The organism is Desulfarculaceae bacterium, assembly GCA_020444545.1.
GTDB lineage: Bacteria > Desulfobacterota > Desulfarculia > Desulfarculales > Desulfarculaceae > Desulfoferula.
In genome coordinates, this window is sequence record JAHLKT010000004.1 from 281,199 (window position 1) to 338,869 (window position 57,671).

The window sequence follows — 57,671 nt, forward strand, 5'->3', positions numbered from 1 at the left end:
GGCGACAGCGAGCGCAATACCCGCTGGTCTCCCATGACTCCCAGGCGCATCAAGAAACCAGCCCCTCCAGGTCGCGGTAAAAGTCCGGATAAGATACCCCAGCGCACTCGGCCTGCGCCACCTTGGGCAGCGCGCCGTTGAGCAGCCCGGCCACGGCCAGGGTCATGGCGATGCGGTGATCGCCGAAGGACTCGTACTGGCCGCTGGTGTCCAGGGGTGTGGGGCCCTCGATGATCAGGTCGTCGCCGTCCTCGCGCAGGCTTGCGCTCATGGCGCCCAGCTGGCTGGTTATGGCGGCCAGGCGGTCCGACTCCTTCACCCGCAGCTCGCCCACCGCGCGCATGATGGTGGTGCCTTCGGCCTGGCTGGCGGCCAGGGCCAGGATGGGCACCTCGTCCACCAACAGGGGGATCTCTTCGGCCAACACCTCGGTGGCCCGCAGGCTCGGGCTGTAGCTAGCTGTCACCCGGCCCCAGGGCTCGGGGGTGGCGCCCTGCTCCTCGATGGTCAGCTCCGCGCCCATGCGCTCCAGCACGGTGAGAAGGCCGATGCGCGTGGGGTTGAGGCCCACGCCCTCGCACACCACCCGGCTGCCCGGAATGATCAGCGCGGCCACGATCATGAAGGCGGCGGCCGAGATGTCGCCCGGCACCCGCAGGCTCTCGGGTAAGGTGAGCCCCGAGGGCCTCACCCGCCAGCCGCCCTCGGCCGGGGCCAGGTCCGCGCCCATGGCCGTGAACAACAGCTCGGTGTGGTCCCGGCTGGGGTGGGGCTCGCGCACGATGGTCTCGCCCTCGGCCTGGAGCCCGGCCAAAAGCAGGGCGCTCTTGAGCTGGGCGCTGGCCACGGCCAGATCGAAGCGCTGGCCGGTCAGCGCGCGGCCCTCGATGCTCAGCGGCGGGCGTCCGTCGGTGGTGGTCACGCTGGCGCCCATCTGGTTGAGCGGGTCGGCCACCCGGGCCATGGGTCGCCGCCGCAAGGACTCGTCACCGTCCAGGGAATAACGGCCCGGCCGCCCGGCCAAGAGGCCGGTCAACAGGCGCATGGTGGTGCCCGAGTTGCCGCAGTCCACGGCCACGCTGCTCAGGGTGCCTTCCGCGCCGTGCACCAGCAGGGCCTCGCCCTCGGCCTCGACCTTGCCACCCAGGGCGCGCACCGCGTTCACGGTGCTGGCGCAGTCCGCGCAGGGCGAGAAGTTCTGCACCCGGCAGACGCCCCTGGCCAGCAAGGAGAACAGGGCCACGCGGTGGGAGATGGACTTGTCCCCCGGCGGGGTCACCGATCCGTTCAGGCTCATGCCGAGGCCTCCCGCACCCTGCGGCCCACCGCGGCGGCCACCCCGCGCAGGCCGTCCATCATGGCCGCGAACTCCTCGGGCCGTAGGCTCTGGCGGCCGTCGCTAAAGGCTTCCTCGGGCTTGGGATGCACCTCCACCAAAAGGCCGTCCGCCCCGGCGGCCACGGCGGCCAGGGCCAGGGAGGGCACCAGCTCGCGCTTGCCCGCCGCGTGGCTGGGGTCCACCACCACGGGGAGGTGGGTGTACTGCTTTAAGAGAGGCACGGCCGAGAGGTCCAGGGTGTTGCGGGTCTCGGTCTCAAAGGTGCGAATGCCCCGCTCGCAGAGCATCACCTGCCAGTTGCCCCGGGCCAGGATGTACTCGGCCGACAAGAGCAGCTCCTTGATGGAGGCCATCATGCCGCGCTTCAAGAGCACCGGCCGGTCGGTGTCGCCCACCGCCTCCAGGAGCGAAAAGTTCTGCATGTTGCGGGTGCCGATCTGCAAGACATCGGCGTAGCGCGCCACCAGGGGCACCTCCGAGGCGCTGAGCACCTCGGTGATGATGGGCAGGCCGGTCATCTCGCGGGCCTCGGCCATGATCTTGAGCCCCTCCTCGCCCAGGCCCCGGAAAGAGTAGGGGCTGGAGCGCGGCTTGAAGGCCCCGCCCCGCAAGGCCCCGGCCCCGGCCCGGTCCAGGAGGGCGGCGGTCTCCAAAAAGTTTTCGCGGCTCTCCACCGCGCAGGGGCCGCCCACCACCAGCACCTCGGGCCCGCCCACGCTGATGCTGCCCAGGTCAATGACCGTGGGCTGGTCGCGGAAGCTCTTGGATGCCAGCTTCCAGGACTTCTCGAAGTTGGTGATCTCCTCCACCCCGGGGAGTCCGCCGATTTCCTGGCCCAGGCGCTTGGCCTCGGCCTGGCTGATCTCCTCCACCACTCCCAGCACCACCTGGGGGTCGGGCGAGATGATGCGCGGCTCCAAGCCCGCGTCGCGCAGGGTGGAGATTACCTTGGCCACCTCCATCTTGGGGCAGCCTTGTTGCATGGTGATGACCATGATCGCTCCTCGTCTAGACCGCGGGGGCCGCGCCCAGGCTATCGCCCGCGCCGTTAAGGGGCAGAGCGTGCTCCAGGTGCCGGCGCAGGAAGTTCTTGAACAACAGCACCCCCTGGGCGGTGGCGATGGACTCGGGGTGGAACTGCACCCCTTCCACCGGCAGCTCTTTGTGCCGCAGCCCCATCACCTCGCCCTCCAGGGTGTAGGCCGAGATGACCAGCGGGGCCTTAACGCTGTCCTCGGGCACCACCAGGGAATGGTAGCGCGCGGCCACGAAAGGATTGCGCAGGCCGGCGTAGAGGCCCCGCGCGTCGTGGAACACCTCGGAGACCTTGCCGTGCATGGGCTTGTTGGAGCGCACCACCTTGGCCCCGAACACCTGGGCGATGGCCTGGTGCCCAAGACATACACCAAGAATGGGGAAGCTGCCCGCGTAGCGCTCGATGGCCGCGCAGGAGATGCCCGCGTCCTCGGGGCGGCCCGGCCCGGGCGAGATGATCAGGGCCTCGGGCTCCAGCTCGCCGATGGCCTCCACCGGCACCACGTCGTTGCGCATCACCTCCAGCTCGCAGCCCAGGGCGCCCAGGGCCTGCACGATGTTGTAGGTGAAGGAATCGTAATTGTCGATTACCGCGATCATGCCTGCCCCTCCGCGGCCAGGCGCAGAGCGGCGATGCCCTGCCCCGCCTTGTGGCAAATCTCCTCGTACTCCATGGCCGGGTCGCTGTCGGCCACGATGCCCGCGCCCACCTGCAACACGAAGCGGCCCTCCTGGAACTGGATGGTGCGGATGCCGATGCAGGTGTCCATGTATTGCCCCGGCCCGAAGCAGCCCACCGCCCCGCCGTAGGGGCCCCGGGCCACACCCTCCAGCTCGTTGATGATCTCCATGGCCCGCACCTTGGGCGCGCCGGACAGGGTGCCCGCCGGGAAGGAAGCCCTAAAGGCGTCCCACACCTTGAGCTCCGGGTCCACCTCGCCCTCCACCTGGGAAACGATGTGCATCACGTGGCTGTAGCGCTCCACGGTCATGTAGGGCTCCACCTCCACCGTGCCGTAGCGGCTCACCCGGCCGGCGTCGTTGCGGGCCAGGTCCACCAGCATCACGTGCTCGGCCCGCTCCTTGGGCGAGGCCATCATCTCCTGCTCCAGGGCGCGGTCCTGGGCCGGGTCGGCCGAGCGGCCCCGGGTGCCGGCGATGGGCCGGAGCATGACCCGGCCGTTCTCCACCTTGACCAGGGTCTCGGGCGAGGAGCCCACCAAATGGAAGTCCGGGAACTTGAGAAAGAACATGTAGGGCGAGGGGCTCTTTACGCGCAACCAGCGGTACACGGCCAGGGGGTCCAGGTCCGTGGTGCCGGTGAATCGGGCCGAGGGCACTACCTGGAAGATGTCACCGGCCATGATGTATTCCTTGGCCTTTTCCACCGCGGCCATGAAGGGCTCAGCCTCGGGCGGGGTCACCTCCACGCTGCCCGGCTCGGTGGACAGGCGCGCCGCCCGGTGCAGGCCCTCGTTGATCTCGCCCAGCATGGCCTTGCCCGCGTCATCGCTCTCGGCCAGGGCCACCAGGGTCAGCTTGCGCTGGAGGTGGTCGAAGATGGCGAAGCGGGAGGGGAAGCAGAGCCGGGCCACGGGCAGATGGTGGGGCGCGATGGGGGGCAGCTTTTCCACCAGGCGAACCGCCTCGTAGCCCACATAGCCCATGAGCGAACCCACGAAGGGCAGCGGAGGCAGGCCCTCGCAGGCCAGCTCGTCCATCACCCCCTGGGCCACGTCGAAGAACTCGGACGCCGGGTGCTCCGCGATCTGGCCGCCGTGGTCCACCACCACGGTGTCCGGCTCCAGACGCAGGCTGGTTACCGGGTCCCAGGCCACGATGGAGTAGCGGCCCACGTTCTCCACCCCCTCCGCGCTCTCGAACAGGAAGGAGTTGTCTTCCCCGGAGCAGAGCTTCACATAGGCCGAGACCGGCGTGTCGGCATCGGCCAGCAGTTCGCGCGTATAGGCTTTCAGCATTGCCATGGCGTCCCCTTGCCCGCCGACCAAAGAAAAAGCCCACCGTCTGAGTGACGGTGGGCTCTAAGTCTTGGTCGGGGGTTGGTTCTAGTCGGTCACATCCCCGGTGGAGCGCACCGTCAGCGGTGGACGCCACCAATAAAACCAGAGGCCAAACACGGGCACACCAGCGCCAGCCGCCTGGGGGCAGAGGCCGGAGTTGCTCGGGTTTTGGCTGCGGTCAGTCATTTTGTATACAATCTCCAATTCCTGCTCAGTATGACCCTGGGCGGAATTTTGTCAAGCCCCTTTTTTAGCAGCCAATTTATTAGTGCGTTATTACAGGCAGTTAATAGCGTTCGCTGGCGTCGGCCTTATTGGAATAGCCCCGCTTCTCCCAGTAGCCCTTCACCGGCTTGGCCAAAACTTCGATGCGGGTGATCCACTTGGCCCACTTGTAGCCCAGCTTGCCCGGCGCCACCAGTTGGAAGGGCCAGCCCCGGGTGGCGTCCAACTCCAGGCCGTTGATGCGGTAGCCCAACAAGATTTTGTCGCCGCTCAGATACTTGAGCGGCAGGCCGGTGGAGTAACCCTCCACCGAGTGGAACATCACAAAGGCGGCCTCGGGTTTGACCCCGGCCAAGGCCAGCAGCTCACGGATGCGCGGCCCCTGGTAGAGCAAGGTCTCGGTCCAGCCCTCCACGCAGGGCATGAGCACCACTTCCTTGACCGAAGGCAGAGCGGTCACCTGCTGATAGGTGAGCGACTGGGGCCGCTCCACCAGGCCGTCGATCTTGAGGCGGTAGGCCTTGCGGTCCACCTTTTGGGGCCCGCGAATGGAATTGTCGTACTCGCGGTGATAGGGGCTCAGCTTCTTGCCCTGAAAGGTCTTTATCTCCTGCCCGGCCAAAGCCGCCGGGGCCAGGCCCAGGGCCAAGATCAAAACCGCTATGCTGAAAACGCGCATGGACATACCTCTCCCCGCAAAGCCCCTCTCAAGCTAAAGGCTACGCCGGAAGTGGGATTGAAACAAGCCGCTGGGGAAAGGCCTAGTGCTCGTCCTCGTGCTCACCCTCTTCGTCGCCGCCTTCGAGCTCGGCTTCTTCCGCCGCCTGACGCTCGGCTTTCTTCTTTTCGGTGGCCATGACCATCCAGATGGATATCTCGTAAAGAAGGATGAGCGGGACGGCCATCATGCACTGGGTGACCACGTCGGGCGGGGTGAACATGGCCCCGGCGACGAACATGATGAGGATGGCGTACTTGCGGTTCTTCTTGAGGCCCTTGCTGCTCACCACACCGATGCGGCCCAGAAACACCAGCACCAGGGGCATCTCGAAGATGACCCCGAAGGCGAACAGCAGAGTGGAGCTGAAGGAGAGGTAGGACTTCAGGCTGAGCATGGGCACGATGTCGTCGGTGGCGAAGCTCATGAAGAACTGGAAGGCGTAGGGGAAGACCATGGTGTAGCAGAACACCGCCCCCACAATGAACAGCACCGAGGAAACCGTCACAAAGGGCCACACCGCCTTGCGCTCGTGATCGTAGAGGCCCGGGGCGATGAAGCGCCAGAATTGATAGAAGATAAAGGGCGATGCCGCCACGATGGCCGCCAGCAGGGCGATTTTCAGATAGGTAAAAAAGGCCTCTGCCGGGGCGGTGTAGATCAGCTTGGCGTCCGGGGGCATGGCCGCCTTGAGCGGACGGGCCAGCCCTTGGTACAGCTCTTCCTTGAAGAAATAGGTGCACAGGAAGCACACCCCCACCGCGATGGCCGAACGCACCAGGCGGGAGCGCAGCTCTTCCAGATGGCCCAGGAAAGGCATGCGCGAGGCTTCGTCGTCCTCGTGCTCCTCCGGTTCGGCCTCGTATTGATCCTCGGCCTCTGGCGGTCGGTCCTGGTCAGACATCTAGGATTCTTTGCGCTCGGGAGGGGCTGGGCTGGGGGTAACGTCGATGACCGGGGCGTCCTCGGCAGCCGCTTCGGCTTCGGGCGGCTTCTGGGCCACCTCCACGGAGGCCTCCTTGTCGGCCTCGCCGGGCTTGCCCTGGATCTCGTCCATGAGGGCGTGGCGGCCCGAGAGGTCCAGCTTGGGCTCCTTGGGCTCCACCAGGGGGTTGACCTCCTCCAGCATCTTCTTGGGGTTAACCTCGTCCAAGGTGTCGCGGAAGGATTTGTTCAGACCCTTGATATCCTGATAGGTCTGGTTGTCGGCGAATTCATCTTTGATCTCATCGGCCGCTTTGCGGAACTGACTGAGACCTTTGCCCAAGCTTTTGGCCATATCCGGCAGTTTCTTGGGCCCCACCACGATCAGGGCCACCACCAAGATGATGAGCAGCTCGGGCATGCCGATACCAAACATGCGCTACCTCCCAGGAATACTGCCGAAGTCTACTTTGGGCCTTGGGTAGTGTCAAGGGCGGCCAAGAACTCGGCCAATCGGGCGGCGGTGTTCTGGTCCAGCCCGCCCCGCTGGGCCAGCTCCCCTGCCCGGGCCTTCTTGAGCGCGGCCAGGGAGCCGAAGGCCTTGAGCAAGGCTGTTTTCTTCTTGGGGCCGATGCCCGGCACCTCTTCCAAGATGCTTTTGGTGAGCGCCTTCTTGCGCAGCAGGCGGTGATAAGTGATGGCAAAGCGGTGAGCCTCGTCCCTGAGGCGCATCAACAAGAGCAGGGCCGGATCGCCTTCGTGCAGGTTGAGCGGGTTCTTGCGCCCCGGGGTGTAGATGCGGTCCGGCTCGCCGGGGGCGCGGCCCTTGGCAATGGAGGCCAAGGCGGGGCGCTGGGCAAAGGGCAGCGCCTCCACCGCGCTCACCGCCATGGAGAGCTGGCCCTTGCCGCCGTCCAGGAGCAGCAGGTCCGGAGGCGGGTCGTCGCCGCCCAGGCGCCGGGCCAAGACATGGGCCATGGCCGCGTAGTCGTCGCCCCCGCCCTCGCCGCCCAAGACCTTGTAGCGGCGGTAATGCCCTTTGTCCAGCTCACCGCCGGCCATGGCCACCAGGCCGGCCACGGTGAGGCTGCCGCCCAGATGGGAGATGTCCAGGCACTCCATGGCGTGCGGGAGTTGGGCCAGGCCCAGCTTCTTCCCCAGGCGCTCCAGGGCCGGACCCGGGCCGGGCTGGTCGTGGCGGGCCTGGGCCGCGTTGAGCACGGCCAGTTCAAGGAGCTTTTTCTTTTCTCCCCGCTGGGGAAGGCGCAGCTCCACCTTGCGCCCGGCCTTTTCGCCCAGCACCTCGGCCACCAGGGAGGGCGCGGGCGGCATCTGCGAGAGCAGGATCAAGGGCGGCGGCGGGGAGGTGTCGTAGAGCATGACCAGGGCCTGGGCCATGGCCTCGTCCGGCGACAGGGCCGCGCGGCTGAGGTCGTGCACCTTGCCGCCTTCCACCTGGCCCCCGCGCACCCGCACTTGGGCCAGGCGCATCCCCTCTTCCGTGGCGTGCAGGGCCAGCGCGTCCAGGTCTTCCTCGGCCGGGCCGGAGACCTGCTGCTTCTCCAAGGTGCGGGTCAGCGCCTGCCAGCGGTCGCGCAGGAGAGCCGCCTCCTCGAAGCGCTCGTTCTTGGCCGCGGCCTCCATCTCCCCTTGCAGCCGCTTGGCCAGGGCTTGCCCCTTGCCCGCGAAGAACTCCTCCAGCTCCTTGACCAGCAGGCCGTACTCCTTTGCGCTGATCTTGCCCGCGCAGGGCGCGAAGCAGCGGCCTGTCTCGTAGTCCAGGCAAGGACGGCCCCGGTTCTTGAGGGCCGCGTCCGAACAGCGGCGCAGGGGGAAGATGCGCTGCAAAAGGTACATGGTCTGGCGGGCCGCGCCCGCGCTCTGGAAAGGGCCGAAATACTTGGCCCCGTCGCCCAGCTTGGGACGGCGCACCAGGGACAAGCGGGGGAACTCGTGCTGCCGGGTGAGCCGGAAGTAGGGGTAGCTTTTGTCGTCGCGCAGGTCGGCGTTGTAGCGGGGGCGGTGCTTCTTGATGAGCGTGTTCTCCAGGAGAAGGGCTTCCTTCTCGCTGGAGGTGATCACGAAATCCACCGAGGCCACGTGGCTGACCATGATGGCCACCTTGGTGGCGTACCAGTCAGGGCCCGAGAGCGGCCGGGTGTAGGAGGTGAGCCGGTTCTTGAGGCGCTTGGCCTTGCCCACGTAGATCACCCGGCCCCGCGCGTCCTTCATCAGGTACACGCCCGGGTTCAGGGGCACGTGGGCCAGGGCCTGCTTTATGGCCTCCGCGCCACGGGGCTTATCTTTGGCTGGGCTCTCCGGCAAGGCTTTCCCGCTGGTTACTTGACCTGTCTGTCCCGCACCGCCGCACCGTCCACAAAGCCTAGGATCAGGGCGTTGACCTCGGCCGCCTTCTCCAGCATGAGGAAGTGCCCCACCCCGCTGATGGTGTGGTAGCTCAGGTGGGGGAACAGGGCGCGCATCTGGGCCTCCCAGTCCGGGGGTAGGAACTGGCTGGGCACCGCGATGATCAGGGCGGGGATGCCCAGCGCCTTGCCGTCCCAGTTGGCCGGGTCCACGAAATGCTTCATGGAGCTACGTCCCACGTGCCAGGGCGTGGCCATGGCCTGATCCTTGATCCACTGGCGCAGGGCCGGGGGCGTGGCCGGGTCCTGCATGGCGTCAAAGAAGGGCCCCACTTTACTCTGGCCGTCCGGGCCCTGGAACTGGGCCGCAAAGGCCTGGGCCTGGGCGATCCACTGCTCGCGGGCCTTGGGGTCTTGGGGCGGCTGGCCCAGGGCTCCGTCCAGCGAGACCAACGCCCGCACCCGCGCCGGATGCTCCAGGGCGATGCGCCGGGCAAGAGCAGCGCCCATGCTGTGCCCTATGAGCACCGCGTTTTTAATCCCAGCCTTGTCCATCACCGCCAACACCGAACGGGCCAGGTATTCCTGGGTGTAGGCCACCTGAGGCGCGGCGCTCTTGCCGTGGCCGATCAGGTCCAGGGCGATGACCCGGTGCTTGGCGGCTAGGCCGGGAACCATGTCCTTGTAGAACTGGTGGTTGCAGATCCAGCCATGGATGAGCACCAGGGCCGGCTGGCCCTTGCCCTGGTCGGTGTAGAAAACCTTGTGCCCGTCCAACTCGGCATATGCGCCCTGCCCAGCCAGGACCGGAACCGCCCCCAGGATGAGGGCCAACGCCAGGGCCAGGCCCAAGGCCCGCCGCATGATGCTACATCGCATTATTCCAACCCCCTCCACTCAAGCTCCATGGCTTGCAGTTGCTTGATTTTGTCGCGGATGAGCGCCGCCTCCTCGAAGCGCAGGTCCTTGGCCATCTGCTCCATCTCCTCGCGCAGCTCGGCGATGCGCCCGGGAATCTCCTCCAGCTCCCACTCCGGCTCCTCATCCACCAGCTCCACGGTGGAGTAGTCGGCCGCGATCTCGTGGGGCAGCATGGCTCCGATGGCCTTGATGATGCTCTTGGGCGTGATGTGGTGCTCGCGGTTGTACTCCTCCTGCACCGCGCGCCGCCGCTCGGTCTCCTCCATGGCCCGGGCCATGGAGTCGGTGATCTTGTCGGCGTAGAGCAGCACCCGGCCCTCCAGGTTGCGCGCCGCGCGGCCCGTGGTCTGGATCAGGCTGCGGGTGGAGCGCAGGAAGCCCTCGCGGTCCGCGTCCAGGATGGCCACCAGGCTCACCTCGGGCAAATCCAGGCCCTCGCGCAAGAGGTTGATCCCCACCAAGACGTCGAACACACCCTTCCTGAGATCGCGGATGATCTCCACCCGCTCGATGGTGTCGATGTCGCTGTGCAGGTAGCGCACCTTGAGGCCCATCTCGTCGAAGTACTCGGTGAGCTCCTCGGCCATGCGCTTGGTCAGGGTGGTCACCAGGGCGCGCTGGCCCTTGGCGGTTATCTCGCGCAGTTCGCCCAGGAGGTCGTCCACCTGGCCAGAGGCCGGGCGCACCTCGATTATGGGGTCCATGAGCCCGGTGGGGCGGATGATCTGCTCCACCACCACCCCGCCCGCCTTTTCCAACTCATAGTCCGCCGGGGTGGCCGAGACATAGACCACCTGGTCGGTGTGGGTCTGGAACTCGTCGAAGTTGAGCGGCCGGTTGTCCAGGGCGCTGGGCAAGCGAAAGCCGTACTCCACCAGGGTCTCCTTGCGGGAGCGGTCGCCGAAGTACATGCCCCGCACCTGGGGCATGGTAATGTGGCTCTCGTCAACGATGAGCAGCCACTTCTGGGGAAAGTAGTCCAGCAGGGTGGGCGGGGCCTGGCCCGGCGCGCGGCCGGTGAGATGTCGCGAGTAGTTCTCGATGCCGTGGCAGAAGCCCAGCTCCTTCATCATCTCCAAATCGAACAGGGTGCGCTCCCGGATGCGCTGGGCCTCGATGAGCTTGTTGTTGGCCTCGAAATGGGCGGTGCGCTCGGCCAGCTCCCCGCGGATGGCGCTCATGGCCTGCACCCGGATGTTCTCGCTGGTCACGTAGTGGCTGGCCGGGAAAATCGTCACCCGAGGAGCCTTTTCCAGGGCCACCCCGCGTAGGGGGTCGATGAAGGCGATCTCCTCCACCTCGTCGCCGAAAAAGGAGATGCGCACCGCGCGCTCCTCCTCGTAGGCCGGGAAGACCTCGATGGTGTCGCCGCGCACCCGGAAGGTGCCGCGATGGAAGGAGTACTCGTTGCGCTCGTAGAGCATCTCCACCAAGGTGCGCAGCACCTGGTCGCGGTCCGCCTCCTTGCCCTGCTCCAGATACACGATCATTCCCGCGTAGGCCTCGGGCGAGCCCAGGCCGTAGATGCAGGACACGCTGGCCACGATAATCACGTCCTGGCGGGTGAGCAGGCTGTAGGTGGCCGCGTGGCGCATCTTGTCGATGCGCTCGTTGATGGACGAGTCTTTCTCGATGTAGGTGTCGCTGGCCGGAATGTAGGCCTCGGGCTGGTAGTAGTCGTAGTAGGAGACGAAGTACTCCACCGCGTTGTGGGGGAACAGGGCCTTGAACTCGCCGTAGAGCTGGGCGGCCAGGGTCTTGTTGGGGGCCAGCACCAGGGTGGGCAGGCCCGCGTTGACCACCACGTTGGCCATGGTGAAGGTCTTGCCGGAGCCGGTGACCCCCAGGAGCACCTGGTGCTCGATGCCCTCGGCCAGGCCCCGGCTCAGCTCGTCGATGGCCTTGGGCTGGTCGCCCTGGGGCGAGAACTCGCTGACCAGCTCGAATTTGGCCTCGCTGGGAGCGGTGCGCCACCAGTGGGAAGTATGGTCGATCTCGCGGGGCACGGCTTACTCCCGGGGGAAGGCCTGGGCCAACATGGCCTCGGCTTGGTCCAGCCAGGCCGCGCGTTGGGCCTGGTCGCTCAGGCAGATCACCCCGAAGAGGCGGCGATAGAACCGGGGCGTGCCGCACAGGCCGAACACGCAGTCGCGCCACAGCCGCTCCAGGGGATCGCTGAAAACATCTATCTCGCGCTGCGGGGGCGTGTTGCCGGTGTTGAACACCACCACCGCCTTGGCGGGCAACAGGCCCTGGGGAACCCCCTCGCCGCCGTCGCCCTCTAGGAAACGATAGGCCCGCCCCGGCCTAAACACCCGGTCGATCCAGCCCTTCATGATGGCCGGAGGCATGCCCCACCAGTTGGGGTGCACGATCACCACGCCGTCGGCGGCCTCCAGGTCGCGGCAGTGCGCCTCGATGGCCGGAGGCAGAGCGGCGCCTTCCGGGAATTCCTCCTGCCACAGCATCGGGTCGAAGCCCTCGGCGTAGAGGTCGTGGAAGACGACCTCATGGCCCAGCCCGGTCAGGGCCTGGCGGGAGCGCGCGGCCAGGGCCGCGTTGAAGCTGGCCGGGTCGGGATGAGCCAGCACCAGCAATATGCGCATTATGGACTCTCCTGGCCCCCATATTTCATGAAAGCCGTGTGTCCGGCTGTGCCGGGCCAGGGTACAAACCATACCCTGGCAGCGTAGGTGCATTTTTCATAACGACCCCAATAAATGGGTTCGTTGTTTAGTGCCACCCAGCCCTCATGAAATATGCGGGCTAGGAGAAGGTGATCTCGCCGAAAAAGTCGGGCACCTGCTCGCGGAAGGAGCGGGCGAAGCGGCGGGGGAAGATGACCCGGCGCACGTCGTCCAGGGTGAAGTCCAGGTTGCCGAACACCCGCCACTCCCGCTCCATGTAATAGTTCTTGTCGTCGTCCGGGGGCAGCCCCTCCTGAAAGAACTTCACAAAGCTGAAGAAGTGGTAGACCAGGAAGCCGAACAGGTCGGTGATCTCCTTGGTTTCGCGGGCCTGGGTTTCGTCCTGGTCCGCGTTGGGGCGGTGGAGCTTGTAGGCGTCGTAAAAGGCCCAGAGCTCGTCGTGCTTCTCGTCGAAGTACTCGGCCAGGGTGCGCTCCTTGCCGTCCGGCGGAGTTATGCGCGCGTTGCGGGCCACGTAGTAGACCGGGTTGGCCCCCCGCGCGATGAGGAAGGCCTTGGGAAAGGCCAGGCCGAAGCGGCTGAACTTGCCCATGTGGATGCCCAGGTCGGGCACCGGGATGTCGGAGAAGCACACTACGTTGGAGCGGTAGGACTCGTTATCCGAGAAAGTCTGGTCGGCCTGAAAGCGCACCCCGCCGTCCACGTTCTTGCCCAAACGTCCCGAACGCAGGATCTCCACCAGCAGGGCGAACTGCCGCTCGTGGGCGTCGTACTCGTGGCGAAAGCTGCGCCCCACGAAATGGGTCAGCTCGTTGCTCACATAGCGTTGCAGGCTCACGGAGTCCCTTCCCTACTCGGCCAGCCGCCAGCGGGTGCCCTCGGGGCCATCCTCCAGGAGCACGCCCATGTCGGTGAGCTCGTCGCGGATGCGGTCGGCGGCGGCGAAGTCCTTGTCCTTGCGGGCCTGGGTCCGCTGGGCGATGAGCGCCTCGATCTGGTCCGGGTCGGGCCCCTCGCCCGCGGCCGGCGCGCTGGACTGCAAAAACTCCATGGGGTCCTCGGCCAGGATGCCCAGGCGGCCGCCCAGGTTGCGCAAACGCGCGGCGGCCAGGCCCAACAGGGCCTCCTTGGCCGAAGCGGGCTTCATGCCGCCCTTGCCCAGCATGGGCTTGTCCGGGGCGGGCTCGGGCTCGGCGGCCAGCTTGTTGGTGGTCTTGGCCAGGCTGAACAGGGCCCCCAGGGCGCGGGGGGTGTTGAAGTCGTCGTCCATGGCCGCCTCGAACTCGGCGGCGTGGGCGTCGATCTGGGCCATCCACTCCAGCTCGCTGGGCCGGGTGAGGCGCTGCTTGAGCATCTTGTCCTCGGGCGGGGCGGCTTCGCGCAGGGCGATGTAGAGCCGCTCCAAGCCCTGGCCCGCCTCCTTGAGCGCCGCGTCACTGAAGTCCAGAGGCGCGCGGTAGTGCTTGGAGAGCAGGAACAGCCGGAGCACCTCGGGCTTCACGGTCTTTAGTATGTCGCCCACGGTGAAGAAGTTGCCCAGGGACTTGGACATCTTCTCGTGGTTCACCCGCACGAAGCCGTTGTGCACCCAATAGTGGGCAAAGGGCACCCCGCTCAGGGCCTCGGACTGGGCCCGCTCGTTCTCGTGGTGGGGAAACAGGAGATCCTCGCCCCCGCCATGGATGTCGAAAGTCTTGCCCAAATACTCCTGGCTCATCACCGAGCACTCGATGTGCCAGCCCGGGCGGCCCGGCCCCCAGGGGCTCTCCCAGGAGGGCTCGCCGGGCTTGGAGCCCTTCCAGAGCACGAAGTCCATGGGGTTGTTCTTACGCTGGTCCACCGCGATGCGGGCCCCGGCCTGCATCTGGTCGATGTCACGGCCGCTGAGCTTGCCGTAGTCCGCGAAGCTGTCCACCGCGAACAAGACGTCGCCGCCCTCCACCGGATAGGCGTGGCCCTTGTCGATGAGCGCCGACACCATCTCCACGATGCCCGCGATGTGCTCGGTGGCCCGGGGCTCGGTGGTGGCGGGCAGAACGTGCAGCGCCTCCATGGCCTCGGTAAAGGCGTCGATGTTGCGCTGGGTCAGGGCCCGCCAATCCTCGCCGGTCTCATTGGCCCGCTTGATGATCTTGTCGTCAATGTCGGTGAAGTTGCGCACGTAGGCGATCTTCCACCCCTTGGAGCGCAGATGGCGGTGGATGGCGTCAAAGGCCACGTAGCAGCGGGCGTGGCCGATGTGGGGCTCGTCGTAGACCGTTACCCCGCAGACGTACATGCTCACCTGTCCCGGGACCAGGGGAACGAACTCTTCCTTTTTGCGCGTCTGCGAGTTGTATATGAACAAGGACATCAGTTACTCCGCTCACTCGGGATGCTTGAATTCAGCGCGGCACAATGCGGGCCGTGGCCAGGGCGGCCATGCCCTCGCCCCGCCCCACGAAGCCCAGGCCCTCGGTGGTGCTGGCCGCCACATTCACCAGGCCGGGCTCCAGGCCCAGGGCCTCGGCCAAACGGGCGCGCATGGCCGGGTAGTGGGGCGCGATCTTGGGCGCCTGGGCCAAAAGGGTGGCGCTCACCTGGGCCGGTTGCCAGCCCGCCCCGGCCAGGCGCTCCTTCACCGCCCCCAGCAGGGCGATGCTGTCCGCGCCGGCAAAGGCCGGGTCGCTGTCCGGGAACATCTGGCCGATGTCTCCCATACCGGCCGCCGCCAACAGGGCGTCCATCACCGCGTGGGTGAGGACGTCCGCGTCGGAATGGCCCAACAGGCCCCGGTCGTGCTCCAACTCCACCCCGCCTAAAACCAGGCGGCGGCCCGGCTCCAGGCGGTGGGCGTCGAAACCCTGCCCCACCCGCTCGCCGCCGCCCAAAAGGCCCCTGGCCAGGGCCAGGTCCTCGGGGGTGGTCACCTTGAAATTGTCTCGCCCGCCCATGACCAGCCTCACCTTGCCGCCGATGCGCTCCACCAGGCCCGCCTCGTCGGTGGCGTAATAGCCCTCGGCCTGCGCGGCGGCCATGGCCTTTAGCAGCAGCTCCCGCTCAAAAACCTGGGGCGTCTGCACCTGCCACAGCTCGGAGCGGTCCAGGGTCTGGGCCACCAGGCCCTCCGCGTCGGCGCGCTTGACCGTGTCCGCCGCCGGGGCCGCGGCTATGGCCGCGCCGGTCTCCACCGCCGCTGCCAGCACCCGGGCAAAGAGCTCGGGCGGGGCCAGGGGACGGGCCGCGTCGTGGATGACCAGCCACTGGGCACCCAGCTCGCAGGCGGCGGCCACTCCGGCGGCCACGCTGTCTTGGCGCTGGGCCCCGCCGGGCACCACCGCAGCCACCTTGCTCAGGCCAAAGGGCGCAATACAGCTATCCCGGGTCTCGGTCTCGGCGCCGGGGGGGCACACCACCACCACCGTGGACACCACCTCCGCCTCCTCCAGCGCCATGAGGGTACGCGTGAGGAGCGGGCGGCCGCCCAGGGAAAGAAACTGCTTGGGCCGATCAGCGCCCAGCCGGGAGCCGAACCCGGCGGCGGGCACCACGGCCACCACCTTGCTCTGCATAGGCGCCTCGCGGGTGCAAACAGCTTGAATTCTAGTATCAGGGAACGGTTGGCGCAAGGCCGGGGGCTATTCGGGGTTCATGCGCCGGCTGACTTCCTGGTGATAGGCGGCGGTAACCTCGTTGTGATCCAGCATTCCCAACACATGCTGGCGCCCCTCGAACATCTCCACCACGGGCAACTGGGAGTAGCCGGTGTCCAGGAACTTGAGCAGGGCGTCGTAGAGGCTCTCGCTGGGGCGCAGGCTCACCGGCGAGGTGGCCAGCTCGCCCACCACCACCAAATCGCGCAGGGAGTCCTCGAAGAGCACGGTGCGCACGTTGGTCAGGGACAAGAGCCCCATGAGCATATCGTCGGAGTCGGTGACCGGGAAGATGGTCTGGCCGCTGGAGGCCACCGCCTTTTGCAGGCCAGCGAAGCGGGTGTTGGCCGGCAGGGCGATGAAGGGCTGGTCCGGCTTGAACACCGACTCCACGGTCAGTTCCTCCAACACGTTGACCGTGAGGTCGTCCTCGTGGGCCGGAGACTGGAACTTGTTGGCAACCTGCTTTTCGTAGATGCTGGAGCCCCGGTTGAACAGGATGGCGATCACCGACACCAGCATCAGGGGGGGCAGCAGGGCGTAGGACTGGGTCATCTCGGTGACCATGATCATGGCGCCCAGGGGGGCCTTGGCCGCGCCGGAGAAAAAGGCGGCCATGCCCACCAGCACGTAGGCTCCGGGCTGGGTGACCACCTCGGGGAAGAGCATGTGGCCCACCTGGCCCACCACCCCGCCGATCATGCCGCCGATGAACAGGGTGGGGCCGAAGACCCCGCCACTGCCCCCGGAGCCGATGGTCAGGCTGGTGGTGGCGATCTTGGCCGTGGCCGCCAGGGCCATGACCAGAAGGCTCAGCTCGCCGAAGATGGCCATCTGCAAATAGCCGTAGCCGCCGCCGATGGCCTGGGGCACGAACAGGGCGATGGCCCCCACTCCCAGGCCGCCCAGCATGGGGCGGAAGTGCTTGGGAATGGTCAGGCGGCGGAAGGCGTCGCGGGTGCCGTAGAAGACCTTGACGTAGAGACCGCCGATGGGCGCGCAGACCAGGCCCAGCACCGCGAAGATGGGCAGCTGGCGCGGGTCGTGAGCCACGAAACCCGGGGTGGCGAAGATGGGGTCGAAGCCGAAGACAAAGGTGAACATGGAAAAGGCGATCACCGAGCTGATCACGCAGGGGATGATGGCTTCAGACTCGAAGTCCTCGCGGTAGAGCACCTCGACGCTGGTGATGGCCGCGCCCAGGGGCGCCCGGAAGATGGCCCCCAGGCCGCCGGCGCAGCCAGAGAGCATGAAGATGCGCCGCTCCTGGGTGCTGAGCTTTAGGATGCGCGATATCCAGGAGCCGAAGCCCGCCCCGATCTGGGCGATGGGGCCCTCGCGCCCGGCCGATCCGCCGGTGGCCAGGGTCACTATGGACGCGAAAGACTTAACAAAAGGCACCCGGGTGCGGATGATGCCCCTGAGGTTGTGGAAGGCCGCGATCATGGCGTCCATGCCGTGGCCCTCGGCCTCGGGCGCGAAGGTGTAGACCACCAGGCCCGAGATGAGCCCGCCTATGGCCGGGATGATAAAGAGCAGCCAGGGGCGGTAGGGGGTCTGGGCCACTATGTGCACCAGCTGCTCGCCGGCGGGCTCCGGGGCCGGGGCCCCGGCCAGATAGGCCAGGCAGAACCAGCGGGCCCACTCCAGGGCCACGAAGAAGGCGATGGCCCCCAGGCCGGATACCACCCCGATGAGCACGCTGATGGCGATGCGGCGGGAGGCGTCCTGACGATAGAACCTCATCAGGTCGGCCAGATGGAATATGGTGCGGCGGCTGCGTCCCGCGGGGTTCATTTGCCATGCCTCTCGGGCTAAAGGGCGGACACGGCGCAAAAAATACCATTACAGGGGTATATGTCAATGTTGTGACTCTGCAACACTTGGTATTGCCAAGGCATCTCCTGCTGGTTAAGGTGTTTTAAGTTGTTAACCTCAGCGGAGTTTTCCAAGGAGAACCTAAATGGCCAAAGCCACGGTTTTGGTGGTCGAGGATGAAAAAGACATCATCGACGTGGTCGACTTCAATCTCCAGCAGGCCGGATACCGGGTGCTGAAGGCCGCCGACGGCGCCGAGGGCCTGCGCCTGGCCAAGGACCAGTCCCCGGACCTGGTGGTTCTCGACCTGATGCTTCCGGCCATGGACGGCAAGGAGGTCTGCCGCCGCCTCAAGCAAGGCGAAGCCACCCGCGAGATCCCGGTGCTCATGCTAACCGCTCTGGCTAGCGAGACCGACCGCATCATCGGCTTCGAGATCGGGGCGGACGATTATCTGACCAAGCCCTTCAGCCCCCGCGAGCTGGTGCTCCGGGTCAACGCCATTCTGCGCCGCAGCCAGGAGCCCGCCGGCGACACCGCGCCTCTGAACCTGCCCGGCCTGACCATCGACCCCTCCCGCCACGTGGCTCTGGCCGGGGAGGAAGAGCTGGACCTGACTGCCACCGAGTTCAAGCTGCTGCACTATCTGGCCGCCCACGCGGGCAAGGTGCAGACCCGCGAGGTGCTGCTGTCGCGGGTGTGGGGCTATGCCTACGAGGGCTACGCCCGCACCGTGGACACCCACGTGCGCCGTTTGCGCAAGAAACTGGGCCCCCTGGCCGAGCGCATCGAGACGGTCAGGGGCATCGGCTACCGCTTTAGAGAAGACCTGTGAGCCTGCGCCTGTCCTTCCAGAGCCGCATCCTGGGCGGCTGCCTGGTGGTGGTGGTGTGCACCCTCATCTTCGTGGCCGTGCTCATGGAGCGCTCCCTGGGCAGCCAGATGGTGCAGCAGGTGCGCTCCTCCTTGCAGCACGAGATCCTCACGGTGCGTGAGGTGGTGCGCGACCGCTGGCGGGCCGGCGAGGGCATCTCGGACGGGGACAAGCTGGCCGACCAGCTGGGCCGCATCGTGGGCGCCCGGGTGACCCTGATCACCCCCGACGGCAAGGTGGTGGGCGACAGCCAGATGTCCCGGGCCCAGGTGCCGGAAATGGTGAACCACGCCAACCGGCCCGAGATCGCCGCCGCCCTCAAGAGCGGCGACGGCACAGCGGTGCGCTACAGCTCCACCCTGGGCCTGGACCTGATGTACGTGGCCACCCGCCTGGGAACCCCGGATGGCGAGCAGCTCGTGGTGCGCCTGGCCCTGCCGCTGAGCCAGGTGGACAAGGCCATCGCCCAGACCAGGAGCCTGGTCCTGGGAGCCATCTTCCTGGGGGTGCTCTTAAGCATCGGGGTGGCCTATCTGGTGGCCCGGGGCCTTAGCAAGCCGGTGCAGCAGCTCACCCGCACCGCCACCAGCATCGCCGAGGGCGACCTCTCGCGCCGCTTCACCCGCTACCCCCGCAACGAGATCGGCGACCTGGGGCGGGCCTTCGACCAGATGGCCGACAACCTGCAAAGCACCATCGACGAGATCACCACCTCCCGCGACCGCCTGGAGGCCATCCTGCGGGGCATGGTGGAGGGAGTGCTCTTGACCGACCCGCAGGGCCACGTGCTGGTGGCCAACCGGGCCCTCAAGAAAATGCTCGACCTGGAGTCGGTGCCCGTGGGCAAGCTGCCCTCGGAAATCATCCGCAACGCCGACCTCTTGGAGGCCCTGGACGAGGTGCGGGCCGGGGCAGAGTACGTTTCGCGGGAGTTCGCCACCCTGGGCGAGCCCCAGCGCCACATGGAGGCCCACGTGGTGCGCATGACCGGGGAGGCCGCCGGGGCGGGCCTGGTGTGCGTGCTGCACGACATCACCGAGCGCAAGCGCCTGGAAAAGACCCGGCGCGACTTCGTGGCCAACGTGTCCCACGAGCTGCGCACCCCGCTTACCGCGGTGCGCGGCGCGGCCGAGACGCTCTTGGACGGCGCGGTGGACTCGCCCCAGTTCGCCCGCCGCTTCGCCGAGCTGATCCTCCGGCAATCCCACCGCCTGGAGCGCCTGGTGCAGGACCTGTTGGAGCTGGCCAGCCTGGAGTCGGGCCAATCGCCCCCCCGGCGGCGCGACATCGAGGCGGCCGAGCTGGCCGACTCGGCCTTGGAGGCGGTGACCGACCTGGCCGAGGCGCGGGGGGTGGAGCTGGAGCGCCGTTTGCCGCGTGAGCCGGTGGTTTTCCGGGCCGACGCCCGCCAGCTGGAGCAGGCCCTGCTCAACCTGCTGGATAACGCCATCAAGTACACCGGCGAGGGCGGCAAGGTGAGGCTGAGCATCGAGGACCAGGGCGAGACCGTGGCGCTGAGCGTGAGCGACACCGGACCGGGCATCCCGGCGGAGCATTTGCCGCGCCTGTTCGAGCGCTTCTACCGGGTGGACACCAACCGCTCGCGGGAGATGGGCGGCACCGGCCTGGGCCTGGCCATCGTCAAGCACATCGCTCAGGTGCACCACGGCAAGGTGGAGGTGGACAGCGCCCAGGGCGAGGGTTCCACCTTCCGCCTGGTGCTGCCCCACACCGAGCCCGAGGCCGACACCCAGGAGGAGCAAGCATGAGCCCGGCGGACAAGAAGCGCATCCTGTTCCTGTGCACCGGCAACTCCTGCCGCAGCCAGATGGCCGAGGCTCTGGTCAACCACCTGCGCGGCGATGAGTACCAGGCCTTTTCGGCCGGGGTGTCGCCCCACGGCATCGACCCCCGGGCGGTTAAGGCCATGGCCGAGCTGGGCCTGGACATTTCCGGCAACCGCTCCAAGGACACCAGCGAATTCCTCGACCAACAGTTCGACTACATCGTCACGGTGTGCGACAATGCCCGCGAGAACTGCCCTTTCTTTCCCGGCGCGGCCCAGCGGGTACACGCCGGCTTCCCCGACCCGCCCAGATTGGCCGCCGCGGCCAAGAGCGAGGAGGAGGCCATGGCGCCCTACCGCCGGGTGCGCGACGAGATTAGGGCTTTCGTGGAGCAAATGCCCGCGTCGCTGACGCGGGAGGAATAGCCCGCCGCCCATAGCGGCGAGGCGCGGAACCCGGCCATGACATCGCCGCTGAGCATCGGCATAACCCGCGACGACCGCTTTCTGGAGCACCAGACCGGCCTCAGCCACCCCGAGGCCCCGGCCCGCCTGGCCACGGCCTACCGCATGTTGGATTATGATTTCGCGGGCCAGTTCATCGAGCGCGCTCCCTCCCCGGCCACCCTGGAGCAGGTGGAGGCCCTGCACACCCCGGATTATCTGCGCATGCTCTTGGCAACCGCCCGGCGGCGCTTCACCAACCTGGCGGCCGACACCACGGCCAGCTCCCTGAGCTGCTACACCGCCTTTCTGGCCGCCGGGGCCTGCCTGGATTCGGCCCACGACGTGATCGACGGGGGCTACCAGGTAGGCCTGGCCCTGGTGCGCCCGCCGGGCCACCACGCCCAACCGGACAAGGCCGAAGGCTTCTGCATCCTGAACAACCTGGGCATCACCGCCTTGCAGCTGATCAAGGAGGGGATGGAGCGCATCCTCATCGTGGACTGGGACCTGCACCACGGCGACGGGCTGCAAAAGGTCTTCTACGGCACGGACAAGGTGTTCTACCTCTCCAGCCACCACCAGCACTCCTACCCCCGCACCGGCGGCTGGGAGGAGGCGGGCGCGGGCGACGGGGCGGGCTACACCGTGAACCTGTGCCTGCCCCCGGGCTCGGACGACAACGACGTAGTGACCCTGTACCGCGAGCTGCTGCCTTCCGTGGTGGAGCGTTACCAGCCCCAGGCCATCCTGGTGGCCGCCGGTTTCGACGCCCTGGTGGACGACCCCCTGAGCAACATGGCCATGACCCGCGCGGGCTTCGCGGCCTTGGCCGAGCTGGTGGCCCGCCTGGGGCCCATCGGCGGGCAAATTCCGCTCATGCTGGCCCTGGAGGGCGGCTACGACCCGGACCAGCTGGCCGGTTGCCTGCGCGCGGTGATGCTGGCCTTTTTGGGCGAGGCGACCATGCTGGACCGGGCCTCCAGCACCCGGGGCGAGGAGCTGGCCGCCCGGGCCCGCGCGGTGCACCGCGGCCATAAGGTGTGGGTGGACTAAATTGGAACGGGCGCGCATACCCCGCGAACCCGGCCGGGTAAACCTGCCGGATTATGAGAAGGCGCGGCGCGAGTTCTCCTGGGACCAGGTGGCCAAGGAGTTCTCCTGGCACCAGACCGGGCGGGTGAACATGGTGCACGAGGCCATCGACCGCAAGGCCGAGGGCCCCCTGGCCGATAGCGCGGCTCTCAGGGTCTGCCACGGCGACAGCTGCTCCACCTACAGCTTTCGCCAGCTGCGGGACGACTCCAGCCGCCTGGCCAACCTGCTGCATAGCCTGGGCCTCAGGCCAGGCAAGCGCCTGGCCATCCGCCTGCCGCCCATGCCCGAGATATTTTTGGCCATGGCCGCCTGCGCCCGCCTGGGCGCGGTGTACTGCTGCCTGCCCCCGCGCCTGACCCGCGACCAGCTCACCCACTGCCTGGACAGCCTGGAGCCGGCCATCCTGCTGACCACCCCGGAGCTGGCCGAGAGCCTGCCCCCCGGGCCGCGCCCGGAGAGCATGCGCCTGCTCTATCTGCGCGAGCCCCCCGGCGGCATGGGCCTGGACGACGCCAGCCTGGAGGCCCTGCTGCCCTATGAGAGCCGCCACCGCGAGCCCATGTGGGTGAGCCGGGACCACCCCCTGTCCATCATCTTCGTGAGCGACGAGCACGGCCCGGCCCGCATGGTCACCCACTGCCACGGGGCCATGAGCGGCTATCTGGTCAGTGCCCGCTGGGTGCTGAACCTTACCGAGGACTCACTCCTGTGGTGCGACTTTGAGCCCTGGGGCTTGGCCGCGGGGGTCTACGGGGTGTGGGCCCCCTGGCTCTGCGGGGCGGCATCCCTGTTGCAGGGCGCGGCGGGCTCGGCCTCCACCTGGTACCGCACCCTGGAGGAGCACCGGGTAAGCACCCTCTACACCAGCCCCGAGCGTCTGCGCCGTTTGCAAGGCGAGGGCGACGACTTGGCCGGCCGCTACGACCTGAGCGCCCTGGAGCACCTGGCCACCACCGGGGAGCCCCTGGACGCCAAGCTCTTTTTCTGGACCCGCAACAACCTGGGCCTGCCGCCCCACGACACCTGGTGGTCCAGCGACAGCGGCATCATCACCCTGGCCAACCTGCCCTGCCTGGACATCAAGCTGGCCTCCTGCGGCAAGCCCCTGCCGGGCATCGAGGCGGCGGTGGTGAACCTGAAGGGCACGCCCCAGAGCCTACTCACCCTGGGCCGCCTGGGCCTGGGCGGGGTGTGGCCCGGCATGGGCCTGGAGACCCGCCAGCAGCCCCGCGCCGAAGACTGGATCATCCGCGCCAACCTGGTCCTGTGCGACGAGGACGGCTACTTCTACATGCAGGGGCGGGTGGACGACATGATCCGGGTGCACGACGTATTGGTCGGGCCCTACGAGATCGAGCAGCTTCTATTGCGCCGAGAGGAAGTGGAGCAGGCGGCGGTAATCGCCGCGCCGGGCCCGGAGCACCGTCCTTGGTTCAAGGCCTTCGTGGTCTTGGCCCGGGGCCACGCGCCCAGCGCGGCCTTGCAACAGGAGATCATGGAGTTCCTGCGCTCGCGGCTGGCGCCCTTCGTGCCCCTGGGAGGCATGGCCTTTTTGCCCGAGCTGCCGCGCAACGCCTCGGGGCGGCTGCTGCGCCGCGCCCTCCGGGCCCAAGACCTGGGCCTGCCCCTGGGCGACATCTCCAATATGGAATAGAAGAACTAGCTGTTCGGCAGCTTGTTGTAGGGATCGCCCTCGGCCAGGCGCTGGTTTATGAACTTGCGCGAATCGCCGCTGGGCACCTGCCCGGCCAGGTTGGCCGAGACCACCACCTCGCCGTGCTGATTGGTGTAGAGCGCCTCGGCCTGGGCCCAGCCGCGCTCGTCCACCGAAATGACGGTCACGGTGCAGGTGATGGTGTCGCCGAAGTACACCGCCTTTTTGAAGGCGAAGCTCATCTCCGTGGCCAGCCAGGCCAGCTGCCCTCCCACCTGACAAACCATGCCCGCGGTAAGCAGGCCGTGCAGGATCAGGCCGGAAAAACCCTTGGAGCCGGCCCACTCGGGGTCGTAGTGCACCGGGTTGTAGTCGCGGGTCAGATCGCCGAAGGCCTCGGTCTCCTCGCGGGAAAAGGTGCGGGTGACCGTGAACACGTCGCCGGCCTCCAGGCCCTGGGCCGCCTTGTGGCGTATGGGGCTCAATGCTTTCCTCCTGGCTGGGGCCCCAAAAGCCTAGCCAAGGCCGCGCCCAAAGGCAAGCGCGGGGACTTACTATCGGTATTTACTATTTTTAATGCCTATTTCCATCGGTTATAAATATATGTAGACGCTTACTCTGGAGTGGTTCGCACCGTGAAATCAGCCCGACGCTGCCTGCTCATTCTGCTGGACGGATTGGCCGACCGGGCCCAGGAGCCCCTGGGCGGGCTGACCCCCTTGCAGGCGGCGGCCACCCCCTCCCTGGACCGCCTGGCCACGGAGGGCTGTTGCGGGCATTTCCACGCCCTGAGCCCGGGGCAGGCCCTGTCCAGCGAGGCGGCCCATTTTTTCATGATGGGCTACTCCCCGGCCGAGTTTCCCGGCCGAGGCTATTTGGAGGCCCTGGGCGAGCTGGTGGAGGTGGGGCCTAACCAGATATCCCTGCTGGCCCATCTGGCCCGCTGCGAGCGCAGGGGCAACGAGCTGATCCTTAGGGAAAAGAAGCCTCCCCTGCCTGAGGAGCTGGCCGCCACGCTCTTCGCGGCGGTGCAAGAATTCGACTCGGAGCTGGGCTGGGCCCGCTTCACGCGCAGCAAAGGCTCCAGCGGAGTCCTGGTGCTGGGCGGCCCAACCCTGTCGCCGCATATAACCGACAGCGACCCCATGTACCCTGGTCTGCCCCTCATGGAGCCGCTGCCCTGGGCCGAGGCCCGGGGAGACTCGTCCGCCCTGGCCGCCTGCGCCTTGCTCCGGGCCTATCTGGCCTGGGCCCACCAGGTGCTGGCCGCCCACCCGGCCAACGCCGGGGCAACGAGTCCGGTGAACGCGGTGATCACCCAGCGTGCCGGCCAGGCCACCAAGATCCCCGGCCTGTCCGCTCGCTGGGGGCTCCGAGTCCTTTCCATCTCCTCGGCCCACATCTACCGGGGCGTTTTCCGCGCCCTGGGGGCCGAGGCCCTGGTGGTGCCCGAAGACCCGGACCCGGGCCGCGACCTGGAGGCCAAGCTGGCCCTGGCCGCCGAGCGCGGGGACGAGTTCGACCTGATCCACGTGCACAGCAAAACCACCGACGAGGCGGGCCACAAGAAAGACCCCGCTTTCAAGCGGGCGGTGATCGAGTCCCTGGACGCGGGCCTGGGCCGCGCCCTGCCCGGCCTGTTGGGCGGCGAGAACCTCATCGCCGTTACCGGCGACCACGCCACCGCCTGCTCCGGCGACATGGTGCATTCCGGCGAACCCAGCCCCTTGCTGCTGTGGGGGCCCGGGATGTGGCGCGACGCTGCGAAGGCCTTTGACGAGGTGGCCTGCGCCGGGGGGGCCCTGGGCCTGCTCCGGGGCAGCGAACTGATGCACACCATCCTGAACGGCCTGGACCGGGGCAAGCTGTGGGGCCTCAGGGACAACCCCGAGGACCTGCCCTATTACCCTGCCCAGCGCCGCCCCCTAAAGCTGTGAGCGAGAGCCCCATGGACCAAACCCGCGAAGAAGTGTTCCTCAACAAGCCCGAGATGCTCACCGGCCTGCCCCAGTGGATGCTGCCCCCGGAGCTGATCGCGCGGGTGGCCGCCACCCCCGGCGCAGCGGTGGTGGAGCTGGCCGGGCGCGACAGCGTGGCCGCCGCGCTCAAGGCGGTTGAGGACGCCGGACTCAAGCTATTGGTGCCCACCTACGTTTACACCGGCAGCGAGCACGGCCGCTGGGACGAGGTGCCCCGGGCCTGGGAGCGCCTGGCCGCGCGCCTGCCGAACGGCGTGGAGCTGACCCCTCTGTTGGTCATGGGATCGCCGCGCCTCTGGCGGGCCTTGAACGGCCGTCACTTGCAGACCCTGACCCAGCGCTACGGATTCTCCCCGGTGTGCCCGGGGTGCCATCTGTATCTGCACGCGGCCCGCATCCCCCTGTCCGAGACCCTGGGCGGGGTGCCGGTGGTGGCCGGGGAGCGCCTGAGCCACGACGGCCGCCTGAAGCTGAACCAGGTGGCCGCGGCCCAGAAGGCCTATCGCCAGCTGTTTCAGCATTTCGGCCTGGAGCTGATGCTCCCCCTGGCCGAGATGGAGTCCGGCGCGGCGGTGGAGGAGCTATTGGGCATGGACTGGCCCGAGGGCGGCGAGCAGCTGGGCTGCGTGTTCAGCGGCAACTACCTGGAGCCCGGCGGCGGCCTGGAGGTGCCCAGCGAGCGCCTGAGCGCCTATTTCGAGGACTTCGCCCTACCCCTGGCCCGCCGGGTGGTGGCCGCCTGCCTGGCCGGCGAGCCGGTGGACCCTCTTGCCGAGTCATCATCCCTGCTGGCTGAATAATTCGCCCCCTTTTCTTGCCGCCGCGATTGTACTAATTTAGATACAGTTCGCTTTTCGCACTGCAACCCTGGCGGGAGACGCCCCTTGCCCGGCAAGAAGAAGACGACCCCCGAAGAGCACCCCCTGCACCCGGCCCGCAACCTGGACCGTCAGGAAGTAATCAAGGGCATCGTCGACTCCATGAGCGACGGGCTGATGGTGATCAACCACGAGGGAGCCATCGTCTTCACCAACCCGGCCCTGGGCGCCATCCTGGAGATGGACCCCACCGATTTCCAGGGCAAGGGCTGGGGTGAGCTGTTCTTCGACGACCCGGCCAACGACGAGTTCAACCAGGTGATCGTGGAAGTGATCACCGAGCGCATCTACCATTACAACCGCCAGGTTAGCTACCGCCACAAGAACGGCAAGCGCAAGGAGCTGATCGTGACCACCACCCTATTGCCCTGCGCGGGCGGTGGCGACGAGGTGGGCGGCGTGTTGGTGATGTTCAAGGACGTGAGCGAGCTGACCCAGATAAACCTGCGCTCCCAGGAGCTCTTGGCCCAGACCCGCCGCTTGTACCAGGAAAAGCTGGAAGGCCTGGACCGCATCGCCCGGGCGGTGGCCCACGAGATACGCAACCCGGTCACCACCATCGGCGGCCTGGCCACCCGCCTGCTTTCCGACAAGTCCGAGGGCAGCCGCGACGCCCGCTACCTGAAGCGCATGTTGGCCGGCACCGAACGCCTGGAGCGGGTGGTGGAGGAGGTGCGGGCCTATGCGGATTTGCCCCTGCCGGTGCGGCGGCCGGTGGAGGTGAGGGCCTGGCTGCGCAAGGCGGTCAACCGCCACCGGGACTCGGCCAAAAAGCACGGGGTTAGCCTGAGCCTGAGCGGGGCGGGCAACAACCCCGCGCCCATGGAGGCGGAGATCGACGCCGATCTTTTGGGCCGGGTGATGGACATATTGCTGGAGAACGCCATCGAGGCCACGCCCCGAGACGGCAGCATCAAGGTTGGCCTGATGTGCGATGAGATCAGCGTGGTGATAACCGTGAGCGACACGGGCAAGGGGCTGAACCCGGCGGACCTGCCCTACATCTTCGACCCGTTCTTCACCACCAAGGCCGAGGCGGTGGGCATGAGCCTGGCCATCGCCAAGCGCATCGCGGTGGAGCACCAGGGCGATCTGAGCGTGGTGAGCCACGGCCTGGGCGCTACTTTCACCCTCACCGTGCCCCAGGACGGGGTGTACGCCCCGGACGAGCGGGAGGACTCCCGGCCGCCCGAGCTGAAGTAAGGGCTACAAGCCCAGGAAAGCCTGGCGCACTTCGTCGGATTTGAGCAGCTCCGCGGCCGAACCCTCGGAACGGATCTCGCCGGTCTGGAGAATGTAGCCCCAGTCCGAGAGTTCCAAAGCCTCCAGCACGTTCTGCTCCACCAACAGCACCGTGGTCTCGCCTTCCCTTTGCAGACGGCGCACCGTCTCGAAGACCTCGGAGACCATCAGCGGGGCCAGCCCCAGGCTGGGCTCGTCGAGCATCAGGAGCTTGGGCTTGGACATCAGGCCGCGCCCGATGGCCGCCATCTGCTGCTCGCCGCCGCTCATGGAGCCCACCGCCTGTTTCTTGCGCTCGGCCAGGCGGGGGAACAGCTCGTACACGTAGTCCAGGTTGCGCTTTTTTGCGGCCTCGCTGTCCACGGTGAAGGCCCCCAGCATGAGGTTCTCCTCCACGGACAAGGGACCGAAGAGTCGCCGGCCCTCGGGCACGTACATAACCCCGCGCCGGACGATCTGCTCGGTGCGGAGCTTGTCCAGGCGCTCGCCCTTGAACAGAACCTCGCCGCTCTGCACCTTCACCGAGCCCATGATGGCCTTCAAGAGGGTGCTCTTGCCTGCGCCGTTGGCCCCCACCACGCCCACGGTGCGGTTCTCGTCCACCTTGATGGACAAATCGCGGAGCACCGGCAGGCCGGAATAGCGCACGGTGATGCCTTTTACCTCAAGCATCGCCGCCCTCCTTGGCCTGCCGCTTGACGAAGTGGTCGCCCAGGTAAGCGCGCACCACCTCGGGGTCCTTGACCACCTCGGCGGGCTCGCCCTCGGCGATTTTCTGGCCGCTCTCCAACACGATCACCCGGTGGCTCATGGCCATGACCATCTCCAGCACATGCTCGGTTAAAAGCAGGGAGATGCCCTTTTCCTGGTGGATTCGCTTGAGTAGCTTGATCAGCCCCTCGATCTCCGAGGGGTTCAGGCCCGCGCCCACCTCGTCCAGGAGCAGAAGCTTGGGCTGGGAGGCCAGGGCCGTGGCCAACGACACCCGCTTCTGGGCGGCCACCGGCAGCTCGGTCATCATGCTGCCCGCCGTGTCGCCGATGCCCAGGAACTCCAGGGTCTCTTGGGCCAGGCGGCGGGCCTTGGTCGGCGAGCCGGTGCGCATGAACGAGCCCACCATCACGTTTTCCACCACCGACAGGTCGCCCGAGGCCTGGAAGATCTGGAAGGTGCGGGCCAGGCCCAGGCGTGACACCTGGAAATCCTTGAGGTTGCTGATGTCGGTGCCGTCGAAGGTCACCTTGCCCGAGGTCAGGGTGTGGAAGCCCGCGATGCAGTTGAACAGGGTGGTCTTGCCCGCCCCGTTGGGCCCGATAAGCCCCACCACCTCGCGCTCGTTGATGTCAAAGGAGACCTCGTGGTTGGCCACCAGGCCGCCGAAACGCTTGGTTACTTTTTCCACGCTCAACAACGGCATCATCTCACCTCCGGCGGGCCCGCACCGCTTCCACGATGCCGTAAACCCCGCGGGGCTGCGCCGCGGCGATGACCATGATTATGAGACCGTAGAGCGCCAGGTCCATGCCCGCGAAGCCCGCCTGACCGCCCAGCCAGGAGCCCAGGTAGTTCTTCATGGGCACCAGGATGGCCGCGCCGATGATGGGGCCCCAGATGGAGCCCGCCCCGCCCAGCATGGCCATCATGGCGATCAAGACCGACAGGTCCAGGCTCATCACGTCCTCGGGCTCGATGTTGTAGTTGTAGCAGGCGTGGAAGGAGCCCACCGCGGCCACGAAGGCGGTGGCCGTGGCGTAGGCCTTGATCTTGGACCAGTGCACGTCGATGCCCAGAGAGCGGGCCACGCTCTCGTTGTCCTTGATGGCCCTGAGCTGGTAGCCCAGGCGCGAGTGCCGGAAGCCGTTGACGTAGATCAGGCCGATCAGGAACATGCCCAGGAGGATGTAGTAGTAGTAGTAATCCTCGCGGAACTGCAAGTAGAGCCAGTTGGGGAAGTCGCCCTTGATGGGCAGCTCCAGGCCCCGCGCCCCGCCCACGAAGTTCCACACCTCGAACAGGTCTTTGAGGACCAGGCTGGTGGCGATGGTGGCGATGGCGAAGTAGTGGCCCTTGAGCCGGAACAGCGGGTAGCCGATGATGAAGGACCAACCCACCGCGAAGGCCATGCCCAGAGGCAGGGAGAACCAGAAAGGCACGTTCCAGCGGATCATCATCACCGCGGTGGTGTAGGCGCCGATGCCCACGTACTGCGCCTTGCCCAGGTCCACCTGGCCGCCGTAGCCGCCGATTAGGTTCCAGCCCATGCCGTAGAGGCTGAAGGCCAGGAACTGGATCATGGTCGCCATGCCGAAGCTGGAGTGGGGCATCGCCGGGAAGCCCAGCAAAAACACCAGCACCGCCGACGCCAAGGCCAGCTCGGTCTTGGGCAGGTCCGAGAAGTTGAAGGCGTTTTTTATTGCTTCCATCCGAAGAGCCCCTGCGGCCGCAAGACCATTATCAAGAAGTAGATTGCGTACACCATGGTGTACTTGAAGGAGTGGATGTCCAGGCCGGTGACGTCAACCAGGCGCATCATGGAATCCCACACCGGCGGAATGTTGACGATGATGCCGATGAGGATGCCCGCGACAAGGGCGCCCCGCACGCTGCCGAAACCGCCCAGGGCCACGGTGGCGAAGGCGATCATGGTGAACAATAGGCCCACCCCCGGCTCCACCGGCCAGAAGTTGACCAGGAGCCCGCCGGCGATGCCCACCGAGGCACCGCCCACGGCCCAGGCCAGGGCGTTCATCTTCTCGGTGGAGATGCCCATATAGCGGGCGCCTTCCGCGTCCAGGCTGGTGGCGGTGAGCGCCCTGCCCACCTTGGTGCGGTTGATCAGCCACCACACCACCGCGAAGCTGACCAGGCTCAAGACCGCCACGGCCAACTTGGTGGATTCCAGCACCACCCCCGGCCCCACGATGAAGCTCTTGCCCACCAGCCAGCCCTGGTGGATGACCCGAGGCTCGCTGCCCATGAACAACAAGGCCAGGTTGCGCAGGAAAATCATAAGTCCGAAGGTGCCGAAGAGCTGGGCGATCATTGGGCCCTTGATCAAAAAGCGGATGAGCCCGAAGTAGCACATCACGCCCAGCAACGCGCCCACCAGCCCGGCGATGGGCAGGGTGAGCACCGGATCGATGCCCAATAGGGGGCTGGTGAGCAGGGTGGTGTACATGCCCACCATCAAGAACTCGCCGTGGGCGAAGTTGACGATGTCCATGACCCCGAAGATCACCGTGAGCCCCAGGGCCACCAGGGCGAAGACCAGCCCCATGAGTAGCCCCGACACCAGGGATTTGGTTGCCTGTATCGCTAAATCTTCCATCAAACGCTCCGCGCGGCCCGGGCAACCGGCCTCGCAGGGGGTATGAACCCGCATGAAAAATGAGGGTCAAGCGCCTTCCGGACCGGCCCGTGGGCCGGCCCGGAAGACGGTGGTTTCGGGAATCAGGCTCCGGAAGCGGTTCCTAGAAGCCCTTGAAGGGGAAGATCATGGGGGCGGTGGCCATGTCGAAGGGGAACACCACCTGGAGGCCGATCTTGCCGTCCTTCATCTGGTACTGGCCGATCAGGCCGTTGCCCAGCACGTTCTGGCCGATCTCGTCGCCCTTGGTGCTGAACTTGATGCCCACCCAAGGCACCACCAGCTGCTTGCCGGGGATGCTGATGGTGTTGGCCGCCTGCTGGATGGCCTTGGGCTCAGTGCTGCCGGCCTTCTCCAGGACGTAGACCCAGGTCTGCAGGCCGGTGAAGGAGCGGGCGCTGGCGCCGTCCATGTCGTGGCCGTGCTTCTTGGCGTACATGGAGTTGACCTCGCCGGCCAGGGGCTTCATCTTCACCACGCTGGGCAGGAACACCGAGCGGGTCAGGATGCCCTCGATCTCGCCGCCCAGGGCGCGGAACTCGGGCTTGTCAAAGCCGGCGTCCTGGCCCCAGATCACCTTGGGCTTGGCCTTCATGGACTTGAGGGTCTTGATCATCAGAAGGGCGTCGGAGGTGTAGGAGGCGAAGAGCATGGCGCCGGGCTTGGTGGCGATCATGCTCTGCACCTCGGAGCTCAGGTCCGGGCTCTTGGCGGCGTAGAGGATGTTGGCCTTCAGGTCGAAGCCGTACTCCTTGGCGAAGTTGGCGATCTCCAGGGAGACGTTGGAGCCCCACTCGGTCTTTTCGCAGGCCGAGGCCAGGGTCTTCAGTTCGGCCATGGGCACCGCCTTGACGCCCTTGACCTTGCCCTTGCTCAGGCCGACCAGGAACTCGAACAGGTCCTTGGTGAACCACTTGTCGTGCGGGGTGGTGCGCCAGAACCACTTGAAGCCGCGCTTGGTCAGGGTGGGGCTGGTGGAGGAGCCGTTGATCATGGGCACGCCGTAGCGTTCGCACACCGCGGACACGGTCTTGGTCACCGAGCTGTGGTAGCAGCCCAGGATGCCCACGACCTTGTCGTCCTTGATGAGCTTTTTGGCCAGGTCGGCGCCCAGCTGGGGGTTGCCCTGGTGGTCCTTGAAGATAAGGACGATCTTGGCCCCGCCCAGGGATTTGATGCCCGCGTTCTTGGCCATGGTCATGTCGATCTTGGGCATGACGTTGTTGGCGATCTCGGCGGCCAGCTCGGCCCCGTTGCGCAGCTCGCGGCCGGCGGCGGCCACCGAACCGGTCAGGGGGTAGATGACCCCGATTTTGATCTCCTTGGGACCGGCCACGGCCAGGGCCGGCGCCAACAGAGCCACCATTATGGCGATGGCGGCCAGGATGGCGATTTTGCGCATCTTGCGTCTCCTCCCTTGAATGAAAAGTCTCTAGTTAGCTCTTGCTCGGTTGTCTTGGTTGTGAACAGGGGCCTCAAGCGGCGCAGGACACCAGGGACCTTTGCGCCAGCTTCTCGGCCTTTAAATCGGTTATGAACATGTGCCCCGGAGCGTGGGTGATGGCCAGATCCACCTTGCTGGCGGCCACCGCCGCCTGGGGGGTGACCCCGCAGGCCCAGAACACCGGCACCTCGCCGGGATTGATGGTCACCGCGTCGCCGTAGTCCGGGCTCTCGATATTCACGATGCCTATCTCGGCCGGATCGCCGAAGTGCACCGGCTCGCCGTGGGCCTCGCCAAAGGCGCCGGACACCCGGCGGGCGTCTTCCACCATGTCCGGGTGCATGGGACGCATGGACACCACCAGGGGCCCGCCCAGGCGGCCGGCCGGGGCGGCGGGCAGGCTGGTGCGGTACATGGGCACGTTGCGCCCCATCTCCTGATGCCTGACCGGCAGGCCGGCGGCCTTCAGGGCGTCGTCGAAGCTGAAGCTGCACCCCAAGAGAAAGCTGACCAGGTCGTCGCGCCACAGGTGCTTGATGTCCGTGGGCTCCTCCACCAGCTCGCCATCCTTCCACAGGCGGTAGCGGGGCAGGCTCTCGCGCAGGTCCGCGCCCTCGGCCATCTCGCGGGTGAAGGGATTGCCCGGGTCCAGCACCTCCAGGATGGGGCAGGCCTGGCGGTTGCGCAGGCCGAACAGGAGAAATTCGAAGGCCCAGTCCTTGGGAAGTATCACCAGGTTGGCCTGAGCGTAGCCGGGGCAAAGTTGGGCGGTGTTGCCGTTTATCTCTTGCCGGGCTATGGCGCCCCGCACGGCCCGGGGGTCGTGGTGGGCGGGGTCCGGTTGGGGGCTCATGCTAATCCTTGTCTGGCTCAATAGGACGCACCGGGCTCGCGGCCCTTGCTGCGGGTCAATGGTGTATCTGCTTCCCTACCGACGTTGAATAATTCATTATAAAGAAACCCGTCTCACTTTGCTAGCCCCCAAGCGCCTGAAAAGCTTAGGGCTATGCGGCGTTGCCCCCATTCGGAGCTTCCTATACCATGGCTTTTAGCCCCGCCCCCTCAACGAAAGGAGCCTCATGTTCGTCGACCTCAATTGCGACATGGGAGAGAGCTTCGGCGATTACTGCCTGGGCTGCGACAACCAGGTCATAAGCCATATCACCAGCGCCAACCTGGCCTGCGGTTTCCACGCCTCGGACCCCATCACCATGGACAAGACGGTGCGGCTCTGCGCCGAGCACGGCGTGGCCATCGGGGCCCACCCCGGCTACCCGGACCTCAGGGGCTTCGGCCGGCGCAACCTGGACTCCACCCCCGAGGAGGTGCGCGGCGACGTGCTCTACCAGGTGGGGGCCCTGGCGAGCATCGCCAAGGCGCGTGGTGTCACCTTGCAACACGTGAAACCCCACGGGGCCATGTACAACACCGCCGCCTCCCATCCGCCCACGGCCAAGGCCATTGCCGAGGCGGTGGCCTCCTATGATCCCGAACTTATTTTGGTGACCCTGGCCGGGCCGGGCGGCGAGATTTTCCGCTCCATCGCCAAGGAAACCGGCCTCCGGGTGGCCAGCGAGGCCTTTGCCGACCGGGCCTACACCTCCGAGGGCCGCCTGGTGCCCCGGGGCACCGCCGGGGCGGTGATCCACGACCCCGAGGTGGTGGCCGCCCGCTGCCTGCGCATGGCCACCGAGGGGGAGGTGGAGGCCATTGACGGCACCCTGGTGAAGCTCCAGGCCGACACCATCTGCGTGCACGGCGACACCCCCAGCGCGGTGGAGTTGGTCAAGGCGGTGGGCGCGGCCATGGCCAAAGGCGGGGTGGAGCTCAAGGCCATGGGACAGACGCTGTAGTCCCATGCCCGCACCGCTGCCCACCAAACCCCAAGGCGAGGCCGCCCTCCTGGCCTATTTGGGATACGAGATCGATTTCGCGGTGAACTGCCGCATGAGGGCCCTGGTTGCCAAGCTGCAAGAAGCCCCCGTGGCCGGGGTGCGCGAGGTGCTGGGCTCCTACGCTTGTCTCCAGGTGCAGTTCGATCCGCTAGTCACGGACCACGACACCGTGGCCGCCTGGGTGGAGGCGGCCCACCAGGCCCTGCCCGAAACCGGGGCGGTGCCCGGCCGCACCGTGGAGCTGCCCGTGGCCTACGGCGGCGAGGCCGGGCCGGACCTGCCCTACGTGGCCCAGCGCACCGGCCTGAGCCAGGCCGAGGTGATCCGCCGCCACGGCGCGGTGGACCACCCCTGCTACGTGGTGGGCTTTACCCCGGGCTTCCCCTATTTGGGCGGCCTGGACCCCGCCTTGACCCTGCCGCGCATGGACGATCCCCGTTTGAACAACCCGCCGGGGTCGGTTTCCATTGCCGCCGGCCAGACCGGGGTGTATCCCCTGGGCGGGCCGGGCGGATGGTGGGTCATCGGCCGCACGCCCTGGCTGCTCTACGACCCGCGCCGCGACCCGGCCACCCTGGTGAGCGCGGGCGATCTGATCCGCTTCACCCCCTGCGACGCGCGCGAGTTCCCCGAGCCCCCTCCCCTCAGCCTGGCCTGGGGCGGCGGCGAGGAGGCGTTCAAGGTGGTGCATCCCGGAGCTTTCACCACGGTGCAGGACTTTGGCCGCTGGGGCCACCAGCACCGGGGAGTGCCGGTCTCCGGCGCGCTGGACCAGGCCGCCCTGGCCCGGGCCAACCTGCTAGTGGGTAATCCAGCCGATGCCGCCGCTCTGGAGATCACCCTGTTGGGGCCCAAGCTGAGGGTGCTTCGGCCCACGGTGATCGCGGTGTGCGGCTCGGACCTGGGCCTGGCCCTGGACGGCAAGCCCGCCCCGAGCCACCGGGCCCTCGCCCTGGAGGCGGGCCAGGTGCTCAGCTTCCGGGGGCCCCGGGCCGGAGGCGGCCGGGCGGTCATGGCCGTGGCCGGGGGCCTGGCCAGCGAGGCGCTCTTGGGCAGCCGCTCCACCTACATCCTGGGGCGCATGGGCCGTCCCCTGGTCAAGGGCGATGTGCTCAAGGCCGCGCCGGGGCCGAAGCCGGAGCTCCTGGCCTCCTGCGCTCCGCTGGAGCAGCCGGGCGAGGAGTTGGTGCTTCGGGTGGTGCCCGGGCCCAACCAAGAGTATTTCTCCCGGCAAGGCATAGACGACTTTTACGGCCAGGCTTGGCGGCTCTCCACCAAGGCCGACCGGCGGGGGGCCCGCCTGGAAGGCAAGGCGGTGGGCTTCGACCCCGCCCTGCCCGCCTCCATGGTCAGCGAGCCCAACACCCCAGGCGTGATCCAGGTGCCCCTGGGCGGCCAGCCCATCATCATGCTGCGCGAGCAGACCGTGGGCGGCTACGCCAAGATCGCCACGGTGTTCGGCCCGGACCTGGACCGCCTGGCCCGCTGCCAGGCCGGCCAGGCCATACGCTTTACGCCCCTGAGCGCGGCCGAGGCCCTGGCCGAGGCGCGCCGCCTGGGCCGCGAGCTGGACGCGCTACGCGGCGAGCTGGCCCCTTGAAGCCCGGCGAACGCATCCACCTGGGCGGCCCTCTGTGGCTCCTGGCCGGGCAAAAGCAGGGGCGCTTCCCCTATTGCCACGGGGTGCTGATCAAGGACGGAACCACCACCGCGCTCATCGACGCGGGCTGCGGCCGCGAGGTGCTGGAGCCCCTGGCCAAATCGGGCGAGGTGGATCTGGTGATCAACAGCCACACCCACCCGGACCACAGCGCGGGCACCCACTGGTTCGGGGGGTGCGAGATCCTGGTGCCTCAGGCGGCCTTGTCCAGCGCGGGTAGCGTACAGCGCCTTTCCGAGCGGTTGATGGCCCCGGGCGAGCCGGGCGAGCGCTGGCGGGCCTGGGTGCGAAACGACCTGGACTTTTTGGACTATGAGCCCACCGGAGGCTTCGCGCCCGGCGAGACTCTCCGGGTCGGCTCCACCCGCCTGGAGGTGGTTCCCACCCCGGGGCATCTGTCGGACCACTGCTGCTTCCGGCTGCCCGAGCTGGGGGTGCTCCTGTCGGCGGACATCGATCTGACCCCCTTTGGCCCCTTTTACGGCAACCGGGAGTCCTCCCTGGAGCAGATGCGCCGGGACATAAGCCTGGTGGCCGGCATGAACCCCCGGCTGCTGGTATCCTCCCACCGGCCCCCCCTGGAGCAGGGCATCGTTGAGGCCTGCCGGGCCTTCGCCCAGGCCATCGACGCCCGCCAGGAGACCATCCTGAAGCTCTTGGCCCAGGAGAGGACCCGCGCCGAGCTGGTGGAGGCCTCGCCCATCTACCACGGGCACGCGGCCATGCCCTACTTCATCCCTTACTGGGAGGGGCGGATGATCGACAGGCACCTGGATGAGATGCTGGCCCAAGGGTTGATCAGCCGCACTTCGGGGGGCTTCCGGGCCGCCTGAAAAGGCCTGTAACCAGGCTGCAACTTGCCGCCCCCCCGGGGCGGGTGTTAAGATAACTCAGCTTCCGAGCAGGATTCATTACGGCTTCTCCCCCGTGATTTGCATGGGGGGTGGGCTTCTTATGGCCGGAGACAGGCAATGACTCCACCCGAAATAATTCAGCACCTGAGGGAGATCATCGCCGCCCAGGACCGCGACGCGCTCATGGTGGAGGTGTCCCAGGACCACCCGGCCGACGTGGCCGAGGCCCTGGCCACCCTGGACCCCCACGAGATCGCCCAGTTCGTGGAGATCCTGGGGCCCCGCGAGTCCCTGGAGGTCTTTGAGTTCCTGCCCTTTGACGTGCAGAGCTTCACCCTCAAGTACATGAGCCGCCCCAGCTTGGCCCAGCTCATGAACATCATGAGCCCGGACGACCGCGCCGACCTCATGGAAGAGGTGGACGACGACTTCCAGGAGCGCCTGCTCTCCCTGCTGCTCAAGCACGAGCGCCAGAACGTCCTCAAGCTGATCAACTACCCCGAGGACAGCGCCGGCGCGCACATGACCACCGACTACGCCATCCTGCGCCCGGACAGCGACGTGCAGACCGCCCTGGAGCAGGTGCGCCTGCAAGCGGCCACCAAGGAGACCATCTATTACATCTACGTGGTGGATGCGACCCGGCACCTGGTGGGCCTGGTCTCCCTGCGCGACCTGATCGTGGCCCGGCGCCGCAGCCGGGTGGAAGACATCATGTCCAAGCAGGTGATCAGCGTGCGGGGCGACGCGGACATCGAGGAGGTGGCCACCCTGTCCAAGCGCTACGACTTCCTGGCCGTGCCGGTCTTGGACGCCGATGAGCGCATGTTGGGCATCATCACCTTCGACGATCTCTACGACATCATGGCCGACGAGGCCACCGAGGACATGTACCACCTGGCCAACCTGGACACCGACGAGAAGGTGAACTCCCCGCTCATGCGCTCGGTGAAGCTCAGGGTGCCCTGGTTGCTCACCGCCTTGGGATCGGGCTTGGTGGCCGCCTACACCGTCAGCCTTTTTGCAAAGACCATTCACGAGGTGGTGGCCTTGGCGTCGTTGATGACCATCGTGGCCCTGCTGGGCGGCAATGCGGGCAATCAGTCCCTGGTGGTGGTGGTCAGGGCCCTGGCCTTGGGTGAGATCAAGGTGGCCCACGACTGGCGGGTGCTCATGAAAGAGGTGGTGGTCGGCTTGTGCAACGGGCTCATCGTGGGCCTGGTGATCGGCGCCATTGCCGGATTTTGGTTCGGCAGCCCCTGGCTGGGCTTGATAATGTGGCTGGCCATCGTGGGCAACCTGTGCATCGCCGGCTTCTTTGGCTCCATGGTGCCCATACTGCTGCGCAAGCTCAACCTGGACCCGGCCCTGGGCAGCTCCATCTTCGTCACCACGGCCACCGACGTGGGTGGCTTCTTCCTGTTCCTGGGCCTGGCCACCTTGGTGCTGCCCCATCTCATGGGCAAGTAGCCGGGGCCACCCGGCCGATTTCTTTCCCGGCAATTCGTTACTATTGATAAAGGAAGCCGCCCCCCGCAGCACAGCCAGGCGGCGGCAGACAAGGCGGCCCAAGGCTTGGGCCGCCAAGGGTCTTGGCCGGGAGCATTGGGCGTTGGCGGGGGCAACTCGCCACTCGACCCGATATGCCGCCAGCGGCACGCTGGCAAGTGAGTTCCGCAGGCGTATATGTCAATACGCCGAGGAAACGAGCGATGCCCGCAACGCAGTATCCCGCCGTCTGGCGAAGCCGCTACAGTAGCTGAGCTCCTAGTTCGGCTACCTGGGAACGCTCGCCCTTGACCAGAGTGACGTGCCCGCTGATCTCCTGGCTCTTGAGCTTTTCCACCAGATAGCTCAGCCCGTTGCTGGAGGAATCCAGGTAGGGGTGGTCTATCTGCTCCGGGTCGCCGGTGAACACGATCTTGGACCCCTCGCCCACCCGGGTGATCAGGGTCTTGATCATGTGGGGGGTCAGGTTCTGGGCCTCGTCGCACAGGATGAACTGGCGGGGGATGGAGCGGCCCCGGATGTAGGTGAGCGCCTCTATCTCCAGGATGCCCTGGGCGGTCAGGTACTCGGCCGCGCCCATGGGCGGGGCGTTCTTGCCCCGGCCGCTGGGGTAGTCGCGGAAGAGATACTCCAGGTTGTCGTAGAGCGGCTGCATCCAGGGGCGCAGTTTCTCCTCCTTTTCGCCTGGCAAAAAGCCCAGGTCCTGGCCCATGGGCACGATAGGCCGGGTGACCAGCAGGCGCAAATAGGCCTTGTTTTCCAAGACCTGCTCCAGGCCCGCGGCCAGGGCCAACAGCGTCTTGCCCGTGCCCGCGGTGCCCGAAAGGCTCACCACCGCCACCGCCGGATCCATCAACAGCTCCAGGGCGAAGCGCTGCTCCTTGTTGCGCGGGGTGATGCCGAAGCACTCGGCCGGGGTGTGCACCAGGGGCAGCAGGCGGCCGCCGCGGTGCCGGGCCAGGGCCGACTGGGAGGGGCGGCTGTTGTTGCGCATCACGAAGAACTGGTGGGGCTCGGCCGGGCCCAGGCCGTTCAGGCCCAACAGGCCCTGACGGTAAAAGGCGTCGATCTCGATGCCGTCCAGCCCCACCTCGCGGATGCCGGTGTAGAGCCGGTCGTAGTTGACCTTGTCGTTGAGGAAGTCCTCGGAGGGCACCCCCAAGACATCGGCCTTCACCCGGAGGTTCAGGTCCTTGGTCACCAGGATCACCGGCTCGCCCTGCTCTTGCTTCAGGCCCCAGGCCACGCTGAGGATGCGGTTGTCCGCCTTGTCCAGCCCCAGCACCCCGGGAAAACCGCCGCCATTGTGGCTGTGGTTCAGCTCGATGCGCAGGGTGCCCCCCGCGCCGCTGTCCACGCCCTGGGCCAGGGGTCCCTGGCGGCGCAGGCGGTCCAGCTCCCGCGAGACCTGGCGCGCGTTGCGCCCGATCTCGTCCTGGCGCCGTTTCTGGTCGTCGATCTCCTCGATGACCGCCAAGGGCAGGACCACGTTGTTTTCCTGAAATGCAAAGAGGCTGGAAGGGTTGTGTAAAAGCACGTTGGTGTCGAGCACGTATGTTTTGCTCATGTGGGGCGCGCACCTCCATATGGGGTAGGAGTCACTAGCCATCCACAGTATATAGTGGTTCAATTGTGAAATCCAAGCCCCAAGGCGCCTGTAACCCAATCTTCATGATGCCGCTTCCGGAACGGCTTCTCTTGGCAAGCGGCCCCTTACCTCCTAGAATTGAGCCATACACAGCAACAACTCCGCCACAAGGGGCAGGAGAGGATTAAGACATAAGATGCGCAACACCTACTGGCCCGACGCCTATCAAAGCAAGAAACGCACCGCCGCCCAGGCCATCGGCCAGATCAAGCGGGGGCAGCGGGTATTCGTGGGCTCCTCCTGCGGGGAGCCCCAGACCCTGGTCAAGGAGATGGCCGCCCAATCCTGCAACTTCAGCGACGTGGAGGTAGTGCGGGTGCTCAGCCTGGAGACCGCCCCCCTGACCATGATCGCCGACGAGACCGCCTGCCGCAGCCTAAACATCCGCTCCTTCTATTTGGGCTCGGCCAAGCCGCGTCATCTTTCCCAAGGCAAGCGCTTCCTCACCCCCATCAACCTCTCGGCCGTGCCCCGCCTGTTCAAGAGCGGCCAGCTCCCGGTGCACGTGGCCCTGATCCAGGTGAGCGAGCCCGACGACTTCGGCTGGGTGAGCCTGGGGGTGAGCGTGGACGTGACCATGGCCGCGGCCCAGTCGGCCGATTTGGTGATCGCCCAGGTGAACCCCTGCATGCCCCGCGTCCTGGGGCGCTCCTTCATGCATTTGAACGACATCGACCTGGTGGTGGAGGCCGAGGAGCCTCTCTTGACCGTGGGCGGGCCACCGGAGTTCGAGCCGGCCCGGATGATCGCCAAGAACGTGGCCCGGCTCATCGAGGACGGGGCCACCATGCAGATGAGCCTGGGCGCCGCGCCCCACGCCACCATGGACGCGCTCAAGGACAAGAATGACCTGGGGGTGCACACCCAGTTCCTCACCGACGGCCTGCTGAACCTGGTGAGCCAGGGGGTTATCACCAACCGCAAGAAGGGCTTCAACGAGGGCAAACTGGTGGCCTCCGGGGCCATGGGCTCGGAGGGGCTCTACGAGTTTTTGAACGACAACCCGGGCATCGAGTTCCACCCCAGCGACTATGTGAACGACCCGGCGATCATCTCCCGCCACAACAAGATGGTGGCCCTGAACGTGGTGATGGCCATGGACCTGACCGGCCAGGCCGCGGCCGACGCCCTGCCCTACAACCACTTCACCGGGGTCAGCGGCATGATGGACTTCGTGCGCGGGGCCTCCGCCTCGCCGGGCGGCAAGAACATCCTGATGCTGCCCAGCACCACCCTGGACGGCAAGTCCAGCCGCATCGTGCCCCAGCTGGAGAACCTGGCCGTGGTGGTGCCCCGGGGCGACGTGCAGTACGTGGTAACCGAGTACGGGGTGGTGAACCTCTTCGGCAAGAGCCTGCAAGAGCGGGCCATCGCCATGATCTCCATCGCTCATCCCGATTTCCGCGACGAGCTGTTCGTGAGGGCCAAGGAGCTGGGCCTGCTGGGCAGCGAGCGCACCCTGGCCGAGAGCATCAAGAGCATCTACCCCGCCTCGGTGGAGGAGACCAAGATCATCGACGGGCAGGAGGTCTTGTTCCGCCCGGCCCGGCCCACCGACGAGCGCCAGATCCAGGAGCACTTCTACAACCTGGACCGCGACGACGTGATGCGCCGTTTCCTGCACGAGCGGGTGAGCTTCGCCCGCCAGGACATGGCCGACATGTTCCAGGTGGACTACATCCGCGACATGACCCTGGTGGCCGTGGTGGGCGAGCCCGGCTACGAGAAGGTCATCGCGGTGGCCAACTACTTCCTGGAGCCGGCCAGCAACCTGGCCGAGGTGGCCTTCTCCGTGGCCCGCGAATGGCAGCAAAAGGGCCTGTCCAGCATCCTGTTGCAGAAGCTGACCCACAGCGCCCGCGAGCACGGCATCAGCGGTCTGACCGCCTACACCCATCCGGCCAACCGGGGCATGATCGCCCTGTTCAAGAAGCTGCCCTACAAGGTGAAGAGCGCCTACGACGGCGGGGTGCTGAGCCTCAGCGCCCGCTTCGACGAGCCCGCCCCCCCGGCCCAGCGCAAGACGCCGCCGCCCCAGGAATAGCCCCGACATGACGGGCCGGCCGGGTCTCCGGCCGCGCCCGAATTATAGGCGGTTCACGCCGAAGGGGTAAATTTGCTACAATCGCGCTGGGTATTCATCAAAGGAGGGGTTGATGAGCCCGGCAAAACCACCCGCCGGAGATGGCCGTTGAACCGGCCCCATCGCGTATTGGGCAGCTCCGCCTTTGCGGTGCTGGTCTTCGTGATCAGCCTGGTGCTGTTCCATTGGCCCTTCCTGGCCGACGACGGCCACTGGACCCCGCCCCAACTCTATCTGACCATGTTCGCCGCCTGGGCCCTGGTGATCCTGCTGGTGTTCCTCTTCTCCTGGTTCCTGCCTCCGGCCGGCGCCGATCAAGACGACGAAACGGACTCGGGTTAAGCCGCGATGTTCGAAAGCCTCACGGTCATCACCGTCTTCTGCCTGTACATGGGCCTGATCTTCGCCCTGGCGGTGTGGGCAGAGCGGCGCCAGGCCGCGGGCAAGAGCGTGGTCAACAACCCCCTGGTCTACGCCCTGTCGCTCAGCGTCTACTGCACCACCTGGACCTATTACGGCTCGGTGGGCTACGCGGCCAACAGCGGGCTGCTGTTTCTGACCATCTACCTGGGCCCCACCATGGTGGTGATGTTCTGGTGGGGCCTGCTGCGCAAGCTGGTGCGCATCAAGACCACCCACCACATCACCTCCATCGCCGACTTCATCGGCGCGCGCTACGAAAAATCGGTGCCCCTGGCCGGGCTTGCCACCATCATCGCCCTGGTGGGCACCATGCCCTACATCGCCTTGCAGTTAAAGGCGGTGCTCACCACCTTTGACATGATCACCCAGGACACCGGCATGGCCAGCGCCTTCATCGGCTCCCACGTGGGGCCCATCGTGCTGGTGCTGATGGTGGTGTTCACCATCATCTTCGGGGTGCGCCGCCTGGACCCCACCGAGCGCCACGAGGGCATCGTCATGGCCGTGGCCGCCGAGGGCCTGGTCAAGCTGGTCTTGTTCATGGCCGCGGGCGTGTTCGTGGTCTACGTGCTCTACGACGGCTTCGGCGACATCTTCGCCCGCTACGCCCGGCTGAGCGAAAATCTGCCCGGCCTGGCGGTGGGCTCGCGCACCACCAACTTCCTCACCTGGACCAGCTACCTGGTGCTTTCGGCCAGCGCGGTGATGTTTTTGCCCCGCCAGTTCCACATCGCGGTGGTGGAGAACCAGAACGAGGAGCACATCAAAAAGGCGATGTGGCTCTTCCCGCTCTACATGTTTTTGATCAACCTGTTCGTGTACCCCATCGCCCTGGCCGGGCTCTTGGACGGCCTGCCTCTGGCCTCGGCCGACACCTACGTGTTGCAGCTACCGCTAAAAAGCGGCAACCATTTGCTCACCCTGCTGGTGTTCCTGGGCGGCTTTTCGGCGGCCACCTCCATGGTGCTCATCACCTCCATGACCATGGCCACCATGATCTCCAACCACCTGCTGCTCCCCTTGGTGGACTGGATTCCGGCCCTGGGCTTTATCGAGCGCCATTTGCTCAAGTCCCGCTGGCTGGCCGTGACCTGCTTCATCCTCATGGGCTATTGGTTCGAGCGCCTGGTGGGCGGCGAGGTGATGCTGGTCAACATCGGCATCATCTCCTTCGCGGCGGTCTTGCAGTTCGCCCCGGCCATCGTGGGGGGCATCTTCTGGCGCCAGGCCAACTCCCGGGGCGCGGTGCTGGGGCTCAGCGCGGGCTCCCTGGTGTGGGCCTACACCATGCTCCTGCCCGCCCTGGTCACCGGCGGCTGGTTCTCGCCCCACCTCATTGAGCACGGCCCCCTGGGCATCGATTTCCTCAGGCCCGAGCGCCTCTTCGGGGTGCGGGGCATGGACCCGGTGAGCCACAGCGTGTTCTGGAGCCTGTTGGCCAACGTGGTGGCCTATATCCTGGGCTCCCTGGCCCGGCGGCCGGACCAGCAGGCCCAGCGCGACGCGGAGAGCTTCGTGCACGCCCTTACCGACGAGGGGCGCCTGACCCGGGGGGTGCGCCACGAGGCCTATATCAGCTTGGCCGAGAAGCGCCGCCGCATCGAGTCGCTCCTTTTGCGCTACTTCGAGCCCGCCGGCGCGGCGGCCATCACCGAAAAGAGCCTGCACGAGACCCAGCTGGTGGGCCGGGAGCGCATCTCCATCACCGAGCTGGCCGATCTGTACAACGAGGTGGAAAAGAACCTGGCCGGCGTGGTGGGCACCGCTGGCGCGCACCGCGCCCTGATGTCGGCCGGGGTCTTCACCCCCCGCGAAGCCCAGGAGCTCAGCGAGGTCTACGGCGAGATTTTGGCCGGCCTGCGGGCGCGGCCCGAGGACCTGAAACGGCGCATCAACTATTTGCAAGAGCGCCAGCAGCTGACCAACCTGCACGCCGAGGAGCTGGAAGAAAAGGTGGTGGAGCTGCAAAACCAGATACTCAGGCGCAAGATGGCCGAGCAGCAGGTGCGCGAGAGCGAGGAGCGCTACCGCACGGCCATCGAATATTCCAACGACGGCGTGGTGTTGATCAAGGACAACATCCTCTGGTACGTGAACCGCAAGTTCGCCGAAATGTTCGGCTATGACTCGCGGCGGGAGATCGTGGGGCGCTCCCTGGGCACCATCGTGCATCCCGAGGACCGCGAGCGGGTGGTGGCCATCAGCGCGGGGCGCCGCCAGGGCCAGGTGGTGCCCAGCCGCTACGACTTCAAGGGACTACGCAAGGACGGCAGCTCCCTGTTCATCGCGGTGAGCGCCACCATCGTTTCCTACAAGGGGCGCACCGTGAACCTGGCCTATCTGCGCGACGTGACCGACCGCCGCCGCCACGAGGACGAGATACGCCAGCTCTCCCGCCGCCTGATCCAGGGGGCCGAGGACGAGCGCAAGCGCCTGGCCGCGGACCTGCACGACGAGTTCGGCCAATCCCTGACCGCCCTGCACCTGGGGGTGCGCTCCCTGGAGAGCAGCCTGCCCACGGAGCTGGCCTTGCAGCAGGCCCGCTGCGAGCAGCTCATCCTGCGCATAGAGGACCTGGCCGAAAACGTGCGCAAGATATCTTCGGACCTGCGGCCGGACATGCTGGACCACCTGGGCCTCATCCCCACTTTGGAGTGGTATGCCGAGGAACTTCGCCAGCGGGCCACGGGCCTGGAGGTGGAGTTCAAGGCGGTGGGTTTTAAAAGAAGGCTTGACCCCAAGGTCGAGATCGTCTTGTATCGAATAATGCAGGAAGCTCTGAACAATGTGGTGAAGCACGCCGGGGCCGGGAAGGTGAGCATTCGCCTGACCTACTCCCATCCCACGGCCATCATGGTTATCAGCGACGACGGGCGGGGCATGGATATCTCCAAAGACGCCCCGGCCCGAGAGCCTTCCTCTGGCATCGGCCTGATAAGCATGCGCGAGCGGGTGGCCTCGGTGGGAGGCACCATCGATATCCGCTCCGAACCGGGCAAAGGCACCACCATCCGGGTGGCCCTGCCCGACCAGCCGCCGCCGAACGCCGAACCCCTTCTCGAGGCCGAGGCCTAGGCAAGGAGATCACTTTGGCCGACAAGCGGATCCGGGTATTCATCGCCGACGACCACGCCATCGTGCGCGAGGGCATCCGGCAGCTGGTGGGCAGCCAGGAGGACATGGTGGTGGTGGGCGAGGCCGGCGACGGCCTGGAGGCCCTGGAAGCGGCCAAGACCCTTCGGCCGGACGTGATGCTCCTGGACATCGCCATGCCCGGAGTGAGCGGCCTGGAGGCGGTGAGCCTTATCAAGGACGCGGTGCCCGGCTGCCAGGTGGTGATCCTCACCATGCACAGCAAGGACACCTTCGTGCACCGGGTGCTGGACAGCGGCGCCCTGGGCTACGTGCTCAAGGCTTCGCCCACCGGCGACGTGATCAAAGCCATCCGCGCCGCCCGCCAGGGGGAGTATTTCCTCAGCTCCAAGATCAAGGCCGAGGTGGTAAACGCCTACCTGGACAGCCGCAAGAAGGCCCCGGCGGTCAAGGGCTACGACCTGCTGTCCGAACGCGAGCAGCAGGTTTTCCGCTTGGTGGCCGAGGGCAACTCCACCAACCAGATCGCCGACGTGCTCTGCGTGAGCCCCAAGACGGTGGAAAAGCACCGCACCAATATCATGAAGAAATTGGGGCTCAAGGACCGCCTGGATTTGGTGAAGATGGCGGTGCGCATCGGCATCATCGACCCCCAGCTCTGGGACAACTAAGTAATTTTTCTCACAATCCCCCCACCCACCGAGCTTGTGAAAAAGTAGGGCCTTCCCCCGCCTAATTACGGGTTTCCCCCCATGGCCCCCGATGAGCCCCTTTTCCTAGGATGTTGCTCAGGGAAGCTGGCCTCATTACCGTTTGCGGCCATCTTCGGCGCGGGAAGCGAACCGAATCGCCGCTTTTCGTGCCTGGCGGGCTCAAAGACCGGCGGGTCCCCCATATAGCCGCTTCCCCCATATCCGCCGCCGAGCCCTATCGCAAAGGCCAACGAGGCCGGCCGATCCTACTGAGCAGCGCAATTCAAAGCTCTCGGGAAAGGAGGGTTAGGTGGACAAAAGCCGTCAAGAGTACTGGCGCAGGAACCTACGCATTATGGCGTGGTTACTTGCCATATGGGCATTCGTGTCCTATGGGTTGGGGATCATATTCGTTAATCCGCTCAATCACATCCACATGGGCGGGTTCCCCCTGGGCTTCTGGTTCGCGCAGCAAGGCTCCATCTATGTGTTCGTGGTCCTCATCTTTGTTTACTGCAAGCTTATGCGCCGGCTGGACCGTGAATTCGACGTGGATGAGTAGGGGGTGACCACATGGGAATTCTAGGCTGGACTTACGTATTCGTCGGAATAACCTTCGCCCTCTATATCTTCGTCGCCTGGCGCACCCGGGTGTCCGACACCAAGGGCTTCTACGTGGCGGGCATGGGCGTGCCCCCGGTGGCCAACGGCATGGCCACCGCGGCGGACTGGATGAGCGCGGCGAGCTTCATCTCCATGGCCGGCCTCATCAGCTTCCTGGGTTATCCCGGGGCCTACTACCTGATGGGCTGGACCGGAGGCTATGTGCTGCTGGCTCTGTTGCTGGCGCCGTACCTGCGTAAATTCGGAAAGTACACGGTGCCCGACTTCGTGGGCGACCGCTACTACTCCACGGCCGCGCGTCTGGTGGCCGCGGCCTGTACGGTGTTCGTGTCCTACACCTACGTCTGCGGCCAGATGCGCGGCGTGGGCGTGGTCTTTAGCCGCTTCCTCGAGGTGGACATCAACACCGGTGTGATCATCGGTATGTGTATCGTGTTCATCTACGCGGCCCTGGGCGGCATGAAGGGAATCACCTGGACCCAGGTGTGTCAGTACTGCGTGCTGATCCTGGCCTACCTGATTCCTGCCATCGCCATCTCCATGAAGGTCACCGGGGTGCCCATCCCTCAGATCGGCTTCGGCAGCACCATCGCCGCCGGCCACGCCGACGCGGGCAAGTACCTATTGGACACCCTGAACATCATAGCGAAAGATTTAGGGTTTGTGCAGTACACCGCGACCTTCGCCACGGTGAAGACCAACATGCTCAACGTGCTGTGCATCACCTTCGCCCTGATGGTGGGCACCGCCGGTCTGCCTCACGTCATCATCCGTTTCTACACGGTGCCCGGCGTGCGTCAGGCCCGGGCCAGCGCCGGCTGGGCCCTCCTGTTCATCGCCATCCTCTACACCACCGCCCCCGCCGTGGCGGCCTTCGCCCGCTACAACATGATCAACACCCTGGAGGACAAGCCATACGTTGAGCGGCCCCAATGGTATACCAACTGGCAAAAGCCGGGACTGGTGGCCTGGGTGGACAAAAACGGGGACGGCATTATCCAGTACCGTCCCGGCGCGGCCTTTGTGGGCCGGCCCAACTTCCAGGTCAAGGACGGCAAGCGGGTGCTGGGTAAGTACGGCCAGCCCCTGCTGAACAACAAGATCACCGCCAATAAGAACGAACTTTACGTCGACCGCGACATCATGGTGTTGGCCAGTCCGGAGATCGGAGGCCTGTCCGCCTGGGTGGTCGGCTTGGTGGCAGCCGGAGGTCTGGCCGCGGCCCTATCCACGGCGGCGGGTCTGCTCTTGGCGGTCTCGTCTTCCATCAGCCACGACTTCTACTTCCGGGTGATAAACCCGCAGGCCACTGAGAAGCAGCGCGTGCTGGTGGCCCGTATCTTCATCGGCCTGGCCATCGTATTGGCGGGTTACTTCGGCATCTATCCTCCAGCGTTCGTGGCTCAGGTGGTGGCCTTCGCCTTCGGCCTTGCCGCGTCGAGCATCTTCCCGGTCATCTTGCTGGGCATCTTCAGCAAGAAGACCACGCGGGAGGGTGCCATCACCGGCATGGTCTGCGGCATCCTGTTCACGGGCATCTACATCATCCAGACCAAGTTCATGGGCGTGGGCAACTGGTTCTTCGGGATCACCCCCGAGGGCATCGGCACCATCGGCATGTGCATCAACCTGCTCGTGACCTTCGGTGTCAGCCGCGTCACCAAGGCTCCGCCCGAGGAGATCCAGGAGCTGGTGGAGAGCGTGCGCATTCCGCGCGGCTCCGGCGAGGCCACGGACCACTAGGCAGCGCCGCCGTAACTTGAACCTTTGACCTCACAACCCGGGCGCGTCGGAGTAATCCGGCGCGCCCGGCTTTATGCTTGCCCCCGGGCCCGGGCCGCAACTAAAGTAGGAGCACCATGCGCAAGCTAATGACCCCAGAGCAGCAGTTGCAACGCGAGCTGGTCAAGGGCGGCCTGGCCGCCGCCGCGCCGGGCCTGGCCGTGTTGGTGGTGGCCCTGGCCGTGGACCCCATCTCTTTGCTGGCCCGCTTCCATTTGGGCTTTTTCGGGATGCTGGGCTTGGCGGCCCTGCTGTTCGTGATGGCCTATCTTCTGCGCAAGGCCCGCTGGTGGGCCGGCTTACCGGCCCTCGCCGCCTCGGCCGGAGCCATGGTCTACTTTGCCATGAAATTTCTGCGGCCCTTGAACGCCTATTTCGAGTACAACAAGGCCGACGGCATCGGCGGGGTCCTGGAGCCCCTGATGCTGCTCTCGCCCCAGCTGGTCATGGTGCTCATCGCCCTGACCCTGGGCCTTTTGGTGCTCCGCACCGTGCGCATGACCAAGCCCATGCCGCCCCTGCCGGTGAACCGGCTGGCCTGGGGAGTGCTTTTGTTGTGGCTGGTGATTCTGGGCGGCGACGCGGTGTACCAGAACTATGCCTGGCGCTTCATGGCCGGCCCCGGCGACTTGGTCATGCGCCTGTGCCTGGGCTCGGCCGAGGACCGCGCCCTGGCTCAGAACCGGCTTTTGGGCATGGGGGCCGACGCGGCTCCGGCCCTGGTCAAGGGCCTTAGCGCCGGGGGCAACGCGGTGGACGTGCTAAATGACTGCACCCGCGAACAGAGCCTGGCCCTGTTGAAGGCCCTACGCCGCGAAGGCCTGCCCGCCCTGCGCGCCGCGGCCCGAGCCGGCGACCCCATGGCGCAACAGGCCCTAAAGAAGCTCACCTCCCGGGGGGGAAGCTAAGTCCTTACCGAATTATCCCTGATCCAGACTGAATTGATCTTTTAGCGCCGACTTGATCTCGTTCGTCACCGCAAAGGCGTCCTTCAAGGTGTGGCGCTCCAGGTCCGAGAGCTCGCTGGGGTCCAGGTAGTTGTCCGGCTCCAGGCCCTGCTCGTCCAGGCGCTGCTGGTGCAGCAGCCTCAACTGCATCTGAAACTCATAGGCCTGGATGGCCTTGGTGGTCAGCTCCGAGGAGAGGAAGCCACCGTCGCCCAGCAGGCGCAGGCGCTCCAGGGTGTTGGTCTCCTTGATGCCGTGCTTGAGGGCCAGCACCCGGGCGAAGTCCACGAAGGGCACCAGGCCCTTGGTCTTTAAGTCCACCTTGTTCTTGTGCTTGCCCTTTTTTTCCAGCACGAAGTTGCGGAACATGGTCAGTGGCGAGGGCGTGGTCAGGGTGTCGCGGGCCAGCAGGCGGAAGAACATGTCCTGGCCCCGCGCCTGCTTGGTCAGATGATCGCGCAGGCGCTCGCCCAAGGCGAGCTCGCCGAAGCCGGGACGGAAGTCGAAGAAGATGGTGGCGTAGAGCACTTCCTTGGGCTTGGGCACGCTGATCCAGCGGTCGAAGTAGTTTCGCCATCCCTTGTAGGATTGGCGCCACTTGGGGTTGGAGGCCATGACCTCGCCCGGGCAGCGCGGGAAGCCGCAGGCCACCAGGTGCTCGATGGCCTTGGCCCCGAACTCGGCGAAGTACTCCTGTGCGAACTGGGCCAGGCCCGGGTCCTCGGAATCGGCATAGAGCAGGCCGTTGTCCTGGTCGGTGCGGAAGGTCTGCTCGCGGCGTCCCTCCGAGCCCATCAACAGCCAGCAGTAAGGCACCGGCGGCGTGCCCATCTCCGACTGCAACAGACTGAGCACCTTTTCCAGGATGTAGTCGTTGAGCAGGGTGATCATGCGGGTGATGTTGCCCGGCCGCGCGCCCTCGTAGATAAGCGAACGCACCACCAGGGGGGTGCGGCGCGATACATCGTAAATCTCGTCGTAGCTCTCGGTGGCCAGGATCTCCCGAAGCAAATAGAAGGGGCTGGCGCCCTGGGCCACCATCAGATCGTGGCCGCCCACCAGGCCCACGATCTCGCCGCGCCGTTCGATGGCCAAATGATGCACCTTGCGCTTGAGCATCTCCAGCAGGGCGTCGAAGCACACCGTGTTGAAACCGATGGTGTGCACCGGATGGCTCATGATCTGGCGCACTGGAGCGCGGTGGTCGATGCCCTCGGCCACCACCTTGCGCAAGTCGCGGTCCGTGACCACCCCCACGATCTCGCCGTCCGGGTCGGCCACCAACAACGCCCCTACCCGCCCGGCGGTGAGCTGGCCGGCGGCCCGCTGGATGGGCTCGCCCGCGCTGATCACCTCGGGCCGGCGCCGCACCACGTCGCCCACCTGGGCGCTGAACAGATACAGCGAGCCTTCGGTGGAGACCGCCGCGCGCGGCTGCCGTAGCTCGGTGAGCGCCTTGCCCACGTAATGCTCGGACAGGTACTTGAGGTAGTACTGGGCGAAACGGGCGCTTTTTTCGGTGAGGTTCAGAAACTCTTCGCGGGGAATCAAGAGGCAGGCGGTGTCCTCGGTGGCCTCAGCGTTCAAGTTGGACAGGCTCTCGCGGAAGATTCCCAGGGCGCCCAGGGTCTCGCCCGGGCCCCGCATCTCTTGCAGGTTTTCCGAGCCGTCCTGGCCGGGGAGGAAAAGGCGCACCTGTCCCTCGTGGATGATCAAGAGGTGGGTGACCTGGCTCTGCCCCGCTTGCAGGATAAGCTCGCCCGAGCTGTAGTGGCGCAGGGTGATCTTTTCCAACAGGCTCTCCAGGCCGGAGCGGCCCAGCTCCTGAAAGGGCGGCACCTTCAGCAGAAAGGAGATCAGGGTCTCGCGGGGAACGGAAATCCCACTCTCGCCTTTGATCATGCCTCCTCCGGGCCTGGCAAAATGATTGCGCGGGCGGCAAGCCGCCGTGGCGATGCTTTTGACCCCCGGCGCGGCAATGCGCCGCGCCGGGGGGTTGGGGTTCTTACTTGCCCTTCATCTCCACCAGGGTGCCCACCACGCTGGGGTCGGCCAGGGTGCTGGTGTCGCCGAAGTCGCTCTCGCCGGCGGCCATCTTGCGTAGGATGCGCCGCATGATCTTGCCCGAACGGGTCTTGGGCAGGGCCGGGGCCCAGTGGATCACGTCGGGCGAGGCGATGGGGCCGATCTCCTTGCGCACGTGCATGACCAGGTCCTTCTTGAGCTGCTCGGAGTACTCCTCGCCCACCTTCAGGGTCACATAGGCATAGATGCCCTGGCCCTTGATCTCGTGGGGGAAGCCCACCACGGCGGCCTCGGCCACGGTGGGATGGCTCACCAGGGCGCTCTCCACCTCGGCGGTGCCCATGCGGTGGCCGCTGACGTTGATCACGTCGTCCACGCGGCCGGTGATCCAGTAGTAGCCGTCATCGTCGCGCTTGGCGCCGTCGCCGGTGAAGTAATAGCCATCGAAGTCGGAGAAGTACACCGTCTCGAAGCGCTCATGGGAGCCGTAGGTGGTGCGGAGCTGGCCGGGCCAGGGGGCCTTCATGGCCAGACGGCCGGAAACGCCGTTGCCCTCCACTTCATTGCCCTCGTCGTCCAGCAGGCAGGGCTGCACCCCGAAGAACGGCAGGGTGGCCGAGCCGGGTTTGGTGGGTATGGCCCCGGGCAGCGGGGTGATGAGGATGCCGCCGGTCTCGGTCTGCCACCAGGTGTCCACGATGGGGCAGCGGCTGTCGCCCACCAGCTCGTTGTACCAGCGCCAGGCCTCGGGGTTGATGGGCTCGCCCACCGTGCCCAGAAGCTGGAGCGTCTTGCGGCTGTACTTGGTGACGAAGTCGTCGCCCATGCGCATGACCGCGCGGATGGCGGTGGGGGCGGTGTAGAAGATGTTCACCTTCCACTTGTCCACCACGTCCCAGAAGCGGCCCGAGTCGGGATAGGTGGGCACGCCCTCGAACATCAGGCTCTGGGCCCCGTTCAAGAGGGGGCCGTAGAGGATGTAGCTGTGGCCGGTGACCCAGCCGATGTCCGCGGTGCACCAGTACACATCGCCGTCGTGGTAGTCGAAGACGTACTTGTGGGTCATGGCCACATAGACCATGTACCCGGCGGTGGTGTGCTGCACGCCCTTGGGCTTGCCGGTGGAGCCGCTGGTGTAGAGGATGAACAGCGGGTCTTCGGCGTCCATCCACTCGACCTCGCAAACCGGGTCGATGCCTTTCATTACGTCGTGCCAGTAGGAGTCGCGGCCCGGGGTCATGGGGCATTCGATGCCCTTGCCCGCGCCCACGCGCTCCACCACCACCGCGGAGGGCACCTTGGTGCCTTCGCGCTCGGCGCCCAGCATGGCCTCGTCGGCGATCTGCTTGAGGGTCACCGCCTTGCCGCCGCGATAGGTGCCGTCGCTGGTGATGACCAGCGAGCACTGGGAGTCCACGATGCGGTCCTTGAGGGCCTCGGCCGAGAAGCCGCCGAAGACCACGCTGTGGATGGCGCCGATGCGGGCGCAGGCCAACATGCTGATGGCCAGCTCGGGAATCATGGGCAGGTAGATGGTTACGCGGTCGCCCTTCTTGATGCCGAAGCTCCTGAGCACGTTGGCGAACTTGCAGACTTCCTCGTGCAGCTGGCGATAAGTGATGATGCGGTCTTCGCCGGGCTCGTTGCCTTCCCACAACAAGGCCGGTTGGTCGCCCCGGGCCTCCAGATGGCGGTCCAGGCAGTTATAGGTCATGTTGGTCTTGGCGCCCTCGAACCACTTAATGCTGATGGGCCCCTTGGAGCGGTGATAGTTGTACTCCAGGACCTTGTCCCACTTCTTTTCCCAATAGAAATCTTCGGCCGCCTCGGCCCAGAAGCCGTCGGGGTCGGAGATGGAGCGCTCGTACATCTGCTGGTATTGCTCGAAACTGTTGATGTGCGCCTTGTCCACAAAGGACTGGGGCGGATAGTACAGTCCGTTTTTCTCCATCACTTTATCGTCAGCCATTGCGCATCCTTTCTCCCGACTTTGCGGGTGCCCATGCAACTGGGGATCGGGGCGGGGGAAGCCGCGCGTACGCCCCTGTTTGCCTCTCAAACTATCATAATAGCCCCATGGCTATCGCGGTTGCTACAAAACCCCGGCCACGGCGATCAAATCGGCTAGGGTGCTCCAGCCGCCGGCGGCCATCTCCGGCAGCAGGCGTTGCAGGATCATGGCCGTGGCCAAGGCGTCGCCCAGGGCGGTGTGCCGCTCGGGCACCTCCAGCCCGTAACGGGCGGCCAGAAAATCCAGGCTGCAACGCTTGGCCCCTTTTTTCTGCCCATAGGGATCGGGCTCCAGGTGGATGGCCCGGCACATGAGCACCGTGTCCACCACCAAATTCTGTATTCGCATCCCGTACTGGGCCCGCATCACCCGGTTCAAGAAGTACATGTCGAAGCGGGCGTAGTGGGCCACCACGATGTCGCCGCCCAGGTAAAACAAGAAATCGCGGAACACCTCCCAGGCCGGCCGGGCGTCGCGGATGTTGTCCGGGGTGATGCCGTGCACCTTGATCGACTCCACCGGTATGCCCCGCCCCGGGTTGGCCAGCTCGGAAAACACGTCGCCCAGGCGTATCTTGCCCCCCACCACCCGAAAGGCCCCCACGCTCACCACCCGGTCCTTGGTGGGGTCCAGGCCGGTGGTCTCCAGGTCCACCACCACGTAGCGCTGCTCCTGGGCCGAAGCCTTGCCCTGCTTGCCCTCCAGGGCCATGAGGTTGCCCCGCGCCTCTGGGGGCAGCTTGCGGTGGGCCAGGCGTAGGCTTGATAGCCGGTTCAGCAGGCGCGCTTGCCACAGATTCAACTCCCGTGCCCCGTTCCCTGGCCCGGCTCAGGCCTGATAGCGTTGCAGGGCGAATTCCTGCAAGCGGCTGATCACCGAGAAACTTTCCTTGAGCATCTTGCGCTGCACCCGGTTGAGGCTGGCCGGGTCCAGGAAGCCGCTGGGCTGGTGGCCGTTGTTGCTCTCCAACATCCGGGAGATGCGCAACAGGGTCACGAAGCCGTAGGCCTCGCGCAGGTCCTCGGCAAAGTCGGGCTTGAGCAGGCCCAGGCGGGCGACCGCGCCCAGGCGCTCCAGGGTGTTGGTCTGGCGCAGGCGCTGCTCCAGGGCCAGCAGCCGCGCCCCCTGCACCACCGGGTCCAGGGCCGACTCGTCCAGGTTAAGCTCGTCGCTGTACTGGCCTTCGGTGTCCACCACGAAATCGCGCAAAAAGCCCACCGGCGGCCTGAGCTGGGAGGCCGCCTTGCCCATGCGCCCCAGAAAATCACGATTCGCCTCCACCGCCGCGAAGACCTTTTCCCACAGGGCCTCCACGAAGTCGGTTTCCGCGTAGACCGCGCGCAGGTCGAAGTAGCTGAGTATGGGGGTGAGGGCCTCGGGCTCGGCCGAGGCGATCCAGCCCAAAAAGCTCTGTTCCCACTGGCTCTCCGAGCGGCAGCAGGCGTCGGGGTCGGCCATGATGGCCCCGGGGCGGCAGAAGTGGCTGCAGGTCTCCAGGCCCGAGCGCACCCGCCGGATGAACTCCACGAACCACTCGCGCACCGCGGCCTCGCGTTCCGGGGGTACGTTGGCATAGACCACCGCGTAGTTCTGCCCCAGGCTCAGGGCCTGCTCCCGCCGGCCCACCGCGCCCAGGGCCAGCCAGGAGAACTGCACCGGCGCCCGGCCCTTGCCCCGGTTCTCCATCTCGCGCTGGGTGATCTTGAGCAGCCGCAGGATCAGGCGGTCGTTGAACTCGCCCAGCACGTCCTGCATGTAATCCGCGCTGCCTCCCAGGCGCAGCAGGGTCTCCATGACCCGTTTCATGCGCCCGGGCATGGCGGCCAGGTCCTCCAGCTTGGAGACCTTGGAGACCTCTTTCATAACCCCCACCGGCGAGGAGCCGGTGACCATGGTCAGGTCGTGGTCCGAGATCACCCCCACCAGGCGGGCGCTCTCGGTAACGGCCAGGTGGTGCACCCCGTGGCGGGCCATCTCGATCATGGCCTCAAAGGCAAAGGCCTGGGCCGAGATGGTCTTGACCAACGGGGTCATCACCTCGGCCACCGGGGTTTCGGGGTCGACCCCGGCCGCCAAGATCCGCACCCGCAGGTCGGTGTCGGTGAGGATGCCCAGGGGCGCGCCGCCGGGCTCGGTGATGATGATGGAGCCCACCCGGCGCTGGGTCATCAGGCGGGCCGCCGCCTTGGCCGGGGTGGCGGCCAGGCAGGTGAGCACCTCCTTGCTCATCAGCTCGGCCACCCGGCTGCCGGTGAGCACCGCGTCCAGGCCCAGGGACTCGGTGCCGGTCATCTGCATGGTGTGGCGGTCGGCCGCGCGGCGCACCGCCTCGATGTTGCGCGAAAGGCCGAAGCTGAAGTGGCGCCGGAAGACCGGGTTCTCCTCCACCAGCTCGCGGAAGGGGTTGCCGGGCAGCAGGAAGCACAAGAGGTCCTCCTGGGCCAGCACCGTGAACAGGGCCAACTCGCCCTGCAACAGGCTCAGCGCGCCGAAGGTGTCGCCCTCGCCGCGCATGTCGATCAGAAGCTCCTCGCCGCTTTCGCGCGGCAGGGTGACCCGCACCGAGCCGTTCATGATCACGTAGAGGTTTTCCGAGGGGGATTCGCCGGCCTGGATGATCACCTGGCCGCGTGGGAAGTAGGCCAACTCCATCAGGCCGACAACGCGCTCCAACTCCGCCTCGTCCAAGGCGTCGAAAGGCACCACGGTCTTCAGGAAATCCTTGATGCGGGGTAGCGGGAACTCGCCCATTTAACCTCGCCGCTAAGCAACCCCCGAACTCCACGCGCCCATGCCCAGGCAGGGATTTCCCTACCCGGGCGGGTCCGGCTGTCTTGTCCCGGGTCAGGCGCGCCGAGCCCTTTAGTAAGAAATTCTAAAGGTATCCTATGAAATGCCGCCAGAGGCCGCCATGGGGGGAAACCCGTATTTTTCCGGGGGATGGCCCTACCCTAGTCCAGGGGTAGCTTGGCCTGAAAAGGGGCCGGGTCCACGTGAACCACCACCTCGACGGCGTCCTTCACGTCGCCCAGCACGCAGCGCTCCACCTCCTTGGCGATGTCGTGGCCCTGGACCACGCTGAGGGCGGAGTCCACCACCACGTGGAGCTGCATCTGGTAGCGGCCGCCCACCGAGCGCACCTTGAGGTCGTGCACGCCCTTGACCCCGGGCACTCCCAGGGCGCAGGCCTCGATGCCCTTGACCACCTCCTCGCCGGGGGCGGTGTCGATCATCTCCTGCAAGGCCCCCCAGAACACCCGCACCCCCACCTTTGCCACCAGCAGCGCCACCACCAGGGCGGCCCAGGAGTCCAGACTGTGCCAGGCCGGGTGGATCATGGCCCCGGCCACTCCCACCAGCACCGCGATGGAGCTGAGGGCGTCGGAGCGGTGGTGCCAGGCGTTGGCCACCACCGCCGGGCTCTTGATGCGCTTGCCCACGGCCACGGTGTAGCGGTAGAGCGCCTCCTTGGCCAGGATGGACACCACCGCCGCCGTTAGGGCCAGCCAGTTGGGGTGTTGGGCCCGGGCGGCCAGCAGGTTCTCGATCGCCTCCCAGCCCAAAAGCACCGCGATGCCCACCAGAATCAGGGCCACCACCTGGGCCGAAAGCGTCTCGATGCGGCCGTGGCCAAAGGGATGGCGGTGGTCCGGGGCGCTGCGCCCCAACCGTAGGCCCACCAGCACCACGCCGTCGGTGACCAGGTCGCTGAGGGAGTGGGCCGCGTCGGCCACCATGGCCGAGCTGTGGCCCCAGGTGCCGGCCAGGAACTTGCCAATGGCCAGGGCCAGGTTTGCCCACAGCCCCACCCAGGTTACGTGCTGGCCGTCCCGGCTCTGGCTTTCAGCCACATCATGCATCGGTCCACTCCCGGCTGTCCTCGGGCTCTTCCCGCCCGAGCAGCCTCCATGCTAGGTCTTTTGCCCTTATAACACAATTGGCATGGCCGTCCCCCTTGCGCCCGGTGGACGGGCTGCCATAATGATAGACAAACCCAGTCATTTTCGGTTAC

The 57,671-nt window shown here is 66.4% G+C and carries 48 protein-coding genes (1 of these 48 only partly in view); 19 read left to right on the plus strand and 29 right to left on the minus strand.

Going from position 1 to position 57,671, the window contains the following annotated elements:
- From KQH53_13175 to KQH53_13250, 16 genes are all read right to left on the minus strand, one after another.
- A protein-coding gene (locus tag KQH53_13175) for a shikimate dehydrogenase (protein ID MCB2227623.1) crosses the window boundary here: on the minus strand, positions 1 to 53 show its 5' end (the start). Its footprint begins 766 nt before the window's first position; the window shows 53 of its 819 coding nt (coding positions 1–53); its start codon is at positions 51 to 53; its stop codon lies off the left edge, out of view.
- Positions 50 to 1,297: a 3-phosphoshikimate 1-carboxyvinyltransferase gene (gene aroA / locus KQH53_13180; protein MCB2227624.1), complete on the minus strand. Its 1,248-nt coding sequence runs from the start codon at positions 1,295 to 1,297 to the stop codon at positions 50 to 52. Before aroA ends, KQH53_13175 begins: the two co-directional genes overlap by 4 nt.
- Positions 1,294 to 2,334, minus strand: a complete 1,041-nt coding sequence (gene aroF, locus KQH53_13185) for a 3-deoxy-7-phosphoheptulonate synthase (protein MCB2227625.1) — start codon at positions 2,332 to 2,334, stop codon at positions 1,294 to 1,296. The genes aroA and aroF overlap by 4 nt, the downstream gene beginning before the upstream one ends.
- 13 nt (positions 2,335 to 2,347) lie before the next feature.
- Complete coding sequence (locus KQH53_13190) at positions 2,348 to 2,974, minus strand: aminodeoxychorismate/anthranilate synthase component II (protein MCB2227626.1); 627 nt, start codon at positions 2,972 to 2,974, stop codon at positions 2,348 to 2,350.
- Positions 2,971 to 4,359 (minus strand): anthranilate synthase component I family protein, encoded by a 1,389-nt coding sequence (locus tag KQH53_13195; protein ID MCB2227627.1) that lies wholly within the window; start codon positions 4,357 to 4,359, stop codon positions 2,971 to 2,973. The genes KQH53_13190 and KQH53_13195 overlap by 4 nt, the downstream gene beginning before the upstream one ends.
- A 322-nt stretch (positions 4,360 to 4,681) precedes the next feature.
- Positions 4,682 to 5,299: a molybdopterin-dependent oxidoreductase gene (locus KQH53_13200; protein MCB2227628.1), complete on the minus strand. Its 618-nt coding sequence runs from the start codon at positions 5,297 to 5,299 to the stop codon at positions 4,682 to 4,684.
- A gap of 82 nt (positions 5,300 to 5,381) precedes the next feature.
- Positions 5,382 to 6,242 (minus strand): twin-arginine translocase subunit TatC, encoded by an 861-nt coding sequence (gene tatC, locus KQH53_13205; GenBank protein MCB2227629.1) that lies wholly within the window; start codon positions 6,240 to 6,242, stop codon positions 5,382 to 5,384.
- Positions 6,243 to 6,698 carry a Sec-independent protein translocase protein TatB gene (tatB, locus tag KQH53_13210; protein ID MCB2227630.1) on the minus strand — a complete coding sequence of 152 codons (456 nt, stop codon included), beginning with the start codon at positions 6,696 to 6,698 and terminating at the stop codon, positions 6,243 to 6,245.
- A 29-nt stretch (positions 6,699 to 6,727) separates the two neighbouring features.
- Positions 6,728 to 8,587, minus strand: a complete 1,860-nt coding sequence (gene uvrC / locus KQH53_13215; protein MCB2227631.1) for an excinuclease ABC subunit UvrC — start codon at positions 8,585 to 8,587, stop codon at positions 6,728 to 6,730.
- A 14-nt stretch (positions 8,588 to 8,601) separates the two neighbouring features.
- Positions 8,602 to 9,507, minus strand: a complete 906-nt coding sequence (locus KQH53_13220; GenBank protein ID MCB2227632.1) for an alpha/beta hydrolase — start codon at positions 9,505 to 9,507, stop codon at positions 8,602 to 8,604.
- Positions 9,507 to 11,543 (minus strand): excinuclease ABC subunit UvrB, encoded by a 2,037-nt coding sequence (gene uvrB / locus KQH53_13225; GenBank protein ID MCB2227633.1) that lies wholly within the window; start codon positions 11,541 to 11,543, stop codon positions 9,507 to 9,509. Before uvrB ends, KQH53_13220 begins: the two co-directional genes overlap by 1 nt.
- A 15-nt stretch (positions 11,544 to 11,558) precedes the next feature.
- A complete protein-coding gene (locus tag KQH53_13230; GenBank protein MCB2227634.1) occupies positions 11,559 to 12,155 on the minus strand; it encodes an NAD(P)H-dependent oxidoreductase in 597 nt (198 codons plus the stop codon).
- Between the two features lie 160 nt (positions 12,156 to 12,315).
- On the minus strand, positions 12,316 to 13,035 hold the full coding sequence (locus tag KQH53_13235) for a hypothetical protein (protein ID MCB2227635.1): 720 nt from the start codon (positions 13,033 to 13,035) through the stop codon (positions 12,316 to 12,318).
- A 12-nt stretch (positions 13,036 to 13,047) separates the two neighbouring features.
- Complete coding sequence (gene cysS, locus KQH53_13240) at positions 13,048 to 14,550, minus strand: cysteine--tRNA ligase (protein MCB2227636.1); 1,503 nt, start codon at positions 14,548 to 14,550, stop codon at positions 13,048 to 13,050.
- 31 nt (positions 14,551 to 14,581) lie between these two features.
- Entirely contained in the window at positions 14,582 to 15,130 is a 549-nt protein-coding gene (gene ispF / locus KQH53_13245; GenBank protein MCB2227637.1) for a 2-C-methyl-D-erythritol 2,4-cyclodiphosphate synthase, read from the minus strand.
- Between the two features lie 684 nt (positions 15,131 to 15,814).
- Positions 15,815 to 17,626, minus strand: coding sequence for a chloride channel protein (locus tag KQH53_13250; GenBank protein ID MCB2227638.1), 1,812 nt, complete (start codon positions 17,624 to 17,626; stop codon positions 15,815 to 15,817).
- Positions 17,627 to 17,792: 166 nt separating this feature from the next.
- Between KQH53_13250 and KQH53_13255 the strand changes: the two genes are divergently transcribed.
- The 5 genes from KQH53_13255 to KQH53_13275 are packed head-to-tail and all read left to right on the plus strand — an operon-like array spanning position 17,793 to position 23,503.
- The gene (locus KQH53_13255) at positions 17,793 to 18,482 is read left to right on the plus strand and encodes a response regulator transcription factor (protein MCB2227639.1); all 690 of its coding nucleotides are present in this window, start codon (positions 17,793 to 17,795) and stop codon (positions 18,480 to 18,482) included.
- Positions 18,479 to 20,290 (plus strand): HAMP domain-containing protein, encoded by a 1,812-nt coding sequence (locus KQH53_13260; GenBank protein MCB2227640.1) that lies wholly within the window; start codon positions 18,479 to 18,481, stop codon positions 20,288 to 20,290. The genes KQH53_13255 and KQH53_13260 overlap by 4 nt, the downstream gene beginning before the upstream one ends.
- On the plus strand, positions 20,287 to 20,733 hold the full coding sequence (locus KQH53_13265) for an arsenate reductase ArsC (GenBank protein ID MCB2227641.1): 447 nt from the start codon (positions 20,287 to 20,289) through the stop codon (positions 20,731 to 20,733). The genes KQH53_13260 and KQH53_13265 overlap by 4 nt, the downstream gene beginning before the upstream one ends.
- 36 nt (positions 20,734 to 20,769) lie before the next feature.
- The gene (locus KQH53_13270; protein ID MCB2227642.1) at positions 20,770 to 21,807 is read left to right on the plus strand and encodes a histone deacetylase; all 1,038 of its coding nucleotides are present in this window, start codon (positions 20,770 to 20,772) and stop codon (positions 21,805 to 21,807) included.
- Position 21,808: 1 nt separating this feature from the next.
- On the plus strand, positions 21,809 to 23,503 hold the full coding sequence (locus KQH53_13275) for an AMP-binding protein (protein ID MCB2227643.1): 1,695 nt from the start codon (positions 21,809 to 21,811) through the stop codon (positions 23,501 to 23,503).
- Positions 23,504 to 23,508: 5 nt separating this feature from the next.
- On the opposite strand, the gene KQH53_13280 is transcribed toward KQH53_13275, so the two are convergent.
- The gene (locus KQH53_13280; protein ID MCB2227644.1) at positions 23,509 to 23,988 is read right to left on the minus strand and encodes a MaoC family dehydratase; all 480 of its coding nucleotides are present in this window, start codon (positions 23,986 to 23,988) and stop codon (positions 23,509 to 23,511) included.
- 150 nt (positions 23,989 to 24,138) lie between these two features.
- Between KQH53_13280 and KQH53_13285 the strand changes: the two genes are divergently transcribed.
- From KQH53_13285 to KQH53_13295, 3 genes are all read left to right on the plus strand, one after another.
- Positions 24,139 to 25,440, plus strand: a complete 1,302-nt coding sequence (locus KQH53_13285) for a hypothetical protein (protein MCB2227645.1) — start codon at positions 24,139 to 24,141, stop codon at positions 25,438 to 25,440.
- An 11-nt stretch (positions 25,441 to 25,451) separates the two neighbouring features.
- Positions 25,452 to 26,282 carry a hypothetical protein gene (locus tag KQH53_13290; protein MCB2227646.1) on the plus strand — a complete coding sequence of 277 codons (831 nt, stop codon included), beginning with the start codon at positions 25,452 to 25,454 and terminating at the stop codon, positions 26,280 to 26,282.
- 84 nt (positions 26,283 to 26,366) lie between these two features.
- The gene (locus KQH53_13295; GenBank protein MCB2227647.1) at positions 26,367 to 27,563 is read left to right on the plus strand and encodes a PAS domain-containing protein; all 1,197 of its coding nucleotides are present in this window, start codon (positions 26,367 to 26,369) and stop codon (positions 27,561 to 27,563) included.
- A gap of 3 nt (positions 27,564 to 27,566) precedes the next feature.
- Here KQH53_13295 and KQH53_13300 read toward each other — a convergent pair whose 3' ends face one another.
- The 6 genes from KQH53_13300 to KQH53_13325 form a co-directional block, all read right to left on the minus strand.
- Positions 27,567 to 28,274: an ABC transporter ATP-binding protein gene (locus KQH53_13300; GenBank protein MCB2227648.1), complete on the minus strand. Its 708-nt coding sequence runs from the start codon at positions 28,272 to 28,274 to the stop codon at positions 27,567 to 27,569.
- Positions 28,267 to 29,022, minus strand: coding sequence for an ABC transporter ATP-binding protein (locus KQH53_13305; protein MCB2227649.1), 756 nt, complete (start codon positions 29,020 to 29,022; stop codon positions 28,267 to 28,269). The genes KQH53_13300 and KQH53_13305 overlap by 8 nt, the downstream gene beginning before the upstream one ends.
- A 1-nt stretch (position 29,023) precedes the next feature.
- The gene (locus tag KQH53_13310) at positions 29,024 to 30,025 is read right to left on the minus strand and encodes a branched-chain amino acid ABC transporter permease (GenBank protein MCB2227650.1); all 1,002 of its coding nucleotides are present in this window, start codon (positions 30,023 to 30,025) and stop codon (positions 29,024 to 29,026) included.
- The gene (locus KQH53_13315; GenBank protein MCB2227651.1) at positions 30,013 to 30,930 is read right to left on the minus strand and encodes a branched-chain amino acid ABC transporter permease; all 918 of its coding nucleotides are present in this window, start codon (positions 30,928 to 30,930) and stop codon (positions 30,013 to 30,015) included. Before KQH53_13315 ends, KQH53_13310 begins: the two co-directional genes overlap by 13 nt.
- A gap of 142 nt (positions 30,931 to 31,072) precedes the next feature.
- Positions 31,073 to 32,371 (minus strand): ABC transporter substrate-binding protein, encoded by a 1,299-nt coding sequence (locus KQH53_13320; GenBank protein ID MCB2227652.1) that lies wholly within the window; start codon positions 32,369 to 32,371, stop codon positions 31,073 to 31,075.
- Between the two features lie 73 nt (positions 32,372 to 32,444).
- Positions 32,445 to 33,266 carry a putative hydro-lyase gene (locus KQH53_13325; protein MCB2227653.1) on the minus strand — a complete coding sequence of 274 codons (822 nt, stop codon included), beginning with the start codon at positions 33,264 to 33,266 and terminating at the stop codon, positions 32,445 to 32,447.
- Positions 33,267 to 33,492: 226 nt separating this feature from the next.
- Here KQH53_13325 and KQH53_13330 point away from each other — a divergent pair, with 226 nt between their 5' ends.
- From KQH53_13330 to mgtE, 4 genes are all read left to right on the plus strand, one after another.
- Positions 33,493 to 34,266, plus strand: coding sequence for a LamB/YcsF family protein (locus KQH53_13330; GenBank protein MCB2227654.1), 774 nt, complete (start codon positions 33,493 to 33,495; stop codon positions 34,264 to 34,266).
- Positions 34,267 to 34,270: 4 nt separating this feature from the next.
- Positions 34,271 to 35,908: a 5-oxoprolinase subunit PxpB gene (gene pxpB / locus KQH53_13335; protein MCB2227655.1), complete on the plus strand. Its 1,638-nt coding sequence runs from the start codon at positions 34,271 to 34,273 to the stop codon at positions 35,906 to 35,908.
- Entirely contained in the window at positions 35,905 to 36,801 is an 897-nt protein-coding gene (locus KQH53_13340) for an MBL fold metallo-hydrolase (protein ID MCB2227656.1), read from the plus strand. The genes pxpB and KQH53_13340 overlap by 4 nt, the downstream gene beginning before the upstream one ends.
- 138 nt (positions 36,802 to 36,939) lie before the next feature.
- The gene (gene mgtE, locus KQH53_13345) at positions 36,940 to 38,292 is read left to right on the plus strand and encodes a magnesium transporter (GenBank protein MCB2227657.1); all 1,353 of its coding nucleotides are present in this window, start codon (positions 36,940 to 36,942) and stop codon (positions 38,290 to 38,292) included.
- Between the two features lie 280 nt (positions 38,293 to 38,572).
- Here the strand turns inward: mgtE and KQH53_13350 are convergent, their stop codons facing one another.
- A complete protein-coding gene (locus KQH53_13350; GenBank protein MCB2227658.1) occupies positions 38,573 to 39,898 on the minus strand; it encodes a PhoH family protein in 1,326 nt (441 codons plus the stop codon).
- A gap of 217 nt (positions 39,899 to 40,115) precedes the next feature.
- On the opposite strand from KQH53_13350, the gene KQH53_13355 reads away from it, so the two are divergent.
- The 7 genes from KQH53_13355 (at position 40,116) to KQH53_13385 (ending at position 49,584) form a co-directional block, all read left to right on the plus strand.
- On the plus strand, positions 40,116 to 42,023 hold the full coding sequence (locus tag KQH53_13355) for a GNAT family N-acetyltransferase (protein ID MCB2227659.1): 1,908 nt from the start codon (positions 40,116 to 40,118) through the stop codon (positions 42,021 to 42,023).
- A gap of 147 nt (positions 42,024 to 42,170) precedes the next feature.
- A complete protein-coding gene (locus KQH53_13360) occupies positions 42,171 to 42,404 on the plus strand; it encodes a hypothetical protein (GenBank protein ID MCB2227660.1) in 234 nt (77 codons plus the stop codon).
- 6 nt (positions 42,405 to 42,410) lie between these two features.
- The gene (locus KQH53_13365) at positions 42,411 to 45,560 is read left to right on the plus strand and encodes a PAS domain S-box protein (protein MCB2227661.1); all 3,150 of its coding nucleotides are present in this window, start codon (positions 42,411 to 42,413) and stop codon (positions 45,558 to 45,560) included.
- 14 nt (positions 45,561 to 45,574) lie between these two features.
- Positions 45,575 to 46,249 carry a response regulator transcription factor gene (locus KQH53_13370; GenBank protein MCB2227662.1) on the plus strand — a complete coding sequence of 225 codons (675 nt, stop codon included), beginning with the start codon at positions 45,575 to 45,577 and terminating at the stop codon, positions 46,247 to 46,249.
- 376 nt (positions 46,250 to 46,625) lie between these two features.
- Positions 46,626 to 46,832, plus strand: a complete 207-nt coding sequence (locus KQH53_13375; protein ID MCB2227663.1) for a DUF4212 domain-containing protein — start codon at positions 46,626 to 46,628, stop codon at positions 46,830 to 46,832.
- Positions 46,833 to 46,843: 11 nt separating this feature from the next.
- Positions 46,844 to 48,637 carry a cation acetate symporter gene (locus KQH53_13380; protein ID MCB2227664.1) on the plus strand — a complete coding sequence of 598 codons (1,794 nt, stop codon included), beginning with the start codon at positions 46,844 to 46,846 and terminating at the stop codon, positions 48,635 to 48,637.
- Positions 48,638 to 48,753: 116 nt separating this feature from the next.
- Positions 48,754 to 49,584, plus strand: a complete 831-nt coding sequence (locus KQH53_13385) for a hypothetical protein (protein ID MCB2227665.1) — start codon at positions 48,754 to 48,756, stop codon at positions 49,582 to 49,584.
- A 12-nt stretch (positions 49,585 to 49,596) separates the two neighbouring features.
- Here KQH53_13385 and KQH53_13390 read toward each other — a convergent pair whose 3' ends face one another.
- The 5 genes from KQH53_13390 to KQH53_13410 form a co-directional block, all read right to left on the minus strand.
- A complete protein-coding gene (locus tag KQH53_13390; protein ID MCB2227666.1) occupies positions 49,597 to 51,525 on the minus strand; it encodes a cyclic nucleotide-binding domain-containing protein in 1,929 nt (642 codons plus the stop codon).
- Between the two features lie 103 nt (positions 51,526 to 51,628).
- The gene (acs, locus tag KQH53_13395) at positions 51,629 to 53,617 is read right to left on the minus strand and encodes an acetate--CoA ligase (protein MCB2227667.1); all 1,989 of its coding nucleotides are present in this window, start codon (positions 53,615 to 53,617) and stop codon (positions 51,629 to 51,631) included.
- Positions 53,618 to 53,740: 123 nt separating this feature from the next.
- Positions 53,741 to 54,460 carry a 3'-5' exonuclease gene (locus KQH53_13400; GenBank protein ID MCB2227668.1) on the minus strand — a complete coding sequence of 240 codons (720 nt, stop codon included), beginning with the start codon at positions 54,458 to 54,460 and terminating at the stop codon, positions 53,741 to 53,743.
- A 27-nt stretch (positions 54,461 to 54,487) separates the two neighbouring features.
- Positions 54,488 to 56,410: a CBS domain-containing protein gene (locus KQH53_13405; GenBank protein ID MCB2227669.1), complete on the minus strand. Its 1,923-nt coding sequence runs from the start codon at positions 56,408 to 56,410 to the stop codon at positions 54,488 to 54,490.
- Positions 56,411 to 56,610: 200 nt separating this feature from the next.
- Positions 56,611 to 57,519 (minus strand): cation diffusion facilitator family transporter, encoded by a 909-nt coding sequence (locus tag KQH53_13410; protein MCB2227670.1) that lies wholly within the window; start codon positions 57,517 to 57,519, stop codon positions 56,611 to 56,613.
- Positions 57,520 to 57,671 lie beyond the last annotated feature (152 nt).

Excerpts from the sequence above, each read along its gene's own strand:
- aroA (MCB2227624.1), bottom strand. The coding sequence starts at position 1,297 with ATGAGCCTGAACGGATCGGTGACCCCGCCGGGGGACAAGTCCATCTCC.
- KQH53_13310 (MCB2227650.1), bottom strand. The coding sequence starts at position 30,025 with ATGGAAGCAATAAAAAACGCCTTCAACTTCTCGGACCTGCCCAAGACC.
- KQH53_13325 (MCB2227653.1), bottom strand. The coding sequence starts at position 33,266 with ATGAGCCCCCAACCGGACCCCGCCCACCACGACCCCCGGGCCGTGCGG.
- KQH53_13330 (MCB2227654.1), top strand. The coding sequence starts at position 33,493 with ATGTTCGTCGACCTCAATTGCGACATGGGAGAGAGCTTCGGCGATTAC.
- KQH53_13350 (MCB2227658.1), bottom strand. The coding sequence starts at position 39,898 with ATGAGCAAAACATACGTGCTCGACACCAACGTGCTTTTACACAACCCT.
- pxpB (MCB2227655.1), top strand. The coding sequence starts at position 34,271 with ATGCCCGCACCGCTGCCCACCAAACCCCAAGGCGAGGCCGCCCTCCTG.
- KQH53_13190 (MCB2227626.1), bottom strand. The coding sequence starts at position 2,974 with ATGATCGCGGTAATCGACAATTACGATTCCTTCACCTACAACATCGTG.
- mgtE (MCB2227657.1), top strand. The coding sequence starts at position 36,940 with ATGACTCCACCCGAAATAATTCAGCACCTGAGGGAGATCATCGCCGCC.
- KQH53_13200 (MCB2227628.1), bottom strand. The coding sequence starts at position 5,299 with ATGCGCGTTTTCAGCATAGCGGTTTTGATCTTGGCCCTGGGCCTGGCC.
- KQH53_13270 (MCB2227642.1), top strand. The coding sequence starts at position 20,770 with ATGACATCGCCGCTGAGCATCGGCATAACCCGCGACGACCGCTTTCTG.
- KQH53_13195 (MCB2227627.1), bottom strand. The coding sequence starts at position 4,359 with ATGGCAATGCTGAAAGCCTATACGCGCGAACTGCTGGCCGATGCCGAC.
- KQH53_13220 (MCB2227632.1), bottom strand. The coding sequence starts at position 9,507 with ATGCGATGTAGCATCATGCGGCGGGCCTTGGGCCTGGCCCTGGCGTTG.
- KQH53_13390 (MCB2227666.1), bottom strand. The coding sequence starts at position 51,525 with ATGATCAAAGGCGAGAGTGGGATTTCCGTTCCCCGCGAGACCCTGATC.
- KQH53_13405 (MCB2227669.1), bottom strand. The coding sequence starts at position 56,410 with ATGGGCGAGTTCCCGCTACCCCGCATCAAGGATTTCCTGAAGACCGTG.
- KQH53_13290 (MCB2227646.1), top strand. The coding sequence starts at position 25,452 with ATGGACCAAACCCGCGAAGAAGTGTTCCTCAACAAGCCCGAGATGCTC.
- KQH53_13355 (MCB2227659.1), top strand. The coding sequence starts at position 40,116 with ATGCGCAACACCTACTGGCCCGACGCCTATCAAAGCAAGAAACGCACC.
- acs (MCB2227667.1), bottom strand. The coding sequence starts at position 53,617 with ATGGCTGACGATAAAGTGATGGAGAAAAACGGACTGTACTATCCGCCC.
- KQH53_13380 (MCB2227664.1), top strand. The coding sequence starts at position 46,844 with ATGGGAATTCTAGGCTGGACTTACGTATTCGTCGGAATAACCTTCGCC.
- KQH53_13255 (MCB2227639.1), top strand. The coding sequence starts at position 17,793 with ATGGCCAAAGCCACGGTTTTGGTGGTCGAGGATGAAAAAGACATCATC.
- KQH53_13300 (MCB2227648.1), bottom strand. The coding sequence starts at position 28,274 with ATGCTTGAGGTAAAAGGCATCACCGTGCGCTATTCCGGCCTGCCGGTG.
- aroF (MCB2227625.1), bottom strand. The coding sequence starts at position 2,334 with ATGGTCATCACCATGCAACAAGGCTGCCCCAAGATGGAGGTGGCCAAG.
- KQH53_13410 (MCB2227670.1), bottom strand. The coding sequence starts at position 57,519 with ATGCATGATGTGGCTGAAAGCCAGAGCCGGGACGGCCAGCACGTAACC.
- KQH53_13250 (MCB2227638.1), bottom strand. The coding sequence starts at position 17,626 with ATGAACCCCGCGGGACGCAGCCGCCGCACCATATTCCATCTGGCCGAC.
- tatB (MCB2227630.1), bottom strand. The coding sequence starts at position 6,698 with ATGTTTGGTATCGGCATGCCCGAGCTGCTCATCATCTTGGTGGTGGCC.
- tatC (MCB2227629.1), bottom strand. The coding sequence starts at position 6,242 with ATGTCTGACCAGGACCGACCGCCAGAGGCCGAGGATCAATACGAGGCC.
- KQH53_13230 (MCB2227634.1), bottom strand. The coding sequence starts at position 12,155 with ATGCGCATATTGCTGGTGCTGGCTCATCCCGACCCGGCCAGCTTCAAC.
- KQH53_13320 (MCB2227652.1), bottom strand. The coding sequence starts at position 32,371 with ATGCGCAAAATCGCCATCCTGGCCGCCATCGCCATAATGGTGGCTCTG.
- KQH53_13265 (MCB2227641.1), top strand. The coding sequence starts at position 20,287 with ATGAGCCCGGCGGACAAGAAGCGCATCCTGTTCCTGTGCACCGGCAAC.
- KQH53_13315 (MCB2227651.1), bottom strand. The coding sequence starts at position 30,930 with ATGGAAGATTTAGCGATACAGGCAACCAAATCCCTGGTGTCGGGGCTA.
- KQH53_13365 (MCB2227661.1), top strand. The coding sequence starts at position 42,411 with ATGTTCGAAAGCCTCACGGTCATCACCGTCTTCTGCCTGTACATGGGC.
- KQH53_13305 (MCB2227649.1), bottom strand. The coding sequence starts at position 29,022 with ATGATGCCGTTGTTGAGCGTGGAAAAAGTAACCAAGCGTTTCGGCGGC.
- KQH53_13375 (MCB2227663.1), top strand. The coding sequence starts at position 46,626 with ATGGCGTGGTTACTTGCCATATGGGCATTCGTGTCCTATGGGTTGGGG.
- cysS (MCB2227636.1), bottom strand. The coding sequence starts at position 14,550 with ATGTCCTTGTTCATATACAACTCGCAGACGCGCAAAAAGGAAGAGTTC.
- ispF (MCB2227637.1), bottom strand. The coding sequence starts at position 15,130 with ATGGGCGGGCGAGACAATTTCAAGGTGACCACCCCCGAGGACCTGGCC.
- KQH53_13385 (MCB2227665.1), top strand. The coding sequence starts at position 48,754 with ATGCGCAAGCTAATGACCCCAGAGCAGCAGTTGCAACGCGAGCTGGTC.